General features: G+C 70.0%; 53 protein-coding genes and 6 tRNA genes (2 of these 59 running past the window's edge). 29 read left to right on the top strand and 30 right to left on the bottom strand.

What is annotated here, in order from left to right; translation table 11 throughout:
• Positions 1-588 carry the 3' end of an Nramp family divalent metal transporter gene (locus tag ACIBO2_RS42200; RefSeq protein WP_358549922.1) on the top strand. It extends 891 nt beyond the left edge of the window, so only the last 588 of its 1,479 coding nucleotides appear in the window; its start codon lies beyond the left edge, outside the window; its stop codon occupies positions 586-588.
• A 5-nt stretch (positions 589-593) separates the two neighbouring features.
• On the opposite strand, the gene ACIBO2_RS42195 is transcribed toward ACIBO2_RS42200, so the two are convergent.
• On the bottom strand, positions 594-1,076 hold the full coding sequence (locus ACIBO2_RS42195; protein ID WP_358549924.1) for an OsmC family protein: 483 nt from the start codon (positions 1,074-1,076) through the stop codon (positions 594-596).
• A gap of 145 nt (positions 1,077-1,221) precedes the next feature.
• Positions 1,222-1,629: a nitroreductase family deazaflavin-dependent oxidoreductase gene (locus ACIBO2_RS42190; protein ID WP_358549926.1), complete on the bottom strand. Its 408-nt coding sequence runs from the start codon at positions 1,627-1,629 to the stop codon at positions 1,222-1,224.
• Positions 1,630-1,773: 144 nt separating this feature from the next.
• Between ACIBO2_RS42190 and ACIBO2_RS42185 the strand changes: the two genes are divergently transcribed.
• From ACIBO2_RS42185 to ACIBO2_RS42160, 6 genes are read left to right on the top strand one after another with little or no spacing between them, the layout of a single operon-like run.
• The gene (locus ACIBO2_RS42185; protein ID WP_358549928.1) at positions 1,774-2,772 is read left to right on the top strand and encodes a LacI family DNA-binding transcriptional regulator; all 999 of its coding nucleotides are present in this window, start codon (positions 1,774-1,776) and stop codon (positions 2,770-2,772) included.
• Positions 2,769-4,031, top strand: a complete 1,263-nt coding sequence (locus ACIBO2_RS42180) for a sugar ABC transporter substrate-binding protein (protein ID WP_358549930.1) — start codon at positions 2,769-2,771, stop codon at positions 4,029-4,031. The genes ACIBO2_RS42185 and ACIBO2_RS42180 overlap by 4 nt, the downstream gene beginning before the upstream one ends.
• Positions 4,032-4,033: 2 nt before the next feature.
• Positions 4,034-4,912 (top strand): sugar ABC transporter permease, encoded by an 879-nt coding sequence (locus ACIBO2_RS42175; protein WP_358549932.1) that lies wholly within the window; start codon positions 4,034-4,036, stop codon positions 4,910-4,912.
• Positions 4,909-5,730, top strand: coding sequence for a carbohydrate ABC transporter permease (locus tag ACIBO2_RS42170; RefSeq protein ID WP_358549934.1), 822 nt, complete (start codon positions 4,909-4,911; stop codon positions 5,728-5,730). The genes ACIBO2_RS42175 and ACIBO2_RS42170 overlap by 4 nt, the downstream gene beginning before the upstream one ends.
• 13 nt (positions 5,731-5,743) lie before the next feature.
• Positions 5,744-7,270, top strand: a complete 1,527-nt coding sequence (locus tag ACIBO2_RS42165; protein WP_358549936.1) for a glucoamylase family protein — start codon at positions 5,744-5,746, stop codon at positions 7,268-7,270.
• Between the two features lie 26 nt (positions 7,271-7,296).
• Positions 7,297-9,099, top strand: coding sequence for a hypothetical protein (locus tag ACIBO2_RS42160; RefSeq protein ID WP_358549938.1), 1,803 nt, complete (start codon positions 7,297-7,299; stop codon positions 9,097-9,099).
• A 128-nt stretch (positions 9,100-9,227) separates the two neighbouring features.
• On the opposite strand, the gene ACIBO2_RS42155 is transcribed toward ACIBO2_RS42160, so the two are convergent.
• The 5 genes from ACIBO2_RS42155 to ACIBO2_RS42135 all read right to left on the bottom strand — a co-directional run bounded on the left by ACIBO2_RS42155 (position 9,228) and on the right by ACIBO2_RS42135 (position 14,216).
• Positions 9,228-9,683, bottom strand: coding sequence for a hypothetical protein (locus ACIBO2_RS42155; protein ID WP_397303981.1), 456 nt, complete (start codon positions 9,681-9,683; stop codon positions 9,228-9,230).
• 108 nt (positions 9,684-9,791) lie between these two features.
• Positions 9,792-11,159 carry a glycoside hydrolase family 5 protein gene (locus ACIBO2_RS42150; protein WP_397303980.1) on the bottom strand — a complete coding sequence of 456 codons (1,368 nt, stop codon included), beginning with the start codon at positions 11,157-11,159 and terminating at the stop codon, positions 9,792-9,794.
• Between the two features lie 2 nt (positions 11,160-11,161).
• Complete coding sequence (locus tag ACIBO2_RS42145; RefSeq protein ID WP_358549944.1) at positions 11,162-11,980, bottom strand: carbohydrate ABC transporter permease; 819 nt, start codon at positions 11,978-11,980, stop codon at positions 11,162-11,164.
• Positions 11,977-12,939: a sugar ABC transporter permease gene (locus ACIBO2_RS42140; RefSeq protein WP_358549946.1), complete on the bottom strand. Its 963-nt coding sequence runs from the start codon at positions 12,937-12,939 to the stop codon at positions 11,977-11,979. Before ACIBO2_RS42140 ends, ACIBO2_RS42145 begins: the two co-directional genes overlap by 4 nt.
• Complete coding sequence (locus ACIBO2_RS42135; protein ID WP_358549948.1) at positions 12,936-14,216, bottom strand: extracellular solute-binding protein; 1,281 nt, start codon at positions 14,214-14,216, stop codon at positions 12,936-12,938. The genes ACIBO2_RS42140 and ACIBO2_RS42135 overlap by 4 nt, the downstream gene beginning before the upstream one ends.
• A 148-nt stretch (positions 14,217-14,364) precedes the next feature.
• Between ACIBO2_RS42135 and ACIBO2_RS42130 the strand changes: the two genes are divergently transcribed.
• Positions 14,365-15,387, top strand: coding sequence for a LacI family DNA-binding transcriptional regulator (locus tag ACIBO2_RS42130; protein ID WP_357951517.1), 1,023 nt, complete (start codon positions 14,365-14,367; stop codon positions 15,385-15,387).
• A 93-nt stretch (positions 15,388-15,480) separates the two neighbouring features.
• On the opposite strand, the gene ACIBO2_RS42125 is transcribed toward ACIBO2_RS42130, so the two are convergent.
• Positions 15,481-16,188: a hypothetical protein gene (locus ACIBO2_RS42125; protein ID WP_357951519.1), complete on the bottom strand. Its 708-nt coding sequence runs from the start codon at positions 16,186-16,188 to the stop codon at positions 15,481-15,483.
• Positions 16,189-16,445: 257 nt separating this feature from the next.
• On the opposite strand from ACIBO2_RS42125, the gene ACIBO2_RS42120 reads away from it, so the two are divergent.
• Positions 16,446-17,747, top strand: a complete 1,302-nt coding sequence (locus ACIBO2_RS42120) for an MFS transporter (RefSeq protein WP_397303979.1) — start codon at positions 16,446-16,448, stop codon at positions 17,745-17,747.
• Here the strand turns inward: ACIBO2_RS42120 and ACIBO2_RS42115 are convergent.
• The 7 genes from ACIBO2_RS42115 to ACIBO2_RS42085 all read right to left on the bottom strand — a co-directional run bounded on the left by ACIBO2_RS42115 (position 17,727) and on the right by ACIBO2_RS42085 (position 24,751).
• Complete coding sequence (locus ACIBO2_RS42115) at positions 17,727-18,338, bottom strand: hypothetical protein (RefSeq protein WP_358549952.1); 612 nt, start codon at positions 18,336-18,338, stop codon at positions 17,727-17,729. The genes ACIBO2_RS42120 and ACIBO2_RS42115 overlap by 21 nt on opposite strands.
• Positions 18,339-18,478: 140 nt before the next feature.
• A complete protein-coding gene (locus ACIBO2_RS42110) occupies positions 18,479-19,885 on the bottom strand; it encodes a hypothetical protein (protein ID WP_397303978.1) in 1,407 nt (468 codons plus the stop codon).
• 134 nt (positions 19,886-20,019) lie between these two features.
• Positions 20,020-20,856: an ABC transporter ATP-binding protein gene (locus ACIBO2_RS42105; RefSeq protein ID WP_358549955.1), complete on the bottom strand. Its 837-nt coding sequence runs from the start codon at positions 20,854-20,856 to the stop codon at positions 20,020-20,022.
• On the bottom strand, positions 20,856-21,644 hold the full coding sequence (locus tag ACIBO2_RS42100; protein WP_358549957.1) for a zf-HC2 domain-containing protein: 789 nt from the start codon (positions 21,642-21,644) through the stop codon (positions 20,856-20,858). Before ACIBO2_RS42100 ends, ACIBO2_RS42105 begins: the two co-directional genes overlap by 1 nt.
• Positions 21,641-22,252 carry an RNA polymerase sigma factor gene (locus ACIBO2_RS42095; protein WP_358549959.1) on the bottom strand — a complete coding sequence of 204 codons (612 nt, stop codon included), beginning with the start codon at positions 22,250-22,252 and terminating at the stop codon, positions 21,641-21,643. The genes ACIBO2_RS42100 and ACIBO2_RS42095 overlap by 4 nt, the downstream gene beginning before the upstream one ends.
• A gap of 128 nt (positions 22,253-22,380) precedes the next feature.
• The gene (locus ACIBO2_RS42090; protein WP_397303977.1) at positions 22,381-23,343 is read right to left on the bottom strand and encodes an SPFH domain-containing protein; all 963 of its coding nucleotides are present in this window, start codon (positions 23,341-23,343) and stop codon (positions 22,381-22,383) included.
• A 100-nt stretch (positions 23,344-23,443) separates the two neighbouring features.
• The gene (locus ACIBO2_RS42085; protein WP_397303976.1) at positions 23,444-24,751 is read right to left on the bottom strand and encodes an MFS transporter; all 1,308 of its coding nucleotides are present in this window, start codon (positions 24,749-24,751) and stop codon (positions 23,444-23,446) included.
• A gap of 88 nt (positions 24,752-24,839) precedes the next feature.
• On the opposite strand from ACIBO2_RS42085, the gene ACIBO2_RS42080 reads away from it, so the two are divergent.
• The 6 genes from ACIBO2_RS42080 to ACIBO2_RS42055 all read left to right on the top strand — a co-directional run bounded on the left by ACIBO2_RS42080 (position 24,840) and on the right by ACIBO2_RS42055 (position 29,538).
• On the top strand, positions 24,840-25,532 hold the full coding sequence (locus tag ACIBO2_RS42080; protein ID WP_397304034.1) for a GntR family transcriptional regulator: 693 nt from the start codon (positions 24,840-24,842) through the stop codon (positions 25,530-25,532).
• A gap of 71 nt (positions 25,533-25,603) precedes the next feature.
• On the top strand, positions 25,604-25,966 hold the full coding sequence (locus ACIBO2_RS42075) for a DUF2203 domain-containing protein (RefSeq protein ID WP_397303975.1): 363 nt from the start codon (positions 25,604-25,606) through the stop codon (positions 25,964-25,966).
• A 95-nt stretch (positions 25,967-26,061) separates the two neighbouring features.
• Complete coding sequence (locus ACIBO2_RS42070; RefSeq protein ID WP_397303974.1) at positions 26,062-27,063, top strand: hypothetical protein; 1,002 nt, start codon at positions 26,062-26,064, stop codon at positions 27,061-27,063.
• 5 nt (positions 27,064-27,068) lie between these two features.
• Entirely contained in the window at positions 27,069-28,043 is a 975-nt protein-coding gene (locus ACIBO2_RS42065; protein WP_397303973.1) for a hypothetical protein, read from the top strand.
• Positions 28,044-28,122: 79 nt separating this feature from the next.
• Entirely contained in the window at positions 28,123-28,650 is a 528-nt protein-coding gene (locus ACIBO2_RS42060; RefSeq protein ID WP_397303972.1) for a CGNR zinc finger domain-containing protein, read from the top strand.
• Between the two features lie 273 nt (positions 28,651-28,923).
• Positions 28,924-29,538, top strand: coding sequence for an alpha-ketoglutarate-dependent dioxygenase AlkB (locus ACIBO2_RS42055; protein ID WP_397303971.1), 615 nt, complete (start codon positions 28,924-28,926; stop codon positions 29,536-29,538).
• 116 nt (positions 29,539-29,654) lie between these two features.
• Here the strand turns inward: ACIBO2_RS42055 and ACIBO2_RS42050 are convergent, their stop codons facing one another.
• The 3 genes from ACIBO2_RS42050 to ACIBO2_RS42040 all read right to left on the bottom strand — a co-directional run bounded on the left by ACIBO2_RS42050 (position 29,655) and on the right by ACIBO2_RS42040 (position 33,173).
• A complete protein-coding gene (locus ACIBO2_RS42050) occupies positions 29,655-30,167 on the bottom strand; it encodes a GNAT family protein (protein ID WP_358549975.1) in 513 nt (170 codons plus the stop codon).
• An 86-nt stretch (positions 30,168-30,253) separates the two neighbouring features.
• Positions 30,254-31,816, bottom strand: a complete 1,563-nt coding sequence (locus ACIBO2_RS42045; protein WP_397303970.1) for a phospholipase D family protein — start codon at positions 31,814-31,816, stop codon at positions 30,254-30,256.
• Between the two features lie 10 nt (positions 31,817-31,826).
• Positions 31,827-33,173: an amidase gene (locus ACIBO2_RS42040; protein ID WP_397303969.1), complete on the bottom strand. Its 1,347-nt coding sequence runs from the start codon at positions 33,171-33,173 to the stop codon at positions 31,827-31,829.
• Positions 33,174-33,235: 62 nt separating this feature from the next.
• Between ACIBO2_RS42040 and ACIBO2_RS42035 the strand changes: the two genes are divergently transcribed.
• Together ACIBO2_RS42035 and ACIBO2_RS42030 are read left to right on the top strand one after the other, a co-directional pair.
• Entirely contained in the window at positions 33,236-33,577 is a 342-nt protein-coding gene (locus ACIBO2_RS42035; RefSeq protein ID WP_225301054.1) for a PadR family transcriptional regulator, read from the top strand.
• Positions 33,574-34,035 (top strand): HAAS signaling domain-containing protein, encoded by a 462-nt coding sequence (locus tag ACIBO2_RS42030; protein WP_397303968.1) that lies wholly within the window; start codon positions 33,574-33,576, stop codon positions 34,033-34,035. The genes ACIBO2_RS42035 and ACIBO2_RS42030 overlap by 4 nt, the downstream gene beginning before the upstream one ends.
• Positions 34,036-34,043: 8 nt before the next feature.
• Here ACIBO2_RS42030 and ACIBO2_RS42025 read toward each other — a convergent pair.
• From ACIBO2_RS42025 to ACIBO2_RS42010, 4 genes are all read right to left on the bottom strand, one after another.
• Positions 34,044-34,120, bottom strand: a tRNA-His gene (locus tag ACIBO2_RS42025).
• A gap of 2 nt (positions 34,121-34,122) precedes the next feature.
• Positions 34,123-34,195, bottom strand: a tRNA-Arg gene (locus tag ACIBO2_RS42020).
• Positions 34,196-34,199: 4 nt separating this feature from the next.
• Positions 34,200-34,272, bottom strand: a tRNA-Met gene (locus ACIBO2_RS42015).
• 353 nt (positions 34,273-34,625) lie between these two features.
• Positions 34,626-35,543 carry a cation diffusion facilitator family transporter gene (locus ACIBO2_RS42010; protein WP_358549983.1) on the bottom strand — a complete coding sequence of 306 codons (918 nt, stop codon included), beginning with the start codon at positions 35,541-35,543 and terminating at the stop codon, positions 34,626-34,628.
• A gap of 136 nt (positions 35,544-35,679) precedes the next feature.
• On the opposite strand from ACIBO2_RS42010, the gene ACIBO2_RS42005 reads away from it, so the two are divergent.
• The 3 genes from ACIBO2_RS42005 (at position 35,680) to ACIBO2_RS41995 (ending at position 40,317) form a co-directional block, all read left to right on the top strand.
• Positions 35,680-35,922: a hypothetical protein gene (locus ACIBO2_RS42005; RefSeq protein ID WP_397303967.1), complete on the top strand. Its 243-nt coding sequence runs from the start codon at positions 35,680-35,682 to the stop codon at positions 35,920-35,922.
• 52 nt (positions 35,923-35,974) lie between these two features.
• The gene (locus ACIBO2_RS42000; protein WP_397303966.1) at positions 35,975-37,243 is read left to right on the top strand and encodes an FAD-dependent oxidoreductase; all 1,269 of its coding nucleotides are present in this window, start codon (positions 35,975-35,977) and stop codon (positions 37,241-37,243) included.
• Positions 37,244-37,305: 62 nt separating this feature from the next.
• Complete coding sequence (locus tag ACIBO2_RS41995; protein ID WP_397303965.1) at positions 37,306-40,317, top strand: BRCT domain-containing protein; 3,012 nt, start codon at positions 37,306-37,308, stop codon at positions 40,315-40,317.
• A gap of 52 nt (positions 40,318-40,369) precedes the next feature.
• Here the strand turns inward: ACIBO2_RS41995 and ACIBO2_RS41990 are convergent, their stop codons facing one another.
• A complete protein-coding gene (locus tag ACIBO2_RS41990; protein WP_358549987.1) occupies positions 40,370-40,591 on the bottom strand; it encodes a cold shock domain-containing protein in 222 nt (73 codons plus the stop codon).
• Between the two features lie 165 nt (positions 40,592-40,756).
• Between ACIBO2_RS41990 and ACIBO2_RS41985 the strand changes: the two genes are divergently transcribed.
• The gene (locus ACIBO2_RS41985; RefSeq protein ID WP_358549989.1) at positions 40,757-41,638 is read left to right on the top strand and encodes a PhzF family phenazine biosynthesis protein; all 882 of its coding nucleotides are present in this window, start codon (positions 40,757-40,759) and stop codon (positions 41,636-41,638) included.
• Between the two features lie 244 nt (positions 41,639-41,882).
• On the opposite strand, the gene ACIBO2_RS41980 is transcribed toward ACIBO2_RS41985, so the two are convergent.
• From ACIBO2_RS41980 to ACIBO2_RS41960, 5 genes are all read right to left on the bottom strand, one after another.
• Positions 41,883-43,121: a hypothetical protein gene (locus ACIBO2_RS41980; RefSeq protein WP_397303964.1), complete on the bottom strand. Its 1,239-nt coding sequence runs from the start codon at positions 43,119-43,121 to the stop codon at positions 41,883-41,885.
• 933 nt (positions 43,122-44,054) lie between these two features.
• Positions 44,055-44,129: transfer RNA gene (locus ACIBO2_RS41975), tRNA-Val, on the bottom strand.
• 1 nt (position 44,130) lies between these two features.
• A tRNA-Cys gene (locus ACIBO2_RS41970) sits at positions 44,131-44,204 on the bottom strand.
• 14 nt (positions 44,205-44,218) lie between these two features.
• A tRNA-Gly gene (locus tag ACIBO2_RS41965) sits at positions 44,219-44,290 on the bottom strand.
• 38 nt (positions 44,291-44,328) lie between these two features.
• A complete protein-coding gene (locus ACIBO2_RS41960) occupies positions 44,329-44,964 on the bottom strand; it encodes an ACT domain-containing protein (RefSeq protein WP_357959398.1) in 636 nt (211 codons plus the stop codon).
• An 81-nt stretch (positions 44,965-45,045) separates the two neighbouring features.
• On the opposite strand from ACIBO2_RS41960, the gene dusB reads away from it, so the two are divergent.
• On the top strand, positions 45,046-46,155 hold the full coding sequence (gene dusB, locus ACIBO2_RS41955) for a tRNA dihydrouridine synthase DusB (protein WP_358549993.1): 1,110 nt from the start codon (positions 45,046-45,048) through the stop codon (positions 46,153-46,155).
• Between the two features lie 48 nt (positions 46,156-46,203).
• Here the strand turns inward: dusB and ACIBO2_RS41950 are convergent, their stop codons facing one another.
• On the bottom strand, positions 46,204-46,983 hold the full coding sequence (locus tag ACIBO2_RS41950) for a phytanoyl-CoA dioxygenase family protein (protein ID WP_358549995.1): 780 nt from the start codon (positions 46,981-46,983) through the stop codon (positions 46,204-46,206).
• Positions 46,984-47,017: 34 nt separating this feature from the next.
• On the opposite strand from ACIBO2_RS41950, the gene ACIBO2_RS41945 reads away from it, so the two are divergent.
• Positions 47,018-47,947 carry a helix-turn-helix domain-containing protein gene (locus ACIBO2_RS41945; RefSeq protein ID WP_397304033.1) on the top strand — a complete coding sequence of 310 codons (930 nt, stop codon included), beginning with the start codon at positions 47,018-47,020 and terminating at the stop codon, positions 47,945-47,947.
• Positions 47,948-48,025: 78 nt separating this feature from the next.
• Here ACIBO2_RS41945 and ACIBO2_RS41940 read toward each other — a convergent pair whose 3' ends face one another.
• Entirely contained in the window at positions 48,026-49,177 is a 1,152-nt protein-coding gene (locus tag ACIBO2_RS41940; protein ID WP_358549997.1) for an ROK family protein, read from the bottom strand.
• A 166-nt stretch (positions 49,178-49,343) separates the two neighbouring features.
• Between ACIBO2_RS41940 and ACIBO2_RS41935 the strand changes: the two genes are divergently transcribed.
• The 6 genes in view from ACIBO2_RS41935 to ACIBO2_RS41910 are tightly spaced (at most 10 nt apart) and all read left to right on the top strand, a layout consistent with a single transcriptional unit that may run on beyond the window.
• Complete coding sequence (locus ACIBO2_RS41935; protein ID WP_397303963.1) at positions 49,344-50,678, top strand: glycoside hydrolase family 36 protein; 1,335 nt, start codon at positions 49,344-49,346, stop codon at positions 50,676-50,678.
• On the top strand, positions 50,675-51,565 hold the full coding sequence (locus ACIBO2_RS41930) for a carbohydrate ABC transporter permease (protein WP_397303962.1): 891 nt from the start codon (positions 50,675-50,677) through the stop codon (positions 51,563-51,565). Before ACIBO2_RS41935 ends, ACIBO2_RS41930 begins: the two co-directional genes overlap by 4 nt.
• 8 nt (positions 51,566-51,573) lie before the next feature.
• Positions 51,574-52,383: a carbohydrate ABC transporter permease gene (locus ACIBO2_RS41925; protein ID WP_397303961.1), complete on the top strand. Its 810-nt coding sequence runs from the start codon at positions 51,574-51,576 to the stop codon at positions 52,381-52,383.
• A gap of 10 nt (positions 52,384-52,393) precedes the next feature.
• Positions 52,394-53,716, top strand: a complete 1,323-nt coding sequence (locus ACIBO2_RS41920; RefSeq protein WP_397303960.1) for an ABC transporter substrate-binding protein — start codon at positions 52,394-52,396, stop codon at positions 53,714-53,716.
• Complete coding sequence (locus tag ACIBO2_RS41915; RefSeq protein WP_397303959.1) at positions 53,713-55,257, top strand: alkaline phosphatase D family protein; 1,545 nt, start codon at positions 53,713-53,715, stop codon at positions 55,255-55,257. Before ACIBO2_RS41920 ends, ACIBO2_RS41915 begins: the two co-directional genes overlap by 4 nt.
• Before the next feature lie 10 nt (positions 55,258-55,267).
• Positions 55,268-55,454 carry the 5' end (the start) of an NPCBM/NEW2 domain-containing protein gene (locus ACIBO2_RS41910; RefSeq protein WP_397303958.1) on the top strand. 1,751 nt of this gene lie beyond the right edge of the window, so only the first 187 of its 1,938 coding nucleotides appear in the window; the start codon lies at positions 55,268-55,270; its stop codon lies beyond the right edge, outside the window.

The following is a 55,454-nucleotide window of genomic DNA, read 5'->3' as shown; positions in this document are numbered from 1 at the left end:
CTGCTCACCGACATGTGGGGTGTCTTCTTCGTCGGTGCCATCCTCGGCATGCTGCTGCCGACGCTGCTCATGTCGCAGGCGGTCACCCTGTCGGGCCAGAAGCCGACGCGGGCGGACGTGCCGACGTTCGTGGCGGGGGTGCTCGGCGACGAGTACGGCCGGGCGCTGTTCTACGTGGCGCTGGTGCTGGGAGTGCTGATCCTGTTCTCCACCCAGCTGGGCATCTTCGAGGCCATGGTCCGGGTGACCACGGACGCGGCGCACGCCACCAGCCCCCGGCTGCGCGGGCTGATCGAGGGCGACCCGCGCCGCTTCTACTACCCGTTCATGATCGTGCTGTTAGTGATCATCTCGGTCATCATCCACTTCTCGCTGCCGGTCGGGCTGGTGGAGTGGTCGGCCAACATGTCGAACCTGGGCGCGCTCATCTACCCGTTCCTGCTGATGTACCTGAACAGCAGGCTGCCCCGTCCCGCCCGCCCCCGGCCGTGGCACTATGCGATCCTGATCCTGAACTTCCTGTTCTTCGGCTTCTTCTTCGTCAACTTCATCGCCGACTTCATCGGCGATCCGCTCGTCACGTTCTAGGGCGGCTACCCCTTCAGGCAGTCGAGGATCCTTGGCTCGTGGTGGATCGGGAAGTTCGTGGAGTTGGCGATGAAGCAGAGCTTGTTGGCCTCGGCGTGCAGCTCCAGGGCCTTGGCGTGCAGGCTCGGCGTGGTGATCATGACCGTGGGGCGCAGGGTGACCTCGGAGAAGCGGCCGCCGCCGGTGCCGGCGTCCACGACCATGGTGCCCTCCGGCTCGTCGACGTAGGAGGTCACGACGATGCCGTTGACCGAGCACAGGTGGAGATACCACAGCATGTGGCACTGCGACAGCGACGCCACCAGCAGCTCCTCCGGGTTCCAGCGAGCCGAGTCGCCACGGAAGCCGGGGTCGGCCGAGCCGGGCAGGGCGGGTTTGCCCTCGGCGGCCACCTCGTGGTCGCGGCCGTAGGACCGGTAGCCGGAGGTGCCCTCACCGAGGTTGCCGGTCCAGGTGACGGTGACGCGGTAGTGGTGTTCGCTGCTCATGGGTTCATCATCTGTCACTCACGTCCCAGGCGGACCGTCCGCCCCGCCGTATCCGAAGGGCGCGGCGGCGGTGCGCCGCGTCCGGGCGGATATGGCGGACCGTCCGCCCCGCCGTACGACAGTCCGGCCGGGGCGGGCTCAGCGGTCAGCCGGTGATGGGGTCGAGGACGACGATCGGGATCTTCCGATCGGTCTTCTGCTGGTAGTTGTCGTAGTCGGGCCAGGTGGCGGCCATCAGCCGCCACAGTTCGGGCCGCTCCTCCTCCGTGGCCGTGCGGGCGCGGGCCTTGAACTTCTCGGCCTTCACCTGCACCCCGACCTCGGGATTGGCCTGCAGGTTCTTGTACCACTCGGGATGGTCGGGATCGCCGCCCTTGGAGGCGACGACGACGCAGACGCCTCCGTGCTTCTGGTAAATGAGCGGCGTCGTGTACGACTTGCCGGACTTACGGCCCGTGGTGGTGAGAAGGAGGGTCGTGGTGTTGTTCCAGTCGTGTCCCTCGGCGCCGTCGGTCTCCTGATAGCGCTGGACGTGTTCCTTGCCATAGAGCATGCCTGCCGCCTACCCCATATCGCCGTAACCGCACCGTTACCGGACGAGGTCTGTACGAGATGTTGACACGCCTGACAGACTGCCTTTCTGTAAGCGCTTACACAGCTGCGGGTGGAAGCGCTTACACAAAAAGGAGCAGCCTGGATGGACGTGACGATCTACGAGGTGGCGCGGCGCGCGGGCGTGTCGATCGCGACCGTGTCGCGCGCGCTGCGGGGCACGGGGCCGGTCGCGCCCAAGACGCGCGAGAAGGTGCTGAAGGCGGTCGAGGAGCTCCGCTTCACCCCCAGCCGCCTCGGCGTCAGCCTGGCCGAGGGCCGCCACGCCGCCAACGGCATCGTCTTCCCCAACCTCGCGGGCCCGTACTACACCGAGGTGCTGCTCGGCTACGAGGAGGTGGCCTCCGAGCTGGGCCGGTCGGTGGTGATCTTGTCCACCAAGGGCCGTAGCCGCGTGCACGACCTGGTCAAGGATCTCGCGGGGCGGGTGGACGGCCTGATGGTGTTCGGCCACACGGTTCCGGACGACCTGGTCGCCGAGCTGGTCCGGATGCGGATGCCGCTCGTGTTCGTCTCCCGCGAGCCGCTGGCCGGGGCCGACACGCTGCGCAGCGAGAACACCGCCTCGGCCCGCGCACTGGCCGAGCACCTACTGGGACACGGCTACCGGCGCTTCGCCTTCCTCGGCGCGCCGATCGCGACGGGTGACGACGTGGACGAACGCTGGCAGGGGGTCAGGTCCGTCCTCGGCGCCGCGATCGAGGCGGTGCCGACGGAGCACTACACCGTCGAATGCGGCTACCAGGCCGCCCTGACCCTGCTGCGCGCTCCGGCGCGGCCCGAGGCGATCGTCTGCTCCGACGACGAGGTGGCGCTGGGCGCCCTGCTCGCCGCCGAGGAGCTCGGGCTGGCCGTACCCGACGAGCTGGCCGTGACCGGGTGGGACGACATCATGGCCGCCCGCCACGCCCGCCCGGCGCTGACCACCATCCGCCAGCCGATGCGCGAGCTGGGCGCGCGCGCCGCGCGGGCGCTCGACGAGCTGATCACCGGCGCCCGCGACACCCCGAAGCACCTCGTCCTGACCACCGAGCTGGTGCTGCGCGCCAGTTGCGGTCACCACCCCCAGGAGGAACCCAAGTGAACCCCTCGACCCGGAGCTCCGCCGCCGGTCTGCTCACTCTCGCGATACTGATCACCGGCTGCGGGCGCGGTGCCGACAAGGCGCCCGAGAAGGCGCAGGACGTCAAGACCGGCGCGGCCGCCGGCGAGATCACCGTCTGGGGGATCGGCGAGGAGGGCAAGGCGCTCGGCGCGTTCGCCAAGGACTTCGAGAGCGCCAACCCGGGCGTCAAGGTGAACGTGACGCCGATGGGCTGGGACGTCGCCCACGACAAGATCACCTCGGCCATCGCGGGCAGCGCCACCCCCGACATCAGCATGATCGGCTCGACCTGGGCGGGTGAGCTGTCCAAGACCGGCGTGCTGGACCCCACGCCCGGCAACCTCATCGACAAGGCCGCGTTCTTCCCCGGCGCCTGGCAGACCGTGGACGTGAACGGCACCGCGTACGGGGTGCCGTGGTACGTCGAGACCCGCGTCCTGTACTACCGCACAGACCAGGCCGAGAAGGCGGGCGTCAAGCCGCCGGCCACCTGGGCTGAGCTCAACACGTTCGCCAAGGCGTTGAAGGAGAAGGGCGGCGCCAAGAAGGGCTTCCAGCAGGGCTACACCGAGGGCTCCTGGCAGGAGCTGGTGCCGCTGATCTGGCAGGCCGGCGGCGAGATCGTCAAGGACGGCAAGTACACCTTCGACACCCCCGAGGCGGTGACCGCGCTCAAGCAGTACGCCTCGCTCTTCCAGGAGAAGCTGGCCCCGAACGACACCCCCAAGGGCGCCTTCCCGCAGAGCTTCATCAAGGGCGAGGTCGGCGGCTTCTTCTCCGGCCCCTGGATGGTCGGCGTGCTGAACAACGACGGCGGCGCGGACTTCAAGGACAAGTTCGACGTCGCGCCCTATCCGAAGGGCCCGGTCTCGGCGACCAGCTTCGTCGGCGGTTCCGATCTGGTGGTCTTCAAGCAGGCCAAGAACCGCGACGCCTCCTGGAAGTTCATCCAGTGGCTCACCGACCCCAAGGTGCAGGCCAAGTGGTACACCACGGTGAAGGCGCTGCCCAGCGTCCAGTCGGCCTGGCAGGAGCCGGAGCTGGCCTCGGACAAGCAGCTCGCGGTCTTCGGCGAGCAGCTCAAGGACGCCAAGACGCCGCCGCCGTACCCGACCTGGGAGCAGGTGGCGAAGGTGTTCGAGACCGAGCTGGAGAAGCTGGCGCTCGGTAAGCAGACGCCGGAGCGGACGGCCAAGGCCATCCAGGCGCAGGCCGACACGATCGGCACCGGCCTGTAGTGATGACGCTGCTTCGCAGAGGCGGCCTCGGCTGGGTGTTCGTGCTGCCGTTCGTGCTCATGTTCGTGGTGTTCTACCTCGGGCCGCTGCTGGCCGGGCTGGGCATGAGCTTCACCGACATGCGCAGTACGGACGTCACCGACCCGCTTGCCGTCGACCCGGTCGGCGTCGAGAACTACATCAGGCTGGCCGGCGACGAGGCGATGCGCAAGGCGGCACTGAACACCGCGATCTTCGTCATCACCGGGCTGCCGCTGACCATCGGGCTCGGCCTGGCCGCCGCCGTGGCGCTGAACTCCGGCATCGCCCGCCTGCCCGCCACGTTCTTCCGGCTCGGCTACTACCTGCCGCACATCACCAGCATCATCGGCGTCGCGGTCGCCTGGAAGTTCCTGCTGGAGCCGGAGGCGGGACTGGTCAACCGGCTCTTGGGGCTGGTCGGCCTCCAGGGGGCCGCCTGGCTGCAGGATCAGGCCACCGCACTGCCGTCGATCATCGTGATGACGGCCTGGCGCAGCTTCGGGTTCGACATGGTGGTCTTCCTCGCGGCGCTGCAGGGGATCCCCCGGGAGCTGTACGAGGCGGCGGAGGTGGACGGGGCCGGGCGCTGGACGCGGTTCAGGTCGGTCACGCTGCCGCAGCTGCGGCCGGTGATCCTTTTCTGCACCGTCTACAGCTCGACCGGGTTCCTGCAGTTCCTGGAGGAGCCGCTGATCATGACCGGCGGCGGGCCGCTGAACTCCACGCTGTCGGCCTCGCTGGCCATCTTCAAGCAGTTCGGCGTGGGCAACTACGGCTACGCGGGCGCCGCCGCGACCGTGCTGTTCACGGTGATCATCGCGCTGGCCGTACTCCAGCTCAGGATCGGGAGGGCGCGGTGAGGCGGACCCGCAGGCAGAACCTGATCACCTATCTCGGCCTGAGCGTCGGGCTGTTGCTGGTCGTCGGGCCGTTCTTGTGGGCGGGGCTCAGCTCGCTCAAGCCGGAGCCGGAGATCCGGCGCGACCCGCCGACGTTCTGGCCGGAGACGTTCACGCTGGACAACTACACCGAGCTCCTGCAGCGGGTGCACATCGGGCAGGCGTTCGCGAACAGCGTGTTCGTCGCGCTGGTCATCGTCGCCGGCAACCTGCTCTTCTCCTCGATGGTCGGCTACGGGTTCGCCAAGATGCGCTTCCGTGGCAGGGACGCCGTCTTCGGGCTGGTGCTGGTGCAGATGGCGGTGCCGGCGATCGTGCTGATGATCCCGCAGTTCGTGCTGATCGCCAGGCTCGGCATGGTCAACACCTTCCTCGGCATCATCCTGCCGGGGCTGATCACGCCGCTGGGTGTGTTCATGATGCGGCAGTTCATCGCGGAGCTGCCCGACGAGCTCATCCACGCGGCGCGGGTGGACGGGGCGGGGGAGTTCCGGATCTTCTTCAGGATCGTGCTGCCGCTCTGCAAGCCCGCGATGGCCACGCTGGGCCTGATCACCTTTCTCGGATCATGGAACAACTTCCTCTGGCCGGCCGTGGTGGCGCAGTCGGAGGACGTCTACACACTGCCCGTGGCCCTGAACATCCTCAACAGCCACGAGAGCAGCCACTACAACCTGCTCATCGCCGGGGCGATGATCGTGGTCGCGCCGATCCTCGTCCTGTTCGTCTTCCTGCAGCGCTTCTTCATCCAGGGCATCGCTACATCCGGCCTCAAGTAGAGGAGCACCCCTCATGCGCAAGACCGCCGTGATCGCCGGCCTGCTCGTGCTGGCCGCCGCCGCTGTGCCCAGCCCGGCCAGCGCTTCATCCGGAAATAGCACGTTATTTCAGTACGCAAAGGACACGTGGCGGTCGATGGCCGCCATGGTCGACCCCGCCACCGGCATCCCGTCCGACAAGGTCACCGGCGACCTGAAGACCAGGGCCAAGGTCACCTCGCCCACCAACATCGGCACCTATCTGTGGAGCACGCTCGTCGCCCGCGACCTGCGCGTCATCGCCTCCGGCGAGGCCACGGCCCGCGTCGGCAAGGTGCTCGACGCGCTGGAGCGGATGGACCGCGACACCCCGACCGGCCAGTACTACAACTGGTACGACCCGGCGACCCTCCAGCTCGTCCACACCTGGCCCGACAACGGCGACCCCGTGTCGCTGTTCGCCTCCAGCGTCGACAACGGCTGGCTGGCCACGGCCCTGATGATGGTCCGCAACGCCGTGCCCCGCTACTCCGCGCGGGCCTCGAAGCTGGTCACGTCCATGAACTTCAAGTCCTACTACGACCCGGCCGCCCGCCCTGACGCGGGCACCGGCCTGCTGCGCGGCGGCTTCTGGCCGCAGAAGCCGGAGGGCTGCTCGGTCGAGAGCGACTACGCCGGCACCGGCACCAAGGTCTGGTCCACCTGCCACCACTACGGAGCGCCCGCCGAGACCCGCATCGGCCAGTACGTGGGCATCGCGCTCGGCCAGATCCCGCCCCAGAGCTACTTCGGCCCCTACCGGACCTTCCCCGACAACGGCTGCGACTTCGGCTGGCAGGACCAGAAGCCGGTCGGGGCGTGGAAGACGTACCTGGGCGTCAACGTCTGGGAGGGCACGTACGGCTATCGCGGCATGCGGTTCGTCCCGAACTGGGGCGGCTCGATGTTCGAGGCGCTGATGCCGGACCTGGTCGTTCCCGAGGCGAAGTGGGCGCCGAAGAGCTGGGGCCGCAACCACCCGGTGTTCGTCAAGGCGCAGATCGAGCACGGCCTGAACGAGGCGAAGTACGGCTACTGGGGCTTCTCGCCGTCCAACGACCCGCGCGGCGGCTACCGCGAGTACGGCGTGGACCCGCTCGGCATGGACACCCCGGGCTACACCTCCGACGAGGAGCGCACCAGCACCGATCCCGGGTACGAGGGCTGCCGCCCGGCCCAGCCGGAACCCACCGCCTACGGCGAGGGCGTCGTCACTCCGCACGCCAGTTTCCTGGCTCTGCCGTACGCGCGGGCCCAGGCGATGGATAACCTGGCCAAGATCCGCAAGAACTTCGACGCCTACGGGCCCGGCGGTTTCTACGACTCCGTCGCGGTCCGCTCGGGCGTCGTGTCGAAGTGGTACCTCGCGCTCGACCAGGGCATGGTCATGGCCGCCCTGGGCAACGTGCTCACCGGCGGCGACCTGCACCGTTACTTCGGCGGCGCGGGCGTCGAGGCGAAACTCCGTCCGGTGATGGAAATCGAGGAGTGGGCCGTTCAGGGGGTCCCTCCCGCCAACTGACCCTCCAACAGATCGGGGAATCCCAGATGACTACGGCTGATGCCGCCCACCGTGACTGGCGGGAACGCATCCACCAGGCGTCGGGGCAGGCGGTTCCGGCCGCCGAGCTGAGCCTTCAGGCGCCGGCCGGGCTGCGCGCCGTCCCCGGCGTCGGCCACGTGACGCTGACGTGGGAGCCCGTGCCGGAGGCGATCGGATACCTGGTGCACAGGGATGGCGTCGCGGTGTCGCAGCCCGACGTGGACGTGGCCGCCGTGCCCGCCTGCCGCTATGTCGACACAGGGCACGGCGCGGCGTCGTACACGGTCGCGGCGATCGCCTCCATGGAGACCGTCGGGCCCGTCTCGGCGGCGGTCCCGGCGGCTCCGCTGGCGGGCGGACCGGCGGCGGTCAGCGTGCGGGTCGACGCCGCCGCCGTGGCCCGCGACCTGCCCCGGCCGTGGCGGTACATGATCGGCTCTGAGCACCTGTCGTACCTGCTGAGCAAGGACGAGACGGGCGGCCGGCCCATCGGCGCGGAGCTCACCGAGGCCCTGCGCGTCGTGCGCGCGGAGTTCGGGGTCGAGACGGTCCGCGCCCACGCCATCTTCGGCGACGACCTCGGGGTCTACAAGGAGGTCGACGGCCAGGCGGTCTACGACTTCGGCAAGGTCGACGAGGTCTACGACACGATCATGGCGCTCGGCCTGCGGCCGATCGTCGAGCTCGGCTACATGCCGCGCGACCTGGCCGCCGACCCGTCCAAGACGGTGTTCGGCTACGAGGCGATCGTGTCCCCGCCGAAGGACTTCGAGGCGTGGAGCGACCTGGTCAGAGCGTTGGTCGAGCACCTGGTCGACAGGTACGGGATCCAGGAGCTCATTGAGAACTGGGCCTTCGAGGTGTGGAACGAGGCCAACCTCGCCGTCTTCTGGACGGGCACGCCCGAGGAGTACTTCCTGCTCTACGACGTCAGCGCCGCCGCTGTGAAGAACGTGCACCCGTCGCTGCGGGTCGGCGGGCCCGCCTCGGCGGCCAACGGCTGGGTGGAGGAGCTGCTCGCGCACGTCGCCGAATCGGGCGCGGAGCTCGACTTCATCTCCACCCACACCTACGGCAACGCCCCGCTCGACTGGCGCCCGGCCCTGGCCAGGTACGGCATGCCGGACACCCCCATCTGGTGGACCGAGTGGGGCCCCACCCCGACCCACTTCCACGGCATCGGGGACGGGCCGTTCGGGGCCACGTTCCTGCTGCACGGCATGAAGTCGGCGGCCGGCCGGCTGGCCGCCGTGTCGCACTGGGTGGCCTCGGACCACTTCGAGGAGCTGGGGCGCCCGCCACGGCTCTTCCACGGCGGCTTCGGCCTGCTGACGGTCGGCAACCTGCGCAAGCCCCGCTTCCACGCGCTCACGCTGGCCACCCGCCTGGGCGATGAGGAACTGGCGACCGTGGTCGAAGGTGACGCCGGCGGGGTCGAGGTCTGGGCGGCGCGGCACGCGGACGGACGCGTCGGGGTGCTGGCCTGGAACGGCACGCTCAACCAGGCGCAGGCCGACGGGGCCCCGGAGCTGTCGCGCGCGATCTCCCTGACGGTCGCGGGTCTCGACGGGGACTACACGCTCACCCACCACCGTGTCGACGAGTGGCACTCCAACATCGGGGCGGTCTGGCGGGCGATGGGCGGTGGCGACTGGCCCCTGGAGCACCAGTGGGACAAGCTGCGCTCGGACAACACCCTGGACGAGCTGACCCCGGCGGCGGTGGTCACGGCGGAGGGCGGTGCGGTGACGGTGGACTTCAACCTGCCGATGCCGGGCGTGTCGTTCGTCGAACTGACCCCGCGCTGACTCCACTGACGCCTGCACGCCCTGGCGCCTGTACGTCTGACGCCTGCACGCCTTGACGCCTGTACGTCTGGCGCCTGTACGTCTGACGTCCGTACCTCTGGCCCCTGTGCCGCTGCCGTCGGACGGGGTCAGAGGTAGGGGCGGGTGACCGTGACCAGGTCGGCGGCGGCGTCACGAGTGTCGACGTAGACGGCCGTCTCGGGGGTGCGCTCCCGCACGTCGCGGTCGCGGATCGCGAACACGGCGGGCGAAGCCCCCACATCGCCGTAGCGGGAGGTGACGGCGGCGTCGATCGCCCGGCGCGCGTCGGCCACCACGTCGCGCGAGGTGTGCCCGGTCCCGGAGGCGGCCAGGTAGCCGAGCAGCGCCGCGAACCGGGGCTCACCCTCGGCCGGCGGCCGCTGCCGGGGCAGCACCGGGCGGTCGAGCCAGAACACCTTGCCCGCCAGGAACGCGGCGTAGCTCACGTCGTCATGGTCGAGCGTCCGCGCCGTCTCTGCCAGCAGCTCCCCGAACTCGGCCAGGTCCGCCTGCGGCGGCAGGTCCGTGGTGACGAACAGGGGCACGATCAGCGAGTCCAGCATGTGGGTATCCCTCCGTGAGGAGCCTCATCGTAGGGTGCGCCACCGACAATCCCGCGTGACGCCACAGCCGTGTCGCCAGAAGGCAGCCTCAGAAGACGGCGCCCCAGGTTACTTGCCCAGGTTCGCGGCCAGCAGGTCGAGCAGCGGCTGCCGTCGTACGCACTGCTCCAGAGCGAAGGAGTCGGCCAGCTCCACCACGTCGTCGTCGGACAACCCCCTGAACAACTCGGCGTACTCGGGCAGCATCGCCTGCGCGATGAGGATGTGCCTGATCAGGTCGTCGGCCTGGTATCGCGCCCCCCACGGATAGGGAGCCCAGCCGGGCGCCTCGGTGTCGAGCAGCGTGTGCAGCGGCGCCAGGACGTCGGCCGACTCCTCCATGGTGGAGCCCCACCGGTCCGCGCCGAGCCGCCCCTTCTTGCCGATGAACGCCCCGAACCTGTCGAGGTACGGCCCCGCCGCGTGGACCAGCCCCTGCAGCCCCACATCCTTGTACGTCCACAGCGACCAGCCGGCCCCGTGCTCGTCGTAGATGTCGAGCTGGTCGCGCAGGATCCGGTAGCGCTGCTCGTCGATCTCGGGTTGGCCGGTGTAGACGGGCCCGAACTCACCCACCCACAGCGGTGTCCCCGTGGCGCGCTGGAAGCGGGACCGCTTCTGGAAGGTCCGCTCCAGCTCTTTCCGGTCGCACCACTCGCCGCGGGTGTAGCCGGGGTACGGCCCGCCGTGCGCGAACCCGGCCAGGGCGTAGTCGTGGCAGACGAAGACCGTGTTCCCGTACACCTCGCGGAAGATCGAGAAGTCCGTGGCGTAGGTGTTGCCGTCGAGGAACAGCACGTGATGCGGATCGGCGGCGCGCATCGCCTTGACCAGCCGGTCGTAGAACGGCCCGATCACCTTGCCGCTCGGATCGCCGGGCTCGTTGACCGGGTTGTACCCGGCCACCCACGGGTGCTCGCGGTAGCGGTCGGCGATGGCCTCCCAGAGGTGGATGGCCCGGTCTTGGAAGTGGCGATGGTTCCAGAACGCGGCGACATGGGTGGGATTGTCGGAGTGCCAGTGCTGGTTCTGCGCGCCGGGCAGGGCGTGCAGGCCGATGACGCTGTACACGCCGTACGAGCCGAGCAGGTCGACCACCCGGTCGAGGTGGCGGAAGCCGTGCTCGATGACCTCGAAGGGCCGCTGGTCGGCTTCGAGGCGGCGGTAGTTGACCGGGATGCGCACGCAGTTCACCCCCAGCCCGGCCAGCAGCGCCGCGTCCTGTTCGGTGAAGAACGAGGTCAGCAGCCGCTCGAAGAACAGCTCCGCCCGATCCTCGCCCAGCACCCCCTGTACGGCCTCGCGCATCGCCGTCTCGTTGGCGGGGTAGCCGGTGATGAAGTTCTCCATGTTCAGCCAGCCCCCGAGTCCCACCCCGCGTAGCCGTACCGGAGTGGAGTCGGCGGTGACGAGCCGGCTTCCGGACACCTGCAGCATGTTCACCCTTTCGTGGCACCAGCGGTAAGGCCACCGATCAGGTGGCGTTCGGCGATGGCGTAGAACCCGAGTGCGGGCACCATGGCCAGGACGAGGTAGGCGAGGATCCGGGCGGTGTCGGTGCTGTACTGGCCCTGGAACTGCTGGATGCCCAGCGGCAGCGTCCATCCGGACTCGTCGCTGAAGACGACCAGCGGCAGCATGAAGTTGTTCCAGCTCCCGACGATCGCCAGGACGGAGACGGTGGCCAGCGCGGGCCGGGCCATCGGAAGCAGGATGCGCCAGAAGAAGCCGAAGGCCGAGCAGCCGTCGATGGTGGCCGCCTCCTCGATCTCGCCGGGGATGCTCCTGAAGAAGCCGCGCAGGATGAGGATCGTCAGCGGCAGTCCGAAGGCGGCCTGCGTCAGGATCACGCCGAGCGGACTGTCGAGCAGGCCGAACGTACGCAGCAGCACGAAGATCGGCAGGATCGCCACCGCGAACGGGAACATCAGCCCCATCGTGAACAGCGTGAACAGCATCTCCCTGCCGCGGAAGGCGAACCTGGCGAAGACGAAAGCGGCCAGCGCCGACAGCGCGACGACGAGCACGGTCGAGGCCAGCGCGATGAACGTGCTGTTCCACAGCTGCCGCCAGAACGAGCCCTGGGTGAGCACGTCGGTGTAGTTCGCCGGGACCCACGGGTCGGGCAGGCCGAACGGGTTGACCGACAGCTGGGCGGTGCTCTTGAAGCCGCCGAGCAGCGCGTAGATCACCGGGATGAGGATGAACGCGCCGACGATCCACGCGATCACGTGCAGGGGCAGCGTCTGCCGTCTCATCGGCGGTCTCCCATCCTGGTGGTCGCGCCCTCGAGGTCGCGGCGCATCACGAAGCGCTGGTAGGCGAGGGCGAAGACGAGGCTGAGGGCGAACATCACCACGCTGATCGCGCTGGCGTAGCCGACCTGGGACCGCTTGAACCCGAACTCGAACATCGTGACGGCCATCGTCTCCGAGGAGTGCGAGGGCCCACCCTGGGTGAGGATCCAGACCAGGTCGAACAGCTGGATCGTGTAGATGACCGACAGGAATACGCTGATCCTGATCGTCGGCCCCAGCAACGGCAGCGTGACGTGCCAGAACACCCGCCACGCAGTGCCGCCGTCGATCTGGGCGGCCTCGATCAGCTCGTCGGGGATGTTCTGCCGCCCGGCCAGGTAGATCATCATGTGGAAGCCGAAGTACTTCCACGTCATGACCAGGAAGAGCGACAGCATCACGGTGTCGGGATCGGCGAGCCAGTCGGAGTTCAGCCCGACCAGGCCCAGGATCCGGTTGGCCACCCCCGCGTCCGGCGACAGGATCAGTGAGAACAGCACGCCGGTGATCACTTCGGAGAGCACGTACGGCGCGAAGAACACCAGCCTGTACAGCGTCCGCCCGCGGATGCGCTGGTTGAGCAGCATGGCGATGCCCAGCGCGATGGGCAACTGCACCACGACGGTCAGGACGACGAGGACCGCCAGGTGCCAGACGTCGTCCCGGAAGACCTCCGTGCCGAACAGCCGGGTGAAGTTGTCCAGCCCGATGAAGTTCGTCGGCAGCCCGCCGAAGCCGTTCCACTTGAAGGCGCTGGCGTAGAAGGCGATGAGGATCGGCGCCACGACGAGCAGCAGGAACAGCACCAGCGCGGGCAGCACGAACAGCGCGATCGTCACCCAGCCGCGCCGCCGCCCCCGGGAGGGGGAGGCGGGGGCCGGGAGCGTGGACGTCGCCGGCCCCCGGGTCAGCGTCGTCATTCGCTCTTGGCCACTTCCGTGATGGCCTCGACGACCTGCTGGGGCGTCTTGGTGCCGCCGATGAGCTGCGCCACGCTGTCGTTGACCTCCTGGCCGACCGCGGGCGGGTACGCCTGGTCGAGGAAGAGCTGGAAGCCGGTGGCGGAGGCCAGCGACTGGGCCACCACCTTCAGGTTGGCGTCCTTGACCGCGCTCTCCTCGCCCTTCAGCACGGGAAGCACCCCTCCGGCCTCGACGGCCTTGGCGTGATTGCCCTTCTCGGTCATGAACTTCACGAACTCCACCGCCTCCGGAGGCGCGTCGGCGCCCACCGAGATGCCCCCGCCGCCGCCGAACGCCTCGGTGATCGCGCCCTTGCCGCCGTCGACCGTCGGGAAGGGGAAGAAGCCCAGGTTGTCGCCGAGCCCCTTGCCCGAGGACGCCTGCACGCTCGGCGCCCACTGGCCCATCAGCTCCATCGCGGCCTTGCCGTTGGACATGGTCGCGGCCTGGCCGTCAGGGGTGCCGTAGCCGGCGCCCAGGAAGCCCTTCTGGAACGGCTGCAGGTCGACCAGCGCCTTGAGCTGCTGGCCGGCGGCGACGAAGTCGGGCTTGGTGAAGTCGTGGTCCACCCCGGCCTGCTGCAGGGCGGGCAGCCCGCCGATGCGCATGGCCAGGTAGGCCCAGTAGTAGTGGCCGGGCCACTTCTCCTTGCCGGCCAGCGCGATCGGGGTGGTTCCCGACGCCTTCAGCTTCTTGACGGCATCCAGGAACTGCGTCCACGTGACGGGCGGCGCGGTGATGCCCGCCTTGGCGAAGAGCTGCTTGTTGTACCAGAAGCCGACCATCCCGATGTCGGTCGGCAGCGCGTACGTCTTGCCGTCGAACTGGTAGGCCGCCAGCGACGCCTTGGTGAAGCCGTCCAGGACAGGAGCGACGTCGCTGGTGATGTCCTTGACCAGGCCCGCGTCGATCTGTTGCTTCAGGACGCCACCGCCCCACGTGGCGAACAGGTCGGGCGCCTTGCCCGACTGCGTGAGCGTGGTGATCTTGGCCTTGTAGGCGTCGTTCTCCAGGACGGTGAGCTTCATGGTGACGTTGGGATGCGCGGCCTGGAACTCCTTGGCCCTGGTCGCCCAGAGCGTCTTCAACGGCTCGGAGGTCGACAAGTGCCACCATTCGAGCGTCACTTTCGCGGCCGAGGCCGGCTTGCCGTTCTGTGCGGGCTCCGCGGTCCCGCCACCGCCGCAGCCGGCGAGGAGTAAGGCCGTGGCGACCAGTACGAGACTGCGCCTCATAGGGGTTCCCTTCTCCGCTGCTGAAAGTTTCGTAAAACCCCCGATAATTTCGTTGCCCGGAGCATAAGTAACCTCTCTGTAATGCGTCAATAGCCATCGTGGAGGTGATCCCGACTCAGGGCCGAAAGTTTCGGTTAGACTCCGGCTCATGCCAGCGAAGAGGCGGGTGACGATCGCCCTGATAGCCGAGGAGGCCGGGGTCTCGATCCCCACGGTGTCCAAGGTCATCAACGGCCGTCCCGAAGTGGCCCCAGAGACTCGCCACCGCGTCGAACGGCTGCTGCACGAGCACGGCTACCAGCGGCGCACCAGCCAGGACGACACGCCCTCGGGCCTGGTGGACCTGGTGTTCGCCGAGATCGAGTCACCGTGGGCGATGGAGATCGTCCGCGGCGCCGAGTCCGCGGCCCGCGACGCGGGGGCGAGCGTCGTCATGTCGGTCCTGCACACCCACGCGGGACCCGGCAGAGACTGGCTGGACCGGCTGGCCTCGCGGCGGACGGACGGCGTGGTCGTCGTGGCCTCCAAGCTCTCGACCGGGGTCCAGGCGCAGCTGAGCGCCCGTTCACTGCCGTTCGTGGTGGTCGATCCGGAGGGCGAGCCGGCGCCGGGCGTGGTCTCGGTGGGCGCCACCAACTGGCACGGCGGCCTGGCGGCCACCCGCCACCTGCTGGAGCTGGGCCATCGCCGGGTCGGCATGATCAGCGGGCCGGGCGACATGCTCTGCAGCCAGGCGCGCATCGACGGCTACCGGGCGGCGCTGGAGACCGCGGGCGTCGAGGTGGACCCCACGCTGATCCGCAGAGGCACCTTCCTGGTCGATTCCGGCCACGACCAGGGCCATGCCCTGCTCTCCCTGCCCGACCCGCCGACGGCGATCTTCGCGGGCAGCGACCTCATGGCCTTCGGCGTTTTCGAGGCGGCCCGCCAGCGCGGTCTGCGCGTACCCGAAGATCTGAGCGTCGTCGGCTTCGATGACCTGCCGCTGTCGAAGTCGGCCTGGCCCCCGCTCACCACGGTCCGCCAGCCGCTGCAGGAGATGGCCGCCCTGGCGACGCGCACGGTCCTGGCCATGAAGCGCGGGGAGGCCCCGGAGAGCCGACGCGTGGAACTGGCCACGGACCTCATCGTCCGCGAGAGCACGGCGGCACTGGTCAAGCCCGAGGCTTGAGAGCCGCCCGCACCGGGCGGCTCGGATCATGCGTTCAGGCCGCCGCGGTTGGTCCGCGGCGGCCCGGACAGCGTTGTCGGATCGACAGCGTTGTCAGGTCGCGAGCTGGCTTCCGTAAGCCCGCGCGACGAGCTCGGCCACCGCGCTGTGCGCGCCGAGCGGCTCGGAGTGGCCCGCGCGGACCGCCGTGGCGGCCTGCTCGACCACCTCCGCCGACGCCTCGTGGCCGATCAGGCAGGGGGCGATGGCCAGGCGCGTGGCGCCGGCGGCCCGCAGCCGTTCGGCCGCCACCGGCACGCCCGGATCGCTGTCGAGGGAGGCGGCGACCACGGGGAGCGTGAGCCGCGAGGCGAGCAGCACCGCGGTCGCCTGGACGGCGTGCACGGCCCGCTCGCCGCCGACCGTGCCGAGGATGATGGCGTCGACGGGGCTGGAGACGTTCAGCAGCCGGACCCGGTCGGCCCTGGCCAGGCCGCGCTCGGCCAGCCTGATGTGCAGCGCCTCGGCCAGCAGCGGGTGCGGGCCGAGCGCCTCCGTCACGACCGCGTTCGACCCGGACGCCGCGACGGCCTTGCCGATCTCGGCCAGGACGATCGGATCGTCCCAGGTCAGCAGCGGCACCACGATCGACTCGCGCCCCGAGGGGAGCGAATCGGCAAGATCGGTAACGCTGGTGAGGCGTACCTCGATCTGAGGGTTGTCGACGCGTACCACGGCCGCGATCTCCGCTGCCACGCCCGAGGTGCTGCCCGGCACCGCGAGGACGAGGACAGGGGCGTCCGGCGGCAGGGACGTGGGCACGGGACGGCGGTGTCGACCGCCGCCCGGCCGGGGGGAACGTTCACGTACAGGCAGGCTCACAGGCGCGCAGTTTATGCCTATAAAGGGACCCGTGTTCTGCGAAATGGCCGCGATTCAATCACAACGCTGGCTGTGTGACCGAGATCACATCGTGATAGCCACAAATCTTGACTTATCTGGATAAAGCGGCAAACTCAACAGCAACTAGAAACGCGTTCTAGAGCGACAGTCACGCACCGTCCCCTAAGGACCGGGTAATGAAGCCGTTCTATGTCCGCGAGTTGAGCGTGTACCCCGTCGGCCGCCGACGGGTCTGGCTCCTGGCGATCGCCGTGCTGGCGAGTCTGGTGGCCAATTTCGAGACGACGATCGCCACCATCCTGCCGTTGCTGCTGGACGACCTGAAGATGTCCCTGACGGTCTACGGGCAGATCGCCGCCGTCTCGGTGCTGGTGGGCGGGTTGTCGGCCGGGTTCGGCGGCATCCTGTCCGACCGGTGGGGCCGGGTCACGATCCTGGTGCCCACGCTGACCGTCACCGCGGCCTGCAACTTCCTGCTGGCCACCGTGGACTCGGTCGGCGAGCTGTTCGCGGTGCGCTGCCTGATGCTGTTCATCGAGGGCGCGGGCATCACCATCACCGCCTCGCTCGTCCGCGACTTCTCGCCGCGCCTGGGCCGCGCGCAGGCGTTCGCGTTCTGGACCTGGGGGCCGGTCGGCGCCTCCTTCCTCGCCTCGTTCATCGCCGGCTTCACGCTGCCGATGTTCGGCAACGCCTGGCAGTCACAGGCGATCATCATGGGCGTCGTCTCGCTGATCCTGTGCGGGATCATCGTCTGGCAGATCGCCGAGCCGTCGGCGGCCCTGCGGGCGCAGATCATGCGGCAGGAAGAGGCGGTGGTCTCCGAGGAGAAGATCGATCCGGGCAAGGTGAAGGAGTTGTTCCGGCATCCGCACCTCTGGGCCCACGTGCTCGGCAACACCGGCTGGCAGGTGCTCTACTGGACCTTCGCGATCTTCGGTCAGACGATCCTGGCCGACTCCTTCCGGATGGAGACCGCCGAGGCCAACCGCGTCGTCGCCCTGGGCATCCTGCTCAACGCGCTGGCCGTCATCGTGGTCGGCCGGATCTCCGACCGGTTGGAGCTGCGCAAGCCGTTCACGGCCGTGGGCATCGTGCTGACGGTCGCGACGCTCGCCTACTTCATCAGCCTCGTCGGTACGAGCGCCACGGTCGGTCACGTCACCCTGGTCTACGCGATCCTGTTCCTGGTCCTGGGCGTCGCCTACGTCCCTTGGATGGCGAACTTCTCCGAGGACGCCGAAGACGTCGACTCCCGGCTCCAGGGCGCGGCACTGGGCCTGTGGGGCATGGTGGTCCGGGTCATGATCGTGGCTCTGCTGGTGATCTCGCCGATGGTGGTGAAGGCCGGCGGCGGGTGGGGAACCTGGCTGTGGGTGGCGCTGGCCTGCCAGGTGGTCTTCCTGCTCTCGATCGCCGCCTTCAAGGGCTCCTGGCGCCGTCCCCGCGCCGACGAGTCACCGAAGGTCACGGCCTGACACCACCAGCCACAGGTACGGCACCGGCAACGCGAACAGCCAGAACCGGTGCGCCTCGTCCCAATGACCGAACCCGCACGTCGGCGGCCACAGCCTGACCTCCGGCGGCAGCAGGATCGTGCCCAGCACCAGAACGAGCTGCACGACCACGGCGGCCATGGCGGCCTGCCGTCCGGCGGCGTACCGGACGGCGGTCGCCGCGGCCGCCAGCCCGATGCCCAGGCAGACACCCACCTCGATCAGCATGTCCCCGACCGGGAACAGGGTCTCCTCCGGCAGCCTCGACAGCACGTAGGCGAAGGCGCCCAGCCAGACGGCGACGGCGACGCCGCCGGCGAGCAGGCACCGCTGAGCTTGCCGCAGCCGGTGTGGCACCGGCTCCGGGCCGCCGGACATGGCGTCGACCAGCGCGAAGGCGGCGGCGGAGCCCAGGAGCGTGCCGGAGATCCGCAGCAGGATGAGCCCCATGGCGCTGGTGAGCGGCTGCCCGAAGTCGGCCAGCGTGACCAGCCCGGCGGTGAAGAGCGTGACCACCGCCAGTGGGGCCCAGTCGATGGCCCGGACGAGCGGCCGCAGGAGCAGGAGCGACACCGCGAGCCGCGCCGTCCTCGGCACGGTTGCCGGCGAGGTCGTCGGCGGGCTTGTCGGCGCGGTCCCAGGCGCGCGCGGAGACGTGGTCCCGGGCGTGGGTGGAGGCGCGGTTCCGGGCGTGGGCGCGATTCTTCGCGCGGTCATCGACATGGGGTCCCTTTCGGCTTGGTGATCGGGTAGCGCTGGGGGAGTCCGAGCAGCGCAAGCGCCTGCTCGACGGTGGTGGCGGGGCGCATGAGCGTGTCCCAGTTGGCCCAGACGCGTTCCCGGGCGCCGGAGGACTGGAGCAGGAGCTTGGCGTATCCGATCTCGCTGTCCCCGTAGTCGATGAGGGAGCGTACGGCCGTGCGCCCGTCCATGTTCAGGGTTTCCTGAGGGAGGGCCATCGCCGAGGCTTGCCCCATCAGCCAGAGGGCGACGACCATGCGGGCCTGTCCACGCGCGTCGCACGCGTTGTCGAAGTCGTCGATGATGTCGAGCGCGACGCTCTGCGCCAGCAGCTTGCGCTGGTCAGACGCGCCCCACGCCATGGGCGCGATGGCGACCCGATCTTCATCCGTGTACCACCAGGTCGAGGTGTACTGCTTCACCAGGGGAACACGATCGCGCGCGCCCGGTGGCACGGCGCGGACGATGGGCGCGACCACTCCGGCCCACAGCGGGATCCACGACGCGTAGTCCGACAAGGCGCAGTAGCGGACTCCCTCACGCCGCTCGCACCGGTAGGCGTCCCGGCCGAAGTACTTCTCCCGCACGCGCGTGTCGACGTCGTCAATGGTCAGCGTTCTTCCGGTCGGGAAGAGGGCCACGGGCCGTACCGCCGCCGCGGTGGCCCCCGCGGGCACCGCGACGGCCAGCGCGACCACGGCCGCGACGAGCGTTACCGACCGGCGCCCGTGCCGCAGCAGCGCGACCAGGCCCGCCAGCACGGCCAAGGCCAGGACGTAGACCAGGTGGGGGCCGGTCGGCCGGTCGGGCCAGTCCATCCAGTGCGTCTGCATCACCGGCAGCCACCAGGTGCCGGGGTTGGTGTTGAAGAAGATGAGCAACCCCAGCCCGGCCACGACCACCGGCCCCGCGATCAGCCAGCGGAACCATCGGCCCACGGCCACGCCGAGGGTGGCGGCCAGTGCGCCGACGCCGAGCGCGGTCAGCGGCTCGAACACGTCCAGCCGCCCGCCGGCGGGCCCGCTCAGCGCCCGTACCAGCAGGTAGCCGCCGACGACCAGCGCCTGTCCCACCACGGAGACCACGATGGCCGCGAACAGCACCGCCCTGGTACGCACCTCGGCCCGCCCCGGCAGACCCGCGAGAAGCTCCGGCATCCGATGCCGCCCGTCGCGTGACACGGCCAGGCTCGCCACCACGAGCAGCGCCCCGGCCAGGCAGGCGGCGATCCCGGCGGCGTGGACCGGATCGACGGTGCGGTCCGGCTGCTGATCCCGGCTCAGGTGCAGCTGCACGGCCAGGACCAGCGCGGCCATGCCCCACACCAGCGGATGCCTGGCCATCCGGCGCAGCTCGACCCGGAAAAGCTGCCCGGTCATACTGCCACTTCTGTCAGCGGGCTCGGACATGTGATCGCTTCCGCCAGAGGACAGCCGCGCCGTCGTGCGGCGCCTGCCGTCAGTGGACAGTCGCGCCGTCGTGTGGCCGCTCCCGTCAATGGATCGTCGGTCGGTCACGCGGCCTCCCCGATCAGCAGCAGATAGCCGTCCTCCACACCTGGATCGGTGGGTTCGGCCCCGGGCGGGCGGTCGCCGAGGGTGCGGTAGCGGCCGTCGGCGGTGCGCCAGAACAGCCGCGACTCCGTCGGCGGCCGGTCCGACAACCACACCTGCCCGGCCGCGGTGGCGGCCAGCCCGCCCGGGGTTCCGTCGAAGACGACGCGGCCGCGGGCCATAGTGACCACGCGCTCGCAGAGCGCCGCGACGTCCTCCGTCTGGTGGGTGGAAAGGAGCACCGTACGGCTCTCGCCGAGCCGGGAGACGAGCGCCCTGAACAGCATCCGCTGCTCCGGGTCCAGGCCCACGGTCGGCTCGTCCAGGATCAGCAGCTCCGGCTCGCCCAGCAAAGCCTGGGCCAGGGCCAGCCGCTGACGCATGCCGCCGGACAGTTTGCGGACCTTCGTCCTGGCCTGGTCGGTGAGGTCCACCTCGGCCAGCACCCGCCGCACCTCGCTGTGGCGGTGCCGCCTGTCGGTCAGCTCCTTGAGTATCGCCACGTAGTCGACCAGGTCGAACGCGGTGAAGTGCGGGTAGTGGCCCGGGTCCTGCGGCAGGTAGCCGAGCCTGCGCCGCAGCGCGGTGCGCTGGGTCGCCTGCGCGGGGTCCAGGCCGAACGCGTCGACGTGGCCGCTGTCGTAGGAGAGCGTGGTCGCCAGGCAGCGCAGCAGCGTGGTCTTGCCCGCGCCGTTCGGCCCGAGCAGGCCGGTCACGCCGGGGCCGACGGACAGGGTCAGCCCGTCGAGCACCTGCTTGTGGCCGTACTTCTTGGTCAGGTCACGGATATGGAGCATCAGGCGGTCACCTTGGAGTAGAGGCGTAGGGACATCAGCAGGGCCGCGCAGCCGTACCCGATCTGCGCGGCGAGCCCGAAGGCGGCGAGCAGGTCACCGGTGGCGCCGCCGACGGCGGCCACCCCCAGGAGCCAGAGGCCGCCCGTCATGAGCGCGGACAGCGGCACGGGCAGCCGCGACGACAGCAGGAGGCAGCAGGACGTCATGGCGAGCGACGGCAGCAGCCACGCGGCGCTCAGCCACGCGGGGGCGGGCAGCAGCGGCGACGCCCCCGCGGCCAGCACCACGGCGACGGCCAGCGTGCCGGTGGCCCTGATCAGCAGCAGGCGCGCCCCCGACAGCGGGGTCGCGGCCAGCGACTCGTGCACCGGATCCACCCGCGGCCCGTAGGCGAGGGCGATCCCGGCCAGCGGCAGTACCGGCGCGACGGCCAGGAACAGCGGCAGGAACGTGGCCGACTCTCTGGCCGCGAGCACCGCGAACGTCAGCGCCGCGACCACCGCGGCGACCCATGCCCCGCTCATCGTCGGCGTGACGGTCAGCAGCCTGGCCACGTGCTGGGGGACGCCGCAGAACCGCAGCAGCCGCTCCATCGGCGACGGGCGCGGGCTGAGCACCTCGGCCTCCAGCCGCCGCCATGAGTCCCGCAGCCAGTCCTCTTCGTACGGCACCGCCGCCCGGCAGTCCGGGCAGCCGCCGAGATGCGCGTCCACGGACATCGCCCGGGCGGGATCGAGCCCGCCTGACCGGTAGGCGTCCATGAGATCGTCGGTGATGTGCCAGCTCATGCGAGTTCCTCCCTGAGCCGAGCCCGCGCCCGCATCGCCCGGGTCTTGATGGTTCCTTCCGGGACGCCGAGCAGCCGGGACGCCTCCTTGACGGTCAGCCCGTCGAGAACGGTCGCCTGGATGACCGCGCGCAGCTCCGGCGAGAGGCGGTTGAGGGCGGCGCCGAGGTCCCCGTGCTCGACGCCGAGGAGCGCGACGTCCTCGGCCGACGCGATGGCGTGCTCTTCGACGGCCCGCTCATCGAGGGCCCGCCCGTCGACCGGCCCGCTGCCGAACCGGTGCGGGCCGAACCGGTGGGAGCCGCGGCCGCGCAGGGCCGAGACGAGGCGGCGCAGCGCGATCGTCCACAGCCAGCCCGCCGCGTTGCCCCCGTCGAAGCGGGCCGCCGCCTTCCATACCGCGAGGAAGGTGTCCTGCAGGGCGTCGTCCACCGCGTCGGGGTCGGCGCAGCGGCGGGCCAGCCGGGTTCTGAGCCAGGGGGCGTGCCGGCGGTGGAGCAGGCGCAGCGCCGTGACGCTCTCCGCGGCGATCGCGGCGATCAACTCGGCGTCCGTGCTGTCGGAGGTGACGTCCGGAGGCTCGCGCCAGCTGAGGTGGAACCGTTTCACACCTCAGCTATCGCACACGAGTGCCCGGACGGTTCTCAACGGGCCGAGATCACTCAACGGGCCGGGAATCACTCAGCGGGCCGAGATCACTGCGTGGACCGGGATCAACTCAGCGGGCCGGGACCAACTCAGCGGGCCGGGACCACGATGGACTGCGGGTTTCCCGGGGCGTAGACGGTGATGCCCTGGGGGAGTGACTTGAGCTTGTCGATCTCGGCGCAGGCCGGGCACTTGTCGTAGCCCTCCTGCCGGGCCTGGTTCGCGGCCGACTCGGCCTTGGCCTGGGCCACCCGGGCCTGGGCCTCGGAGACGGCGGCGTTGGCGGCCAGCGATTTGTCCACGGCCTGCTGCACCTCCACCGGCAGCGTCACCTTGGCCAGGGTGAACCGCAGGCCGGTGAAGAACTCGCCGCCCAGCGTCTCGGGCAGGTCCCGGGCCAGGGTGGCGTTGACGGCGTTCTGGACCCTGGTGATGTTCGTGTTGCTGTCCTGGGTCTTGGTGTCGGCGCCCTGGTCCTTGAGCGCGGTGTTCGCCAGCAGGGAGCAGGAGGGGACGAGTTCGGCGCAGCGCATGTTGCCCAGCTGCCCGCGCAGCGCGTTGTCCACCACGGGGCGGACGGCCTGGCCGAAGAACGCCGACCAGCCGTCGTCGCCGTCCCACGCGGCCGGCGACTCGCCGTTCTGGGCGCGGTACGTGCGCGTGCCGTACTTGTCGTCGAACTTCTTCAGCGTGTCGTGGTCGAGGTTGAGCGTGAAGTACAGGGTGCCCTCGATGCCCAGGTTCACGCCGTCGCTGCTCGGCACCGTCACCACGTCCACGCCGAGCGTGGTGGCGCGCTTGGCGTCGGCGGTGATCGTGTAGAAGCGCTGCTGCGCGGGATAGGGGTGGACGGAGGACCACATGCCCGTCCAGGTCAGGCCGGAGCCCGGGTCGATGACCTGGCGTACCTGGTTGTCGTCGAACCAGCCGCCGTCGCGGACGACGGCGATCTTCCCGCCTTCGGTGCTCTCCAGGCCGCCGATCGCCCCGATGACGGTGGGGATCGCGAGCAATGCGGCGAGGACCAGGATGACCGACAGGGTGATGCGCACGGAGACCTCCCGCGCGGGCGGCGGTGGCAGCCACCGCCCGCGCATTTCGCGGCAGACTTGCGGAGGTACGGCCGACGGTTTCCGGCCGAAGGTAGGGCGTTCAGACTCGTTGCGCGATGTCGCCGGGGTCGGCGGTGATGTCCAGGTCGCGGGTCTCCGGCGCGATGGCCAGGCCGACGGCCGTGACGGCCAGCGCGGCCACCACGTAGAGGGAGACCGCCGTCGTGGTGCCGTACGCGGCGAACAGCTTCAGCGCGATGATCGGCGCCAGCGCGCCCCCGACGATCCCGGCGACCTGGTATCCCATGGACGCGCCGCTGTAGCGCAGCCTGGTGCTGAACAGCTCGGCGATGAACGCGGCCTGCGGGCCGTACATCGCCGCGTGGGTGATGAGCGCGACGATCGCGGCCAGGGCGATCAGCGGGAACGACTTGGTGTCGAGCAGCGGGAAGAAGACGAACACCCAGACCGCGGCGCCGATGACGCCCGCCAAGTAGACGGGCCGCCGGCCGATCCGGTCCGACAGCGCGCCGAACAGCGGGATCAGCGCCAGCTGCAGCGCGGACGCGATCAGCACCGCGTTCAGCCCCACCGAGCGCTCCAGCTTCAGCGGGCCGGTGATGTAGACCAGGATGTAGGCGGTGAAGGTGTAGAAGGCCACGTCCACGCCGATGCGCGCGGTGAAGGCCGACAGCAGCGCGCGCGGGTGCGTACGCAGCACCTCCAGCAGCGGCATCTTCGCCTTGGCGCCCTGCTGGGCCAGCTCCGTGAACAGCGGCGACTCCGTGACCTTCAGCCGGACCCAGAGCCCGACCAGCACCAGCACGCCCGACAGCAGGAACGGCACCCGCCAGCCCCACGACAGGAACGCCGCGTCCGACAGCGTGAACGACAGGATCGCCAGCGTCCCGGTGGCCAGCACGTATCCGGCGGGCACGCCCACCTGCGGCCAGCTGGCGTTGAAGCCGCGACGGCGGTCGTCGCCGTGCTCCAGCGACATGATGACCGCGCCGCCCCACTCGCCGCCCAGGCCCAGCCCCTGTATGAACCTGAGTGTGGCCAGCAGGACCGGCGCGAGCGCGCCGACGCTGTCGTAGCCGGGCAGCACGCCGATGAGGAACGTCGAGACGCCCATCACCAGCAGCGTCACGACCAGCACGGTCTTGCGGCCCGCGCGGTCGCCGAAGTGGCCGAACACGATCCCGCCGAGCGGCCTGGCCACGAACGCGACCGCGTTGGTCGTCAGGGCCAGCAGGGTCGCGTTGAGCGGGTCGAAGGTGGGAAAGAACAGCTTGCCGAAGACCAGCGTCGCCGCGGTCGTGTAAAGGAAGAAGTCGTACCACTCCAAAGAGGTGCCGATCAGGCTGGCGAGGATCACCCGCCGGGTCTGCCGCGTGGAGCCTGTCATCGTCGCTCCTTCGATCAGGGGGTTCCTATCAACATAAGGATCGTTGAACAATTCGACAAGAGGTTTGTTGGATGATTCCCTGTTGACTGTGGACGACGTGGCGGACAGCCCTCTTGCGGATCTCGAACATGACCGGTCCAGGCTGGGCCGCGCCAGCACGGCCGAGCGGGTGGCCGACATCCTGCGCGACCGTGTCACCGAGGGCTTCTTCGAGCCAGGTCAGCGCCTGTCCGAGGAGGCCATCGCGGACGCGCTGGGCGTGTCGCGCAACACGCTGCGCGAGGCGTTCCGGCTGCTCGGCCACGAAGGGCTGCTGGACCACCGGCTCAACAGGGGCGTGTTCGTACGGATCCTGTCGGCCGAGGACGTCGCGGACCTCTACCGCGTACGCCGGGTGATCGAGGGCGCGGCCGTCCGGCGCCGCCCGAGCGGCCAGGAGCTGGCCGTGATCAGGGAGGCCGTGGCCGACGCCGAGCGGGCCGCCGCCGACGACGACTGGCGCGGCGTGGGCACCGCCAACATCCGCTTCCACCAGGCGCTGGTGACGCTCAACCAGAGCCCCCGGCTCGACGAGGCGATGCGCCAGCTCCTGGCCGAGCTGCGGCTCGTCTTCCACGTCATGAAGAATCCGCGCGCCTTCCACGAGCCGTTCGTCACCCGCAACCGCAAGCTCCTCGAGCTGCTCGAGGCCGACCGGCCGGACGAGGCCGCCGCCTTCCTCGACGCCTACCTCGACGACGCCGAACAGCTGCTCGTGCGCGCCTACGAGCCCAACCGGTGACGGCGCCGAGCGCCTACGCGCCCAGCCGGTGGCGTTCGCCGGATCCCTTGCCCACCCGATAGCGTTCGGGCATGGCCAGGACGTTCACCCTCGATGAGGCGCGCTCGCTCATGCCGTCGGTCATCGACGACGCCGGCGTGCTGATCGCCGCCCGCGCCGACCTGGCCGAGATCGCCTTCGACCGCGAGAACGCCGGCGTATCCACGCTGGGCGGCATCCCCGAGATGAAGGCGATCGAGGCGCGCATCGAGGAGATCCTGAGCACCTGGACCGGGCAGGGCATCGAAGTGAAGGGGATCGCGCCGGTCCTCATCGACTTTCCCGCCGTGCTCGACGGGGTGTCCGTACGCCTGTGCTGGATCGAGGGCGAGACCGAGCTGACCTGGTATCACCGCACGGACCTGGGCTTCGCGGGCCGCCGCCCGTTGCGCTGACTCCCTGTCCTGGAGGGCACATGAATGTGTCTCACCTGTGATCAACCCGTTTCACTCCGCCGGTATCTAACCGGACGAGTGAAGGGAACACCACCATGAGGTACACCTCAGTGACCGCCGCGCTCCTCGCGTCGGCGGTCATCGGCGGGCTGGGGATCACTCCCCCCGCCGCGCACGCCCAAGCAGGCCCTTCCCAGGTCCGGGCGGCCTGGATCAAGACCTGCACCGACAAGAAGAACGAGACCACCTACCCCTGCGGCCACTGGCAGCTGATCACGCGTGACGGCGGGAAACTCACCGTCAAGGACGCCGCCGCCACCGAGATCGACGGCAAGGGCAGGAAACTCGACGACGCCGGCGTGTTCGCCATCAGCGGCGACGGCCGCGTGATCGCCTACGAGCGGGCCGGCGACCACCGCATCGTCGTACGGCAGGCGGCGGGCGGAGCGGTCAAGGTACTGGCCGCGTCCCTGGTGCCCAAGCGGTACGGGACGAGCCCGCTCAGCCTGTACCTGTCGCCCCAGGGGGACAGGCTGCTGGTCGACTCCACCGATGAGAAGGAGCGCGTCCCGTCCAAGGTGGTCACGATCGCCACCGGCAAGATCGTCGAATTGCCCGCCAAGGACTCGATGAACGGCTTCAGCGCTGACGGGGGCGAGGTGCTGGCCCAGCGCTTCAACCGCGACAACACCCTCACGCTGATCGCGTACCGGGCCGACGGCACCTCGGTCAGGCGCACGCCGTCGCAGGTCGTGGCGAACTCCGCCATGACCGCGCTGGCCGCCGACGGCAAGACCGTCGCGGTGATCATCTCCGGGGACGAGGAAGCCAAGAAGGCCCCTCGGCTGCGGATCTACGACCTGGAGACCGGGGACCTCTCCGCGGGCGTGGATCTGGCGCTGAAGCCGGCACAGACGCTGTACCTCGCCCAGTGGAGCGCGGACGGGCGGCTCACGGTGCTCGTGCAGACAGGTGACGAAGGCTCGACGGCGGTGGTACGGGAGTTCACCGTCGACACGGAGACCGGCGCCGCCACGCAGACGGACAAGTACTCGATCAGCAAGACCAGGTACGCCTTCAGAGTGGCGGGGGAGTGACGACGATGAAGATCAGGATCGCCGTGGCGATCGCGGCGGGGCTGGCCGCCCTGGTGACCGCGCCTCAGGCCGCCCAGGCCATGCCACATGACCACCACGACGGCATCCGCTACGCCTCGATCAAGGGCTGCACGGTCAAGGGCGAGCAGCGGCCGTGCGGTGAGTGGCGGCTGATGATGCACAGCGGGGAGAAGGGCTCCCTGCCCGACGCCGAGACCATCGCCCGCGAGGCGAACGGCAAGTCGTCGCACACCCAGGTCGCGCCCATCGCCGTCAGCGGTAACGGCCGGCGCGTCGCGTACTTCACCAAGTCCGGGCGGCTGGCCGTACGGACCATGGGGGGCGGGGTGAAGGTCTTCGCCAAGGACGCGCTGCCGCGCGTGGCCCAGTACGACGTGACGTTCCAGCTCTCCGACGACGGCGGCCGGCTCGCGGCCGTCTTCGCCACCGACAAGGCGGTGAAGACGCGGATCTTCGACACGGCCACCGGCGCCCTGCTCGGCTCGACGCCCGGCCGGCAGACGCTGCTCGGCTTCAGCGCCGACGGCGGCGAACTGCTGACCGAGGTCTCCGCCGACGAGTCCGTCACGGACCTGATCGCCTACAGCGAGTCCGGCGAGCAGTTGTACCGGGCCACGCCGCCGCAGATCGTCGCCGCGAACTCCCCGTCGGCTCTCGCGGCCGACGGCCGGACGACCGCGAACGTCGTCATGGGCGGCGCCAAGTCCCGGCTCGTCCTGTACGACATGCAGAGCGACCAGGTCATCGCCAAGCGGAAGGTCAAGCTGCCGGCCGGCGACCTCAACATGATCGACTGGACCGGCGAACGGCAGGTGACGCTGCACCTCGTGCAGTACCCCGACGGCAAGGCGAACAAGATGGCGATCGTCCAGATCGACACCGAAACCGGGGCCGTCAAGGTCCGGGACCACTATTCGCTCCTGAAGGACAGCTACGTCTTCGCGGCCTGCGGCGGCTGAGCTCTCGTCAGGTTCGACGCGGTACGGCGGGGCTGGGGGAGCCCCGCCGTTTCCGTGTCCGCGGGCATACGCTGCTGGCGTGGCGGTTCACTCGACCAAAGCGATGGCGGCCCGGGCCGTGGCCCTGTGCGTCGCGCTGCTGCACGAGGAGTCGTCGGCGGAGTCCGTCGCGCGGGTGCTGCGCGACCACGGCGAAACCGGCGACCTGGACCTGGGCGAGGCCGACCTGGCGGCGATGCGGGCCGCGGCGGAGCGGCTGGTCGCCGTCTTCGCCGCCGCCGGCCCCGACCTGGCGGCCGCCCGGCTGAACGATCTTCTGGCGACGGCCGCGCGGGCGCCCCGCCTGACGAACCACGGGGACACGACTCCGTGGCACCTGCACGTGGACGGCGACGACTACGCGCCGTGGGGGGAGTGGTTCCTGGCCTCCTCGGCCCTGGCGCTGGCCGTCCTGCTGGCCGATCACCAGCGAATGCCGGGCGGGCTGTGCGCCTCGGCCGCCTGCCGCCGGCCGTACCTGGACCTGGGGGGCGGCAGCCCGCGGCGCTACTGCAGCACCCGCTGCGCCACCCGCGAACGCGTCGCCGCCCACCGCGGCCGCACCTGACCGACACGGCGGCAAGCGGCGGCGTCGATAGCCGACATATCGGGTAACGGGCGCCAACGGGCAGCGTGGTAACAGGCGTGACGGGCGGGGATGCCCGATACTGGACCCGTGGGGATCGGCGGCCTGCGTGGCCGCCCCGGTCTGTACGGGCTGCGTGCCGTACAGACCGGGCGGGTGGGACGACGAGCCGCGCGCCCGGCCGTCACGGCCGGGCGCAGCCGGTCTGCGGACCTAATCGAATGAATGTTTGAACGATCGCCTACACTTGATGCCATGACGGCTGTTTTCCAAGCTTCTCTGCTGGGAGCCGACGAGCTCGTCGGCTCGGCGATCCGCCGGACGCCTCTGGAGCGCGGGGCGTGGATCGACTTCGGGCCCGGCTGGCTGGCGGAGGCCGACGCGCTGTTCTCCCGGCTGTACGAGGTGGTGCCGTGGCGGGCCGAACGACGCCGGATGTACGACAAAGTCGTCGACGTGCCGCGGCTGCTCGCCTTCTACGACGAGGACGAGCCGCTGCCCGACCCGGCGCTCGACGACGCCCTGCGCGCGCTCAACGAGCGCTATGCCAAGGAGCTCGGGGAGCCGTTCCGCACGGCCGGGCTCTGCTTCTACCGCGACGGCCGCGACAGCGTGGCCTGGCACGGCGACACCCTGGGCAGGGGCGGCAGCGAGGACACCATGGTCGCGATCATCTCGGTCGGCGCCCCGCGCCCGCTGCTGCTGCGCCCCCGGGGCGGCGGCGCCTCGATCCGTCACGACCTGGGGCACGGCGACCTCATCGTGATGGGCGGCAGCTGCCAGCGCACGTGGGAGCACGCGATCCCCAAGACCACTCGCCCCACCGGGCCGCGCATCAGCATCCAGTTCAGGCCGCGCGGCGTGCGCTGAGAGCCGGAAAGGCGTTAGGCGGACTGGCGTCCCCTCGGCTCAGAGCGGTTGATTGTGCTGCTTGATCTACTGGCGCAGGATCGACAGTGCACCGCCGCCTGCGGGAGCTCGCGTGATCACTTCTCCGGCCGCAGCACCGAATACAGGAGCTGGTCGTGCCAGCTCCCGCCGCGCCACTGGGCCCGGCGGATCACGCCTTCACGTTCGAACCCGGCGTTGGCCAGCGCGCCCTGCTCGGCGAGGTTGGTGACATCGGTGATGGCCTCGATCCGTTCGGCCCGGGTGTGGTCGAACAGGTACGTCACCAGCTCGCGGTGCGCCCGGCTGCCGACCCCCTTGCCGCGGTGGCGCGGGAAGATCACGATGGACAGCGACCAGCACCAGGAGGTGTGCCGCGGACCCCAGAGCCGCTGGAACCAGTGCATCCACCCGGCCACCTCACCACGGGCGTCAATGGTGAAATAGCCGCCCTCGGGGCTCAGCAGCCCGCTCACCGCGAACTCCTCGCGCATCGCGTGCAGGGTGCGATGGCCGAACCACTGCTGCTCGCCGGTCCCCTTCGAGTTGCCCAGATTCTCCTCGAACACATCCAGGTCCGCCGCACGGACCGGGCGCAGGCTCACGTTCACTCGGGTTCCCTTCCTCAGAGCCGTACAGGATAGGGGAGCGCGCCACCGAGTGATCACGGAGGGTGGCCTTAAGACAGCGGCGAGCGCTAGAAAGTCCTGGATCTCCGCAGCGCGGGAGGCCGCCCGTCGGGATCGACCGCCAGGCGGTAGAGCGGCGTGGCGAGCAGCCCGCGCACCCGGGGCAGCTCGGGGTAGGAATGCGGCCGCAGCCGCCCCGGCGGTCGCGGACCCTTACGGCCGCCGGCGTGCCAGGCTTCGAGCCGCGCCGCCGCGTCGGCGAAGGCGTCGAACGCGGCCACGGGATCGCACAGCTCGTCGCGATCCGCGCCGTCCTCGGGCAGGTCCAGGTGCTCGCCCATCAGCGTCAGGCGCAGCTCGCGGGCGAACCGCCGGGCGCCGTGCGGCTCGCGCGGATCCTCCCGCTCATCGAGTACGGCACAACTCAGCTCCGAGTCGTAGCTCCATGAGCGCAGGTTGACGTTGTCGGACCCGACCGAGGCCCACACGTCGTCGACCACGCAGACCTTGGCGTGCACGTAGACGGGGGTGCCCTCATGGTTCTCCAGGTCGTACAGGGCGACCCGGTCGCCGCCCGCCCGCAGCAGCCGGTTCAGCGCGTGGACCCGGCCGATCAGGCTCGCGGGCCCGGCCAGCCAGCCGTCCTGGTCGGGGTGGCGGGGCACCACGATGACCATCCGCAGGCCGGGCTCGCGCTCCAGCGCCTCGGCGAACGGCTCGATCACATCCGTGGACCACAGATACTGATCTTCCAGGTAGACCAGCGAACGGGCCCGGCCGAGCACCTTCTGGTAAGCGTGCGCCACGCTCCGCTCGCCCTCCGGCGCGAACGGGTAGGCGCTGCGCCTGGCGGGATAGGTGCGCAGGATCTGTACGGTGTGCGTGCCCGCAGGGGGCGGCGGCGGCCCCGGCTCGGGCAGCGGAGGAACGTCGTCCATCCTGGCGAAATGGTCGCGCAGCCGCCTGATCGGATCCCTGGTCTCCGGCGCGGGATCCTCCCACCGCTCGCAGAACACCTTCTCCACCTCCGCCACCGCGGGGCCGTGGATGGCGACCTGGACGTCATGCCACGGGGGCCGCCGGCCGTACTCGCCGGGCATCGGGCACGGCTGCGGATCGCCGAGGTGGTCGGCGTCGTCCCGGCGGCTGTGACACAGGTCGATGCCGCCGAGGAAGGCCACGTCGGCGACCGGATCGCCGTCATGACGGAGGATGACGAACTTCTGGTGGTGCGAGCCGCCCGGCTTGGTCCGCGTGTCGAGGACGGCCTGCCCGCCCGCGGCCTCGATCGCCTCGCCCAGGTGCCGGTTCTCGGCCGAGCTGAAGCGTAACCGGTCCAGGTGCGAACGCCAGATGAGCCCTCTGACCAGCGCGCCCTTGTGCGCGGCGGCGGCCATCGCGTCGCCCACGGAGGGCCCGTCCTCGGTGAGCCGCTCGTCGGGATCGCCGCGCCAGTCGGCGAACAGGAGTAAGTCGTCCTCGCGCAGCGCCTCGAGGCAGGTCTTCAGCTCGGCGAAGTAGGTCGCGCCGTGGATCAGCGGGCGTACGTCGTTACCCGTCGACCAGGCGTCGAGCCTGGACGCCGGATTTCCTCTTTCCTGGTCCGTGAGGAACCAGTCCTGGATCTGCATCCGCTCCCGGCTACCCGGGCGGCGGGCCTCCATGCGTGGCCCGGGCGGTTTCGAACAGGAGGTGCTCCCCACCGGGACGGCAGACGAGCTGCAGCCCGACCGGCAGGCCGCGCACCGTTCCGGCCGGGACACTCAGCGCCGGAAAACCGACCACGTTCCACATGCTCGTCAGGGCGAGCAGCGCGGCTCGCACGGCGACGGACCCGCCGTCCAGCTCGGTCGCCCGCTGACCGAGGAACGGCGCGGTGAGCGGTACGGTCGGCATCGCGAGCACGTCATGCCGCTCGAACAGCGCGCCGACGCTCTCGGCGAGCCGTGGGCGGGCCCGCATGGCCCGTACGTATCTCCAGCCCGGCATCTCGGCGGCGCCGCGCACGCGTTCGAGCAGCTCGGGGTCGAACAGCTCGGGCGCCTCGGCCAGCCGGTCGGCGTGTACGGCCGCCGCCTCGCTGCTCTGAATGGCGGTGAAGGTCTCGCGCAGCTCGTCCACGTCCTTGGCAGGAAAGGCGAGCTCCTCCAGTGGGCCGGTGCCCGCCTCCACAGCCCGCCGTACCGTACGGGCCACCTGCGGGTCGCAGGCGAACACGCCGGTGGGATCGAGCCAGGCGACCCGCGCCGGCCAGCCGTCGTTCTTCTGGACACCGTCGGGGACGAGGGACCGGTAGGCGATCAGGCAGTCCCGCTCGTGGCCCGCGAGGAGGCCGACGGTGTCGAAGGTCTGCGCCAGGGGGAAGACGCCGTCGACCGGGATCGCCCCGTACGCGGGCTTGAAACCGGCGACGCCGCATAAAGCCGCCGGAATGCGGACCGAGCCACCGGTGTCGGTGCCGAGGGCCAGCGGGACCATGCCCGCCGCCACGGCTACCGCGCTGCCGCCGCTGGAGCCGCCCGACATGCGCGCGGGCTCCCACGGATTGCGCGACGGGCCGGCGGCGGAACGATCACCCGTGGGACCGTACGCGAACTCGTGGGTGTTCGTCTTGCCGACGACGACGGCGCCGGCCTGGCGCAGGCGGGTCACGCAGGCGGCGTCGGCGACCGCGACATGACCGGCGAAGTGCCGCGAGCCCATGGTCGCGGGCAGCCCGGCCACCATGATGAGATCCTTCACCCCGACCGGCACACCGTGCAGCGGCCCCCGGTCGACGCCCCCGGCCAGCTCCTCGTCCGCGCGCCGCGCCGCGGCCCGCGCCCCGGCGGCGTCCACGGTGATGAACGCGTTGAGCAGCGGGTCGAGCTCGGCGATGGCGTCGAGCGCCAACTGGACGAGCGCCGTGGAGGTGGTCCGGCCGTCGCGCAAGTCGCGTGCGAGGCCGTCGATCGTACGTCCGGTGAAGCGACCAGAGGGTGTCGGCATAGGACCACACGGTAGAGGTATTCCGCGCATGGTTCCTTGCTTCGCAAGGTAGCATGCAGAGCATGGAAAGCCAGACTGGTCTCGCCACGGCGCTTCGCCGCGGAACCCTGGAGTTCTGCGTGCTGGCCCTGCTCGAAGACGAGGAACGCTACGGCGTGGAGCTGGTCAGCCGGCTCGGCGCCGAGACGGCCCTGACGACCAGCGAAGGAACGCTCTATCCCCTGCTGTCACGGCTGCGCAGAACCGGCTGGGTGGCCACCACCTGGCAGGAGTCACCCACCGGTCCACCCCGGCGCTACTACGGGCTGACCAGTAACGGCAAGGCGGCGCTGGCGCACTTCCGGTCCGAATGGGCCGCCTTCCGCGACGCCGTGGACCACATCGTCGGAACGGAGAACTCATGAACCGCTCAACGGATCCCTTGGACCGGCTCGTCGAGGACTATCTGGCCGAGGTCGCGTACGCGACCGCCGGCCTGTCCGCCGCGCGCCGCGAGGACCTCCTCGCCGACTTACGCGAGCACATCACCGTGGCCCGCGCCGACCTGGACCCGCCGACCCAGGCCGGGATCCGCACGATCCTCGACCGGCTCGGCGACCCCGCCGCCATCGCCGAGGAGGCCCACCTGGGCGAACCGGCCCCCACCGCTTCGACCGGCGCCTCCCCGCACGCCTCTCCGCACGCCGCGACCATGCTCCGCCCATCCGCGGTCCGGCCCCGGAGGTCGCCGGGCAGGCTCGCGCTGGTGCTGGTGTCCGTACTCGTCGTCATCCTGGTCGTGGTGGGCGCCTGCGCGGTGACCTTCTTCGCCTCCAGTTCGGAGAGCGGAGGGCCCGCGCAGGTTTCCCCATCCTCTCGATGACACCGACGTGGGGCGGCCGACGGGACTCAAACCCGCTTTCACCAAGATCACAACTTGGTCCCTCGTTCGCTTCGGGATCGGCCGCAGTGCCTTCGGCCGGATTCGAACCGGCGTCCTCCTGCTCCGCAAGCAGGCGCGCTCTCCACTGCGCCACGAAGGCCCGGTAGCGGGTGTGGGGATCGAACCCACCTGGGGCGGCTTATGAAACCGCCGGGCACACCAGCACCCTCACCCGCCGTCGGGAAATCATTAGGGGAAACAAAAACCGCCCAGACCGTGTGGTCCTGGGCGGCGGCTCGCTGACTGTGACGTCAGTGACGAAGACCCCAGGGCATACGGCCATGGCGGACCATATGACCGTGGCGCATCGCGTCGCTGCTGAGGTTCTTCATGTCGAGAAGCATGCCGGACAGATCATCGTGGGGCAACGCATTTATTCACTGAGCCGGTGCGTCGGCCCACGCCGGCAACGGCTCGCAGGCGCAGCGCCGCTCGCTGGGCCTCAGACGCGCAGCAGACGCAGGCAGAGCCGCTTGAGAGTCTCGCGCAACTCGTCGTCGCCCAGGTGGGTGAGGCACATCTACCTGCTTTCACGGCACCCGCTCCGGCGGCGTCGGCTGCAGGTACACCGCCGACGCGATCGAGACCTGCTCCCTGATCCGCCGCTCCGTCTCCGCCAGCGCCTGCGCGGCCCCGTCCACGTCGCCCGACGAGTGCATCGTCACCCGGGCGGCGATCAGCAGGTCCTCCGGCCCCAGGTGCAGGGTCCGTACCTGCGCGAACGCCTGGATGGACGGGTCGCCGTCCAAAACCTTCTCGATGGCGTCCTGAACGGCGGGCGTGGCCGCCTCACCGATGATCATGCTCTTGGTCTCCCTGGCCAGCGTCACCGCCACCGCGACCAGCAGCAGCCCGATGGCGATCGAGCCGAGGCCGTCGAAGGCGGAGTTGCCGGTGAGCACCGTCAGCCCGACGCCGACGAGCGCGAACACCAGCCCGGCCAGCGCCGCCGTGTCCTCCAGCAGCACCACCGGCAGTTCGGGCGCCTTCGCGTCGCGGATGAACCCGGCCCACGACCGGCCATCACGCACCCGGTTCGAGTTGCGTACGGCGGTCCGCAGCGAGAGCGACTCCATGACGATCGCCGCCACCAGAACCCCGACCGCCCACGGCCAGCTCTCCAGCGGATGCGGGTGGGTGATCTTCTCGTACCCCTCGTACAGGGCGAACAGCCCGCCCCCGAAGAACAGCACGAGCGACACCAGGAAGCCGTAGAAGTAGCGCTCGCGCCCATAGCCGAAGGGGTGGTCGGCGCTCGGTTCCCGCTTGGCCCGCCGTCGGCCGAGCATGAGCAGGCCCTGGTTACCGGTGTCGGCGATGGAATGGATGCCCTCGGCGAGCATCGCCGAGGAGCCGGTGAAGAAGAAGGCCACGAACTTGGTGGCCGCGACTCCCACGTTGGCGGCCAGCGCCGCGAGAGTCGCCTGATGTGATCCGTCGCCGCTCATGCGGCCCCCTCTACCCAGGTGGCGGCAATCTTGACATTCCGCGATCCACGACCCTGCGGCCCTGGCGGGCAATCTGCACAAAACCTCGACGATCACCCGCAGGTTTTGCCCACAATCCGTTCGTACGGTGAATGCCATGAAAAAGGGTGCCGACTTCACCGCCTGGGTGGCGGAGGCCGAGCGGCGGCACGCCGACGGCGACCCCGACTGGGCGCGGGGCGCGTGCCTGCACCGGGCGGTGGCGGCCAGCATCCAGCGCTTCCAGGTCGGCGAGCGACGCATACGGCGCGGCAGTCCGCCTCTTCGTCGCGGAAGAGCAGAACTCGTCCGCGATGTGCTCACCTTGTTCGGGCGAGCCGTCTCGGCGTCCGTACGGTGAGCGCGGCATTCGACGTCGTCCTGCGGGAAACCTCGTTACGATCATTCGGGTCTTGCGTCCAACCCCCGTCCACCAGCGACAGGAGTGCGTGCCGATGCCGGAAGCGCCGCCGCAGGTCGTGATCATCGGAGGCGGCCTCGGCGGCCTGTGCGCGGCCCATGGGCTGCGCGCCGCCGGGATCGAGGTGGCGCTCTATGAGCGCGACCCCTCGCTGGACCACCGTCCACAGGGCTACCGCATCCACCTGGACTCCCGTGGGGCGGGCGGGCTGCACGAGTGCCTGCCGCCCCGCCTGTACGAGCTGTTCGTCGCCACGGCCGGGCTGCCCAGCCGCCGGGTCACGATCGTGAACGAGCGGCTGCGGGAGCTGCACGCCGTCCAGTTCGACGGCGTGTCGGCAGGGGAGGACCCCAAGACGTTCAGCGCCGCGGTCGACCGGATGACTCTGCGCCAGGTCCTCCTGGCGGGGCTGGACGACGTGGTCCACTTCGGCGCCGAGTTCACCCACTACGAGCACGAGGGCGAACGGGTGCGCGCCTGGTTCGCCGACGGCACCAGCGCGGTCGGCGACCTGCTAGTGGGTGCCGACGGTGTCGGCTCCCGGGTGCGCAGGCAGTACCTGCCGCACCTGGAGATCAGAGACCTGGGCACCAGGTGCGTCTACGGCAAGACGCGGCTGGACGATCGCGTGGCCGAGCTGCTACCGCCCCGGCTGACCGACGGTTTCATGTCGGTGCGGTCGAGACGGGCCGGCATGGCGCTCGGCCTGGTACGACTGCGCGAGGATCCCGCCGAGGCAGCCGCGAGGCTCTGGCCCGGCCTGAGCCTGAGCTGGGCGGGTGACTACGTGATGTGGGCGCTGGCCGTACCCTCGGCCGGGCTGCCCGGCACCGACGCCGAACTGTCGGCGGCGGGCGGCGCCCGCCTGCACGAGCTGGTGCGGGAGCGGATCACCGGCTGGCATCCCGACCTGATGGCGCTCGTCGCGGCCGCCGAGGCGGACCAGACCTTCTACGTCCCCATCAGGAGCTCCACGCCCATCGAAGCCTGGGAGCCGACGAACGTCACCGTCCTGGGCGACGCCGCCCACGCGATGAGCCCGGCCCAGGGCTCAGGAGCTAACTGCGCGCTGCTGGACGCCGCGCTGCTGTGCCGCGCGGTGGCCGCGGGCGGGCCGCCGGCCGACGTGATCGGCGACTACGAGCGGCGGATGACCGAGTACGGCTTCGCCGCGGTCCGTGCCTCGGAGGCGGCGGCCGCGGGGTCCGGCGGCGGCCTGCTGGGCAGGATGTTCGGCTGGCTCGGGCGACTGTCGCGCTGAAAGGGAGCGGACGTCACGAACAAGGGGCGAAGTGTCGGTCATATCCGTTACGGTCGCTTGGCATGATCATCAGTGGCAGCACGATCGTGCTGGCCGGGCGGTTCAGCCGGGTATCGAAGGATGAGGCCAAGCACGGCCTGGAGCTGTTGGGCGCGAAGGTGACCGCGTCGGTCTCGGCGAAGACGGACCTGGTCTTCGCCGGGGAGAAGTCGGGCGCCAAGGCGGGTCCGGCGGCGGTGCGCGGCGTTCCGATCTACGACGAGGACGCGCTGCTGGCCGTGCTGGAAGGCCGGGAGCCCGGCACCCGCCCGCCATTCACCGGCGTCCTGGACGAGCCAGTGGGACCCGGCGAGGCACTCGACATCCTCAAGAACGCCGACTGGTCCGCGTTCTGCCCGGAGCGCGACACCGTACCGCTGCGGGACGCCCTCCACGCTCTGGAACGCGCCCACGGCGTCACCGACGCGCATCGCCTCGCGACCGCCCGGCTCCGCGACGCGGGTGCCGCGCTGCGCCACTCCGACGTGCACCACGGCCAGTTGAACGGCCACGCACTGAGCCCGGACGGCCGCCACCTCGCGGTCGGCAGCTGGACCGGCGAAGACTACGACCAAGGCGGGGTCCTGCAGGTCTTCGAGGTCGCCACCGGCCGCTGCGTCCACGCGATCGACGGCATCATGGGCGGCATCGGCTTCGAGAACTACAGCCGCAGCCTCCAGTGGTCGGCGGATGGCAGGCGGATCGCGCTGGAGTACAACACCAACGCGACCGGCGTGTGGGACCCGTTCGGCACCGCCCGCGAGCCGATCGCCAACGCCTTCTTCCTCGGCTCCGGCAGGCCGCTGGGCATGGCCTTCGCCCCCGAGGGCAGGCGCGCGTTCGTCTACGGAGGCGAGTCGGACTTCCTGCGCAACGTCATCGTGGCGATGCACGAGGGCTCGGTCGCCGGGCCACCGGACGCCCACCCAGAGGGAACGGAGCCGATCGAGTTCGGCGCACCATCGCGGGAATCCTGGAGCGACGAGCCCGAGTTCATCCTCGGCCGGGCGTTCTGGTCGCGCGACGGTTCCCGGGTCTACGGGGAGGCGGGGAACGCGTACGCGGCGATCTCGCTCGACGTGGCGAAGCGACAGGTCTCCTGGACTCTGAACCTGGAAGAGGATCAGGACGCGCCACCGCCCGAGTGGAGCCTGGACGAACGGCTCCTGGCCTACCAGCGCGGTGAAATGCTCGTCATCGCCGACGCGCTGACGGGTGGGACCACGGCGGAGCTTCCGGGCTACCCGGGCGCCGACGTCCTTTGCTGGGGGCCGGGCGGCCGGCTGGCGGTGGTGGACCCGGCCGGTGGGACCGTCGGAATCATCGACGGGGCGACTGGCGAGCACCAGTACGACCTGAACGTACAGGCGGCCACCTCCAACCCGCGCGGCTGGGACGCCCGATCGTGGGCCTGGTCGCCGGACGGCGAGCGGGCCGCCTGTGTCACCGGCGAGGGGCGGATCGAGATCTGGTCGCTCGGCGAACTCCCCGAACGGCCTCGTGTCCTGGACGGCGTCCGGCATACCGTCGGCCAATGGGAGTACGGCTTCGGCCTGGAATGGCCCGCCGACGACGTGCTGATCGCGATCGGCGCGCACGCGGTACGGTTCCTGCGCCCCGAGACCGGCGAGATCATGGCCGACCACCCCTTCCACCACGCCCCGGCCGCCCGTCGCCCGCTCTTCCTGGCCGGTCGTGACCTCGGCGACCGGCTCCGGCTCGACCCGACGTTCGCGCTGGACGAGGACACCTGGGCGGTGGCGTTCGAGGACGGCACGGTCATCGCGCCTCCCGGCCGGGACGACGATCTCGACGGCCGGCTCTGCTGGACCGTCGACCGCCGCTTCGCCTGGCCGTTCCATTGGGGCGACCAGAGCGTCTTCCCCGACGCCGCCCGCGCGGGAGTGGGGGCGGCCTCGCCGGAGACCGAGCTGCTGCTGGCGCCGTTCCGGGGACGTGGCAGCACGGCGAAGGCGACGGGGACATGGCCGCCGCCCGACACCGCCACCGTCACCGATCTGATCACGGTGGTGCTGGGCACGCTCGTCGACCTGACCGTTGAGCATTCGGTCGTTTACGGGGACTGGATCGTCGACACGTTCCAGCAGCTCGCGATGATCCGCGCCCGGCGGGGCGAGGCCGCCGAAGCCCGCGACCTGGCCCTCGCGATGCCGGAGCACCGGCTACGTCTCGGACACCTGGCGCGGGTCGCGCTCGCGCTCGGCGCGGCCGGTTTCGACGCTGAGGCCGCCGCCGTCTTCCCCTACGCCGACGACGATCTCGCGGAGCTGAGCGATGGGGCGGACCTGGCGGCGGTCGCCGGGGCCTGCGCGGTCCTGGGGCGGCATGAACGCGCCGAGCGGTGGTTCGCCGCCGCACGCGAGGCCGCCGAGGCCCACCGTTCGAACTGGGAGGTCCGCCTGCCGCTGGTCTGGGCGCTCACCGAGTGCGGCCGGGAGCAGGAGGCCCGCGCCGTGCTGGACGCGGGCGCCGGCACACCGGGGGGCCGGTACCACGGTGTGCCCTGGCTGGTCTGCCTGCTCAGGCGGGGCGAGAGCGAGCTGGTACGCGAGCTGATCGGGGAGCGCAGCGAGCCGAACGACCCGAACAAGCGGCACGAATACGGCGTGCGCTGGTTCGACGACTGGACGGCGGCCCGCGCGCTCATGGTCAACGGGCAGCCGGATCTGCTCCGGCTGTGGGGCGACATCAACTGGAGTTGGGTGTCGGACCACCTGCCGATGGCCGAACGGATCGCGGCCGACGGCAGGCCCGCCGGCCCGACCGACGACCAGCTGACCGATCTCACCGCCCAGCACGCCGGGCTCGCCAAACTCCCCAAGGCGGCGAAGCGCCGCGAGTCCGCACATGTCGCCCGGAAGGCCGCGGAGTACGGCCATGTCAGCGCCGTGCTCGACCTGCTGCCCGGGACGGGTGAGGCCGGCAACTATGGGCTGGACAGCAACACGCGTACCTGGGTCGCCTTCAGCGCCCTGTGGACCATCGCGATCGGCGTGGACGTGGACGTATGGTGACCGGGTGCACCGGCGGGCGCCCGCCCTCGGCCGATCATACGGCTGGGAGACGTCACAGCCTGCGGACGTTGAGGGCGCGGAACTGGAAGCTGTCCTGCTGCCCTTCCTCGATGTCGAACTCCACGACATCGCCCTGCTGGAGCTCCCGGAAGCCGTCGCCGACGACCTCGCTGAAGTGCGCGAAAGCGTCACCACGCCCGGCGGGGAGGTCGGCGGAGGAGATCGCCCCCCAGCCTTTCTCGGCCTTCCAGAACTTCACCGTGCCACGAGCCATGATCCCAGTGTGGCAGCGAAAGGACGCGACGGCCGACCGCACGTCATGAAGCCGCATCACGGGCTCACCGGCGTATCTGTGGCGGCCGCCCGCCGCAGGAGACGTTCCAGGCTGTTGAGGGCCTGATCGGTGTCGGTGCCGGCGCGCCGCTCCTAGGCTGGTCGCATGGCTACCGGCTACCACCACGTGGACGTTTTCTCCGATCGCCCCTTCACCGGCAACAGCCTCGCCGTCTTCGTCGACCCTCCGCCGCTCGGCGAGAGCCAGATGGCGAGGCTGACCCAGGAGCTCCGGCATTTCGAGACGATCTTCGTTCGGACCACCGATGCGCCGGATGTCGTCCACGCGCGGGTCTTCGACCTGATGGGGGAGCTCGACTTCGCCGGGCATCCCGTGCTGGGCGCGGCGGCCGTACTCCATGAACGCGCAGGGGCCGCGTACGGCGAGGAGCGGCACTGGAGTTTCGCGCTCGGCGCCAGGAACGTCGACGTCACCACGCGTGGTTACACCGCCGGCCAGGTCTCGGCCTTGCTGGACCAGGGACGACCCGAACTCCTGCCGCCGACCGTCCCCCGGGAGCCGGTTGCCGCGGCGCTGGGCCTCACCGCCGCCGACCTCGACGACACCTTGCCGCCGGAGATCATCTCCACGGGCCTGCGCTATCTCGTCGTACCGGTGCGCGACGCTGACGTGCTCGCCCGAGCCCGCATCACGCACCCGGACTTCGAGGGCTTCCTCGGCGGGCTCGGCGCGCAGTACGTCTACGTCCTCGACGCGGACGCCATTGAGGGCCGGCACTGGAACAACGACGGTGTGCTCGAAGACGTCGCGACCGGCAGCGCGGCCGGTTGCGTGGCCGCCTACCTGATGCGGCACGGCCGGGCCCGCGATGGCCAGGAACTGTCGCTGGCGCAGGGCCGCTTCACCGGACGGCCCAGCAGGATCGCCATCACCGCCTACGGAAGGCCCGACGCCGTGGAACGGGTCACCGTCGGGGGAGGAGTAGCGATGGTCGCCACCGGCACCCTGCGCGCGCTCCCCGAGTGAATGCGGCCCGCAGCCGACACCCGAAATCGGACTGGGCGGTCAGCGATGATCGTCACATTCCAGCAATCAACTTGGCCGCTTTCTAGGCCCGCGCCCCAGCCCGTTCAGCGGCTGGCGACTACGAGGAGCGGACCTCTGTCCAGTGCCACTTCCCTACTCCCGTACACGTTCAGCCCGTCCTGCCTCGACGATGACGGCGGTGAGGACCTGACGGTGGATGTACGGCGCGTAGAAGCAGCGGCTCCTAGTCATTACTGCGGACGCCGAACCTCAGGGCTCCCACGACCCCCCACCTGGCGTGAGCCTGGTGCACGTTCATCCCGCCAGACGGGAAGGTGATCCATCCACCGTCCGCGTTTTTTCCCACCACCTTATAAGTCTTCACACCGTTCGCTTCGGCCGTGTCGGCGAACACCGTTCCCCATTCCGAGCGGCCGACCGTGCGCCATACGAGCACCCCGCCCTCGGGAAAGGTGATGCCCCCGTCGCCGCTGTTCGGCCCTCCTGCCCAAAGGGTGGTCACGCTGTTGAAGAGGCCCTTGTCGGCCGTCACGGTTCCCCAGTTTTGGCTCCCGTTCTGGTACACGTTCAGCCCGCTCTTCGGGAAGCTGATCCATCCGTCGTCGGCGTTTCTTCCCTGCACCCATTCGGTGTTCACACCGTTGACGTCGGCCTTGGCGGCCCACACGGTCCCCCGATCCTGAGAGCCGCGCAGGCGCCACACGTTAAGCCCGCCCGGGGAAAGGGAGATACTTCCGTCGTTGTCGTTCGGACCTTGCACCCACGGAGTAGTGACCCCGTTGACGATGGCCTTGTCGGCCGTCACGGTTTCCAGGACGGGATTGCGCACCTGAACGGTCGTGGTGAGGAAGTGTTTCCGCGTGGGCGTGCTGCGGGAGGTGGCGACGAGGATGTAGGTGGCGTCCCGTTTCGGAGCGGTTTTGGCCTTCGGTGACCACTTGCCCTGGCTGGCGGCTTCCTCGGCCCCGTCTGGCAGGACAATCTTGTAGTCGAAGTCATTGGATCCGTCCCAGAGCAGGACAACGTCTGTTCCAGCGTCCACCATTGACTTTTCCGGACGGAAGTTGCGCGGCGCCGGAGTCTCCTTTGGAGCGGTCTTCACCAGCGCCATCGGCACGAACTTGTCGCTCGTCTTCTTCGCGCTCGGGGTTTTGCTGCTCTCGGTCACCATCAGCACGGCCACCCCGGCCATGGGAGCGACGGGGACGTTCTCCAGCGTCAGCACCATGTAGTCGCCGCGCTTGAACTGGGAACCAGCCGAGCCGGTGGCGTGGAAGACGTCGTCCTGCCGCTTGACGGTCACCTGCGGGGGAGTGCCCGATTTGGGGACGTATTTGACCGTGGGCACGATCTTGGTGATGTTCGAGGTGAGGTCGTCGCCACCGGGGCCGGCGGGCACCTGTACCTTGATCGTGGTCCAGTCCACCGGTTCCTTCCCGGTGTTGGCGACGACCAGGTACACCGTTCCCGGCCCGGTCGCTGACGCCTCCAGCGGGGCCGGATGGGTGAGGAGGGTGTAGGTCAGCATGGTCATGGTCACGACTCCTTCTCTTGGAGGACGGCGCTGGCCGATGATCGGCGCGCTGTGAGAGGACGGGTCGGGCAAGCCAGGCGGTGGCGGCGGCGCGGGTGGTGCGTCAGTATCGGTCGCGGTGCGCCGCAGAAGATCACCCCCAGATCCACACGCCAGTATGAAAGCGCGGCAAGAGCAGCACAAGGTGGCCGTAACGGGGCGGTTTTCCAGTATTCGCAGCATCCCAGCAAGCGTTCGGATCACGCGTCACTGCGGGCCGCTCCGTGAGCGCCCGTCACTCCCGTCGGGACCTTTGTTCGGCGCCGCGACGAGCGGCACTCCGCATCCGTCCGGCGCGGACAGACCCTGCTCCGGCCCCGCCAGGATCACTACCATGCGGGCTACCGTCTGCAACACATGCTTCCGCACGTAGCGCGCTGAAGCGCCGTGCTTGACGTGCTGCCCGGGACGGGCGAGTTCGGCAACTCATGTACTAGTCCATGAAGAGGCGGAAGGCGAAGTAGACAGGTGGGAGATCAGACGGGCTGGTAGTCCACGTGGTCGATGCCGCGTTCCCAGACGGCCTCGAAGGCCGCGGCACACAGTAGGGCAGCTTGTACTTGGTCTTGTTCGGACAAGGGCGGAACGCTGTCAGGCGGACCGGTAGCCGCGGTGCGGGATGGCCAGGTCCCACAGAGCCGAGAATGCGTCAGCGCAGTGCTTCAGGATGGCGGAGTCTCGGTAGAGCTGAATCTCGGCGCGCCTGTCCGTCGTGCTGATCTCAGCCACAATCAACCCGGAACAGCAAAAAGCCCCAGACTCCCGGCAGGTGCCGCAAGCTGGGGCTATAACTCCTGTTTGACCAGGTCTTGCGCTGAAGCGTGGTGGACGATACTGGGATTGAACCAGTGACCCCTTCCGTGTCAGGGAAGTGCTCTCCCGCTGAGCTAATCGTCCTTGGAGGTGGAGACGGGATTTGAACCCGTGTGGACGGCTTTGCAGGCCGCTGCCTCGCCTCTCGGCCACTCCACCGAGTCGCCCATCCGAGCGGAAGACGGGATTCGAACCCGCGACCCTCACCTTGGCAAGGTGATGCTCTACCACTGAGCCACTTCCGCGTTGCCCCATAACTCTAGCGGGTTTTCTGACCGGATGCTCACTTGCGGAGCTGGCGGGCCACGCTCCGTTCCGTCGCGGGCAGGCTGAGGAAGATCTCCAGGATGCGGGTGAGGCGGTGCACCTCGATGCGGTGGAAGGCCGGGCCGTCGCTCCTGGCCAGGAGCAGGGTGAGGGCCAGCGGCGGTAGTGGGGCGTGGATGACGTGCAGGCCGTCGTCGAGCGTGAGGGCCATCGGGCGAGATGGTACGTCCTTCGGCAGCGTCACCTGCTGCGGCGCGCGCCAGCTGGCGTAGATGACGCCGCGCTCGGCGGCGGTGGCGGCCCAGTCGGCGCTGAACAGCACCGGAAGTGAGTCGACCAGGGTGGTCAGCGCCCTGTCGCCCGCCGTGGTGATGTATTTGAGGATCTCCAGCTCCGGGTAGGTGCCCGGGGCCTCTCGGGTGGTCCAGATGCCTTCCACCGCCACGTCGGCGACGCTCTGCAGGCTCTTGAGCAGGGTCTGCTTGGGAGTGCCGTCGGGGCAGAAGACCGTGATGTCGTCCACGGCGCGGCCGGCGCCCCTGTCGAGAACGGTGAACTGGGTGATGTCAGCGCCGACAGTGCCGAGGACCCGGGTGATCTGGGCCAGCGAACCCGGCCGGTCGGGCAGTGCGATGCGTACTCGCAGAAGCATCCGTCCCCTCCCCACTAGATGCCAGTTCACAGACTATCCGCGAATACCCGTCGCGGCCTGACCTGCGCTACAACTGACTGAGTGAAGATTGGACCGATAGGGGTGTGGCCGCCGGTCGTTCTGGCGCCGATGGCGGGCATCACCAACGCGGCGTTCAGGGTGCTCTGCCGCGAGCAGGGCGCCGGGTTGTTCGTGTGCGAGATGATCACCACGCGGGCGCTGGTGGAGCGTAACCCCAAGACGTTCAGGATGATCAGGTTCGCGGAGTCGGAGCGGCCCAGGAGCATTCAGCTGTACGGCGTCGACCCCGACACCGTGGGGCGCGCGGCCAAGATGATCGCCGAAGAGGACCTGGCCGACCACATCGACCTGAACTTCGGCTGCCCCGTGCCCAAGGTCACCAGGCGCGGCGGCGGCTCCGCGCTGCCGTACAAGAGGAATCTGCTGCGGCGGATCCTGCGTGAGGCGGTGGCGAACGCCGGCCCGCTGCCCGTCACGATGAAGATGCGCAAGGGCATCGACGACGATCACCTCACCTACCTCGACGCCGGCCGGATCGCCGTCGAGGAGGGGGTCGCGGCGATCGCCCTGCACGCGCGTACGGCCAAGCAGCACTACGGCGGCGTGGCCGACTGGGAGGCGATCGCTAGACTGAAGGAGGCGGTGCCGGAGGTTCCGGTGCTGGGCAACGGCGACATCTGGTGCGCCGACGACGCGTTGCGCATGGTGGCGCGGACCGGCTGCGACGGGGTGGTGGTCGGGCGCGGGTGCCTGGGGCGGCCGTGGCTGTTCAGGGATCTGGAGAACGCCTTCAACGGCAGCCCGGAGCGGGTACGGCCGAGCCTCGGCGAGGTGGCCGGGATGATGGCCAGGCACGCCGAGGGGCTCACCGAGTGCTTCGACATCGAGCGTTTCGCGATCGCCGACTTCCGCAAGCACGTCGGCTGGTATCTGAAGGGGTTCACGGTCGGCGGCGAGCTGCGGCGCGAGCTGGCCACCGCCGAGTCGCTCGACGGGCTGCGGGAGGGGCTGGCCAAGCTGGAGCACGACCAGCCGTGGCCGCCCAACACCGACACCCCGCGCGGCAAGTCGGGAGAGCGCGGCAAGGTGCTGCTGCCGGACGGCTGGCTGGACGACCCGTGGGATTGCGTCGTGCCTTCTGACGCCGAGTCCGATATATCCGGCGGCTGACCTCCTGGCTCAGGAATCTCGCCGTCCAAGCGCGAGGCGCGGGCTGGCCTAGTGCGGGCCTGCCGCCTCTGTGCCGCAAGGGCCGCCGCCGGTGGCGGGCTGGAGCTGGACCGGGTCGCCCGACATCGTGAGCGTCGGGTAGTAGGCGGAGATCCGTTCGGCCGAGCGGCCCGCGTAATGGCAGATGAAGCTGCGCCTGAACCGGTCGGCCGTGCTGTTCGGCTCGGAGCCGTGGACCAGGCTGCCGTTGAAGAACAGCACGTCGCCCGGATCCATGTCCACCGGCACCCGCTCCAGGCCCGGCGGCGGGGGGACGTAGTCCTTGGTGAAGGAGACGTCGTTGTCGGCCTCCTCGGGACAGAACAGGTCCATCAGGTGCGTGCCGGGCACCACCTCCAGGCCGCCGTTGGCCCGGTCGACGCGGTCCAGCGCCACCCAGGCGGCCACACACGTGCCCGGCTCGACCCGCAAGTAGAAGTTGTCCTGATGCAGCGCCTGCCCGCGCGCGCCGGGCGGCTTGAAGTAGAACATGCTCTGGGCTGCTATCGGCTCCTCGCCGAGCAGGTCGCGGAGCACGGCGGCGATCCGGGCGTCGAGGAGGTACCGTAGCGCGACGTCGTTCACCTGGTGGGGGTGCATGACGCGCGGGTAGTCGCGCAGGATGTCGTACGGTTGGCCGGGGTCCTGCGGCTTGGGGGAGAAGTGACCCGGGATCGGACCCCGGGCGTGCAGCGCCATGAACTCCTCCCGCAGCTCCACCACCTCATCCGCGGCCAGAAGACCGGGCACCAGGACGAACCCTCGATCATGAAAATCTGTCAGCCTCATACCTTCACGCTAAGGAGCCGGACCGGTGAACGGTATGCCTGTGACCGCTGAGGAGATGTCTGTTCCTGCTGCGGAGCTGACGATCGTGGGCCACTTCGACAACCGCCCCGGGTACGCCACGCGGCGCGTCAGCGGCTCGCCGAGCTGGCTGCTCATGTGGACCCAGGACGGGGCGGGGCTGGTCGAGCAGGCGGGGGTGTCGTTCACGGCCGGGCCGGGGGATCTGGTGGTGCTCGGGGCCGACGCCGCGCAGCACTACCGGGTCGCGCCGGGGGCGGAGCGGTGGCGCTTCTGGTGGGCGCACTTCCAGCCGCGCCCGGCCTGGCTGGGCTGGCTCGCCGAGCACGCCCGGGCCCCGGGCTGCCACCTGGTCGAAGGCGTGCCCGAGCCGGCCCGCGCCCAGATCGACGAGGCTTTCGGCCGTGCCGCCAGAAACGCCCGCTGGCTTCCACCCGCAGTCCGTTCCCTAGGAGCGCAGGCGCCTGCTGCTCTACTCGCGCGCGAGTACGCGCCCGCTGTCGCCGTCTCCGGGCCCGCCCGTGAGCTGGTGCTGAACGCCGTCGAGGAGGTGATCGTGCTGGCCACCGCCGCCGCGCGGCCGGTCGGCGACGCCCGGCGCGCCGAGGAGCCCGGTGACGCGCGGGTCCACCGGGCGCTGGCCCTGATCGCCGCCGAACCGGGCGCCCCCCATTCGGTCGCCTCCCTGGCCAGGGCCGTCGCCCTGTCGCCCTCCCGGTTCGCGCACCTGTTCACGACCGAGACGGGCCACCCGCCCATGCGGGCCGTACGGAGGGCGCGGATCCGGCACGCGGCCCGGCTGCTGGAGGTGACGGACATGGACGTCGGCCAGGTCGCGGCGGCGTCGGGCTTCGTCAGCCCGTTCCACTTCAGCCGGGCCTTCAGCCACGAGTACGGCATGCCGCCCCGCGACTTCCGCTCCCGTCTCCGACGGCCGAACGTCTGAGAGTCAGCCGCTCCCACCTTCGCCCGAATGCCCGACAACCTCTGACGAGCCGAGCGCCCACGAGCCCATGGCGAGCCGTCAGCGCAGCGGCGTCAGCGGGGCGTCGGAGGTGAACAGTTCGCTGTCCAGGTGGTCGGCGGCGTAGTCGATGGCGCCCATCACCACACATTCGTCCCCCAACGTGGACGCGCGTACCTCCGGCATCCGCATGCAGGCCCGCTCCAGCCGCTCCCGCAGCGGCGCCAGCAGGACGTCGGCCGAGCGGGAGAAGCCGCCGCCCAGCACCACCATCTGCGGGTCCAGCACCAGCACCATGGCCGCCGTCCCCACCGCGAGGTCGTCCACGTAGCGGTTGACCGCCGCCAGGGCGACGGGGTGGCCGTCGCGGGCCGCCGCCAGCGTATAGCCCGCGGCGTCCTCGGGCGCGGTGCCCTCCGGCACGACCTCGCAGGCGTTGAGGTGCTCGGGGGCGTCGTACCAGCGGGCCTCCGGCAGCATGACGATCTCGCCGGCGGCGGCGCCGAAGCCCCGGTGCACCTTGCCGTCGATGATGAGGCCGGTGCCCATGCGCCGTCCGACGTGCAGGAACACCACGTCTCGAGCGCCCTGTGCGGCGCCCCGGCGGGCTTCGGCGAGTGCGGCCAGGCGGCTGTCGTTCTCGATCAGCACCTGGCACGGGAACATCTCGCGCAGCTGGGCCGCCAGGTCCAGGCCGGTCCAGGCGGGGATCGCGGCCGAGAACGCGATGCGGCCCTCCGGCGTGAGCACGCCCGTGGTGCCGACGGCCACCGTCCAGAGGTCCGCGGCCGACCTGCCGCTGAGCGCCAGGCAGCCGGAGACCGCGCGGTCTATGGCGGCCAGGCGCTCCTCCAGCGGCGCGTCCGGCAGGACGGGCTGCCGGGTCTCGGCCAGGATCTCGCCGTCGAGGTCGGACAGCGCGGCCCGTACGTTGTGCCCGCCTATGTCCACCCCGACCAGACAGCCGCTGTCCGCGCGGAAACGGTAACGGCGGGCCGGCCTGCCCATCGTGCCCGGTGAAGGCGGCACCTCCTCCACCCAGCCCAGCTCCATGAGCTCGTCCGCGACCTCCTTCATGGAAGGCCGCGACAGCCCCGTCCGCTCGGCCAGCGCCGAGAGGGTGAGCGGTCCGGCGCCGCGCAGCGCCCGTATCGCGGTCAGCGAGTTGAGCTGCCTGAGCCGGGACAGGTCGCCGCCGCGCAGGTTCGCCATCGCCGCCCCTAACGTAGGTGTCCTCTGTAACTCGCCATTATGCCAGCGTTCGCTTCTGCTTAAGCACCCGCACTTCCGCGCAGAATCGGGCATTGACCCTCCCGAACCCCTGGTGCTACTAATGAAGCGCTCCTTCGTAAGTAGATCAACAGGAATTGAGGGTCTGATGTCGTTCGCAGACGTGGGCGAGGTCGTCCATCAGCCAGGGCAGGCCCGGGTCTTCGAGCACGGGTGGCAGTCGTGGAGCCCGACCGGCGCCTACCGCCTCGGCGAGACCCCGCCCAGGCCCGCGGACGACAACATCCAGATCCTCTGCTACCGCCCCGAGACGCCGGTGCCCGCCGGGGTGTTCCAGGGTGAGGGGCTGCTCGCGATCGACCCCGGCGGCGGGGCGCCGCTGGAGCTGTGGTCCGCGCCGAGCCCCGTGGAGGTGCCCTCCATCCGGGCGCGCGAGGAGGGCGGGCGCCTGATCGTGAGCGCGAACGGGCCGGTACGCCACCTGACGGGCGAGTCGCTGGAAACCTGGGCAGCGGGCATGGCCGAGGGGTACGCGCCCCGGATGTTTCCGGCCGTACCCCCCATGTGGTGCACCTGGTACGGCTACTGGGGCAAGGTCACCGAGGACGACGTCCTGGACAACCTCCGCCTGTCGGAGCGGAACCGGCTGGGCGCCGACATGTTCCTCGTCGATGACGGCTACGAGGCCGAGATCGGCGACTGGCTGGAGCCGCGCCCCGGCTTCGGCTCGCTGCGAAAAGTGGCGGAAGCCCTGGGAGAGGCGGGCCGGCGTACTGGCGTCTGGACCGCGCCCTTCCTGGTCGGCCACCGCAGCCGGATCTTCCGCGAGCACCCCGACTGGCTGGTCGGCGGCGCCCACGCGGGCCGCATGTGGGACCAGGACCTGGCGGTGCTCGACGTCACCCACCCGGATGCCGCCGCCCACCTGGTCGAGGTGTTCAGGACCTTCGCCGCGTACGGCATCACCCACTTCAAACTCGACTTCATCTACGCCGGGGCACTGGCCGGCAGCAGGCACGAGGACCTCGGCCCGATCGCCGCCTACCGGCGCGGGCTGGAGCTGATCCGCGAGGGCACCGGCCCGGACGCCACCCTGCACGGCTGCGGCGCGCCCATGCTGCCCAGCATCGGCCTGGTCGACATCATGCGGGTCAGCCCGGACATCGCGCCCACGCTGCACCCGAAGTCGGGCGACATCAGCCAGCCGTCACAGCTGGGCGCCCGGCTCACCGGCGCGGCCCGCGAGTTCCTGCACGCCCGCTGGTGGGTGAACGACCCCGACTGCATCATCCTGCGCCCCGAGGTGGAGGCCAGGCAGGAGTGGGCCGCCCACATCGAGGCGACCGGCGGCCTGCGCGGCTCCAGCGACCCGATCGCGGCGCTCGACGACTGGGGCCTGGAGACGACCAGGCGCCTCATGATCCCCACCACGACGGAGCCGTCACGTCCCCTTCGTCCGCTGCTCGCGACGGAGCCGTCGTGACGAGGAGCGTGCGGCGGAGAGGGCGCGACTGGCACGCCTACCTGTTCATCGGCCCGAGCCTGCTGGGCGTGCTGGCCTTCCTGCTGCTGCCGATGGTCATCGTCTTCGTGCTGAGCTTCTTCCACTGGGAGCTCCTGTCGCCCCCGACCTTCGCCGGGCTGGACAACTACCGCCGCCTGGCCGGCGACGGGGAGTCCTGGCACTCCCTCGGGATCACCGTCGTCTACGTGCTGCTCTGCATCCCCCTGCAGACGGTCTTGGCGCTGGTGCTGGCCCTGCTGCTCAACCAGCGGATCAAGGGCGTCAGGGTGTTCCGCTCGCTGTTCGTGGTGCCGTGGATGGCCACCCCGATCGTCATGGGCCTGGTCTGGAACTGGATCTTCGACCCGCGTGACGGCGCGATCAACAGCGCCCTGGCCGTGATCGGCGTCACCGGCCCCGACTGGCTGTCGGACGCCACCTGGGCCCTGCCCGCCATCGCGCTGGTCAACGTCTGGCAGTACACCGGCTACAACATGCTGTTCTTCCTGGCCGGGCTGCAGGGCATCCCGAGGGAGCTCTACGACGCGGCCGCCACCGACGGCGCCACCCCGCGCCAGCGGTTCTGGCGGGTGACGCTGCCGCTGCTCAACCCCACGATGTTCTTCGTCATGGTGACGAACCTGATCGGCGCGTTCCAGGTCTTCGACACCGTCTTCGTGATGACCAACGGCGGGCCCAGCCAGAGTACCGAGGTCATCAACTTCAAGATCTTCGGCACCGCGTTCAGGGAGTTCGACTTCGGCTACGCCTCGACGCTGTCGATGCTGCTCTTCGCGGTCATCCTGGCCGTGACACTGGTGCAGGTCAGGTTCTTCGGCAAGCGCACCACCTACGACATGAGCTGAAGGACGACATGACCAAGCGCATCCTGCTCTACGCCACGCTCACCCTGGGCGCCTTCGTCGCCGTCTTCCCCTATCTGCTCGTGGTGCTGACCGCCTTCAAGACCCAGGGCCAGCTCAACTCGACCGAGCCGTGGGTGCCCGGCCTGCCGCCCACCACCGCCAACCTGACCAAGCTCCTCGGGGGAGAGTTTCCCCGCTACCTGCTCAACACGGTGGTGATGACCGCGCTGCTCACGCTGGGCCAGCTGGTCTTCACCACGTTCGCCGCCTACGCGTTCGCGCGGCTGCGTTTTCGCGGGCGCGAGGTGCTCTTCTGGCTGTACGTGGCCACGATGATGGTGCCCAGCGCCGTCACGATGATCCCGCTGTTCCTGATCATGCGGGAGCTCGGCCTGGTCAACACGTGGTACGGCCTGCTCGCGCCGTACATTCTGGGCACCCCGTACGGGATCTTCCTGATGCGGCAGTTCTTCCGCGGCCTGCCCGCCGGGCTCGAAGAGGCGGCGCGGATCGACGGCGCGGGCCCGCTGAAGATCCTCACCCGGATCCTGCTGCCGCTGTGCCGCCCCGCGATCGGCACGCTGACGATCATCACGGTGATCTCGTCGTGGAACAGCTTCATCTGGCCGCTGATCATCACCAGCGGAGACGACACCAAGGTCATGACGATCGCCCTCGCCACCCTCAACGTCGGCATCGGCGTGGACTACAACCTGATCATGGCCGGCGGGCTGATCGCGCTGGTGCCGATGATCGCGATCTTCATCTTCTTCCAGAAGTACATCGTCCGGTCGGTGGTCCTCACCGGCCTCAAGTAAGAGAGGTCATATGCGATCCCCCCGCATACGCGAGCTCCGCCATGCCGTGACACTGCTGGCCGCCGCCGCGCTCACCCTGACCGCCTGCGGCTCGGGCGGCGGCGATGAAACCGGCGGCAAGGTCACCTTGACCTACCGGCTCTGGGACGACCAGCAGAAGGTGGGCTACGACAAGGTCATGGCGGCCTTCGAGAAGGCCAACCCCGACATCGACGTCAAGATCGAGCTGATGCCGTACGACGAGTACTGGACCAAGCTCACCGCCGACGCGGTGGCCGGTACGGCGCCGGACGTGTTCTGGATGACGCCGTCGCAGTTCCCCGAGTTCGTCACCAAGGGCGTCCTGGCCGACATGTCGCCCCTCAAGCTCGATGCCACGAAATTTCATCCAACAGTGGTCGGGACGTTTACCTACCAGGACAAGCTGTATGGGGTGCCCAAGGACTGGGGCATCGTCGGCCTGCTTTACAACAAGGAGCTGTTCAAGAAGGCCGGTGTCGAGATGCCGGCCACTCTCACCTGGAAGCCCGACGGCTCCGGCACCTTCCTGGAGATCGCGCGCAAGCTGACCGTGGACGAGGCCGGCAAACACCCCGAGGACCCCGGCTTCGACCCGGCCAAGGTCAAGACCTACGGCTTCGCGTCCTGGAACCACTACCAGACCCAGTGGATGAACTGGATCAACTCCAACGGCGGCAAGCTGCTCGACCAGCCGTTCGGCAAGTACGCCTTCAACGACGACGCCTCCGTGCAGGCCCTGCGGTTCGGCGTCGACCTGGTGAACAAGTATCACGTCTCGCCGCCCGCGACCCAGACGAACCCGCCGACCGGCAAGGCCACCGACATGTTCAAGGCGGGCGAGGTGGCGATGTTCCCCGCCAACAACGCGCTGCTGCCCTACGTCGCGCCGGAGGCGAACTTCGAGATGGGCGTCGCCCTCATGCCCGAGGGCCCGGCCGGCCGCGCGGTCAACCTCAACGGCCTGTCGGAGGCCGTGTACGCCAAGAGCAAGCACCCCCAGGAGGCCATGAAGCTGGCCGCCTACCTCGGCAGCGAGGAGCCGCAGAAACTGATGGCCGCCGACGGCTACATCTTCCCCGCGCTCAACGGCCTCACCCAGGGCTACGTCGACTACTGGCAGAAGAAGAAGATCGACGTCTCGCCGTTCGTCGAGGAGTCGAAGGGCACCACGTTCCCGCTGCCCGTCACCACCGGGTTCACCGGCTTCGAGACCAAGCTCAACCAGATCTTCAACGAGATGTACCTCGGCAAGCTCGACCCCAAGCAGGCCGCGGACCAGGCCGTCACGGAAGGGAACGCGACCGTCAAATGATCAGCCGGCGCTCACTCCTCGCTGGGGGCGCCGGACTGGGACTGACCGCCGCACTGGGTGCCTCACCCGTGCGCGCGGCGGCCCGCCGTGCCCCGATCTCCGACCCCTTCCAGCTCGGCGTCGCCTCCGGCGAGCCGGCCCCCGACGGCGTGGTCCTGTGGACCCGCCTGGCCATGGACCCCGTGGCCCTCGACGGGCTCGGCGGCATGCCGTCGCGTCCGGTCCCGGTCGAATGGCAGCTCGCCAAGGACGAGAACTTCCGCCACGTCGTACGGCGCGGCGCCGACCTCGCCCGGCCCGAGGCCGCCCACAGCGTCCATGTCGAGCTCGACGGCCTGAACCCCGGCACCGAGTACTTCTACCGCTTCAAGGCCGCCGGCGAGATCTCCCCGCTCGGCCGCACCCTGACCAGCCCCGCCCGCGGCACGCGCAGCCGCGCGCTCAACCTGTCGTTCACCTCCTGCGCCGACTACCAGACCGGCTGGTTCACCCCCTACCGCAGGATGGCCGAGGACCAGCCCGACCTGATCGCCTTCCTCGGCGACTACATCTACGAGTACGGCGACTACAAGTACCCGGTGCGCGACCAGGCCGGGGGAGAGTGCTTCGACCTGGCCGGATACCGGCTCAGGCACGCCCAGCACAAGGCCGACCCGGAGTCTCAGCTGGCCCACGCCATCGCCCCCTGGGTGGTGGTGTGGGACGACCACGACATCGAGAACGCCTGGGCCGGCGACGTGCCCGAGCAGCCCGACCCGCCCTTCCTCGCCCGCCGGGCGGCCGCCTTCCAGGCGTACTACGAGAACATGCCGCTGCGCCGCGCCCAGAAGCCGGACGGGGCGGCGCTGAAGCTGTATCGGAGCATCCGCTGGGGCGCGATCGCCAACCTGCACCTGTTAGACACCCGTCAATATCGCGACATCTACCCCTGCACCGGCAAGAGCGGCACTGTCGGCGCCGACTGCCTGGAGCGCTTCGCCCCCAACCGGACCATCCTCGGCGCCGCCCAGGAATCCTGGCTCGACGGGGAGCTGCACGGCTCGAAGGCCACCTGGGATCTGCTCGGCCAGCAGGTCTTCTTCATGGAGATGGACTGGACCAACGGCGAGGGCAAGGGCTACTCCAACGAGGGCTGGGACGGCTACGTCGCCTCCCGCAACCGCCTGGCCGCCGCCATCGACGACTACAAGCGCAACGGCGTCGTGCTCACCGGCGACGTGCACTCCCACTGGGCGGGCGAGATCAAGCGCGACTACCAGGACCCCGCCTCCAAGTCGGTCGCCGTCGAGCTCGTCACCACCTCGGTCACCAGCGCCGGCAACGGCCTGGACGAGTACCCGAACACGCAGGTCCTGCTCGAGGAGAACCCGCACGTCAAGTTCTTCAACGGCCGCCGCGGCTACGTGCGGGCCAAGCTCACCGAGCGGGAGATGAAGGTCGACTTCCGCTCGCTGTCGCGCGTCACCGAGCCCTACGCCCCCGCCTACACCTCCGGCTCCTTCGTCATCGAGCCCGGCGACCCGGCGCTCCACCCAGCCTGACGGGACCCCCATGCGCACAACCACGGCCGCCCTCGCGGCGGCCCTCATCACCCTGCCCTTCATCCCGTTACCGGGCAACGCCGACGCCGCCCCGCAAGGGCCGCCGATGGGCTGGAGCAGCCGTACGCTCGGCTGCTCGGTCTCGGAGGCGTCCGTACGGCAGGCGGCCGACGCCCTGGCCGCGCTCGCCCCGGCCG

The sequence above is a fragment of the Nonomuraea sp. NPDC050022 genome, from assembly GCF_044460705.1.
GTDB lineage: Bacteria > Actinomycetota > Actinomycetes > Streptosporangiales > Streptosporangiaceae > Nonomuraea.
Note: the sequence above shows the minus strand (reverse complement) of the source record. Positions and strands in the feature narration are given on the sequence as shown.

Excerpts from the sequence above, each read along its gene's own strand:
- ACIBO2_RS42195 (WP_358549924.1), bottom strand. The coding sequence starts at position 1,076 with ATGAGCAGCGAACACCACTACCGCGTCACCGTCACCTGGACCGGCAAC.
- ACIBO2_RS42190 (WP_358549926.1), bottom strand. The coding sequence starts at position 1,629 with ATGCTCTATGGCAAGGAACACGTCCAGCGCTATCAGGAGACCGACGGC.
- ACIBO2_RS42185 (WP_358549928.1), top strand. The coding sequence starts at position 1,774 with ATGGACGTGACGATCTACGAGGTGGCGCGGCGCGCGGGCGTGTCGATC.
- ACIBO2_RS42175 (WP_358549932.1), top strand. The coding sequence starts at position 4,034 with ATGACGCTGCTTCGCAGAGGCGGCCTCGGCTGGGTGTTCGTGCTGCCG.
- ACIBO2_RS42165 (WP_358549936.1), top strand. The coding sequence starts at position 5,744 with ATGCGCAAGACCGCCGTGATCGCCGGCCTGCTCGTGCTGGCCGCCGCC.
- ACIBO2_RS42160 (WP_358549938.1), top strand. The coding sequence starts at position 7,297 with ATGACTACGGCTGATGCCGCCCACCGTGACTGGCGGGAACGCATCCAC.
- ACIBO2_RS42155 (WP_397303981.1), bottom strand. The coding sequence starts at position 9,683 with ATGCTGGACTCGCTGATCGTGCCCCTGTTCGTCACCACGGACCTGCCG.
- ACIBO2_RS42150 (WP_397303980.1), bottom strand. The coding sequence starts at position 11,159 with ATGCTGCAGGTGTCCGGAAGCCGGCTCGTCACCGCCGACTCCACTCCG.
- ACIBO2_RS42145 (WP_358549944.1), bottom strand. The coding sequence starts at position 11,980 with ATGAGACGGCAGACGCTGCCCCTGCACGTGATCGCGTGGATCGTCGGC.
- ACIBO2_RS42140 (WP_358549946.1), bottom strand. The coding sequence starts at position 12,939 with ATGACGACGCTGACCCGGGGGCCGGCGACGTCCACGCTCCCGGCCCCC.
- ACIBO2_RS42135 (WP_358549948.1), bottom strand. The coding sequence starts at position 14,216 with ATGAGGCGCAGTCTCGTACTGGTCGCCACGGCCTTACTCCTCGCCGGC.
- ACIBO2_RS42130 (WP_357951517.1), top strand. The coding sequence starts at position 14,365 with ATGCCAGCGAAGAGGCGGGTGACGATCGCCCTGATAGCCGAGGAGGCC.
- ACIBO2_RS42120 (WP_397303979.1), top strand. The coding sequence starts at position 16,446 with ATGAAGCCGTTCTATGTCCGCGAGTTGAGCGTGTACCCCGTCGGCCGC.
- ACIBO2_RS42110 (WP_397303978.1), bottom strand. The coding sequence starts at position 19,885 with ATGACCGGGCAGCTTTTCCGGGTCGAGCTGCGCCGGATGGCCAGGCAT.
- ACIBO2_RS42105 (WP_358549955.1), bottom strand. The coding sequence starts at position 20,856 with ATGCTCCATATCCGTGACCTGACCAAGAAGTACGGCCACAAGCAGGTG.
- ACIBO2_RS42100 (WP_358549957.1), bottom strand. The coding sequence starts at position 21,644 with ATGAGCTGGCACATCACCGACGATCTCATGGACGCCTACCGGTCAGGC.
- ACIBO2_RS42085 (WP_397303976.1), bottom strand. The coding sequence starts at position 24,751 with ATGACAGGCTCCACGCGGCAGACCCGGCGGGTGATCCTCGCCAGCCTG.
- ACIBO2_RS42075 (WP_397303975.1), top strand. The coding sequence starts at position 25,604 with ATGGCCAGGACGTTCACCCTCGATGAGGCGCGCTCGCTCATGCCGTCG.
- ACIBO2_RS42070 (WP_397303974.1), top strand. The coding sequence starts at position 26,062 with ATGAGGTACACCTCAGTGACCGCCGCGCTCCTCGCGTCGGCGGTCATC.
- ACIBO2_RS42065 (WP_397303973.1), top strand. The coding sequence starts at position 27,069 with ATGAAGATCAGGATCGCCGTGGCGATCGCGGCGGGGCTGGCCGCCCTG.
- ACIBO2_RS42055 (WP_397303971.1), top strand. The coding sequence starts at position 28,924 with ATGACGGCTGTTTTCCAAGCTTCTCTGCTGGGAGCCGACGAGCTCGTC.
- ACIBO2_RS42045 (WP_397303970.1), bottom strand. The coding sequence starts at position 31,816 with ATGCAGATCCAGGACTGGTTCCTCACGGACCAGGAAAGAGGAAATCCG.
- ACIBO2_RS42040 (WP_397303969.1), bottom strand. The coding sequence starts at position 33,173 with ATGCCGACACCCTCTGGTCGCTTCACCGGACGTACGATCGACGGCCTC.
- ACIBO2_RS42035 (WP_225301054.1), top strand. The coding sequence starts at position 33,236 with ATGGAAAGCCAGACTGGTCTCGCCACGGCGCTTCGCCGCGGAACCCTG.
- ACIBO2_RS42030 (WP_397303968.1), top strand. The coding sequence starts at position 33,574 with ATGAACCGCTCAACGGATCCCTTGGACCGGCTCGTCGAGGACTATCTG.
- ACIBO2_RS42010 (WP_358549983.1), bottom strand. The coding sequence starts at position 35,543 with ATGAGCGGCGACGGATCACATCAGGCGACTCTCGCGGCGCTGGCCGCC.
- ACIBO2_RS42005 (WP_397303967.1), top strand. The coding sequence starts at position 35,680 with ATGAAAAAGGGTGCCGACTTCACCGCCTGGGTGGCGGAGGCCGAGCGG.
- ACIBO2_RS41995 (WP_397303965.1), top strand. The coding sequence starts at position 37,306 with ATGATCATCAGTGGCAGCACGATCGTGCTGGCCGGGCGGTTCAGCCGG.
- ACIBO2_RS41990 (WP_358549987.1), bottom strand. The coding sequence starts at position 40,591 with ATGGCTCGTGGCACGGTGAAGTTCTGGAAGGCCGAGAAAGGCTGGGGG.
- ACIBO2_RS41985 (WP_358549989.1), top strand. The coding sequence starts at position 40,757 with ATGGCTACCGGCTACCACCACGTGGACGTTTTCTCCGATCGCCCCTTC.
- ACIBO2_RS41960 (WP_357959398.1), bottom strand. The coding sequence starts at position 44,964 with ATGCTTCTGCGAGTACGCATCGCACTGCCCGACCGGCCGGGTTCGCTG.
- ACIBO2_RS41950 (WP_358549995.1), bottom strand. The coding sequence starts at position 46,983 with ATGAGGCTGACAGATTTTCATGATCGAGGGTTCGTCCTGGTGCCCGGT.
- ACIBO2_RS41945 (WP_397304033.1), top strand. The coding sequence starts at position 47,018 with ATGCCTGTGACCGCTGAGGAGATGTCTGTTCCTGCTGCGGAGCTGACG.
- ACIBO2_RS41940 (WP_358549997.1), bottom strand. The coding sequence starts at position 49,177 with ATGGCGAACCTGCGCGGCGGCGACCTGTCCCGGCTCAGGCAGCTCAAC.
- ACIBO2_RS41935 (WP_397303963.1), top strand. The coding sequence starts at position 49,344 with ATGTCGTTCGCAGACGTGGGCGAGGTCGTCCATCAGCCAGGGCAGGCC.
- ACIBO2_RS41925 (WP_397303961.1), top strand. The coding sequence starts at position 51,574 with ATGACCAAGCGCATCCTGCTCTACGCCACGCTCACCCTGGGCGCCTTC.
- ACIBO2_RS41920 (WP_397303960.1), top strand. The coding sequence starts at position 52,394 with ATGCGATCCCCCCGCATACGCGAGCTCCGCCATGCCGTGACACTGCTG.
- ACIBO2_RS41915 (WP_397303959.1), top strand. The coding sequence starts at position 53,713 with ATGATCAGCCGGCGCTCACTCCTCGCTGGGGGCGCCGGACTGGGACTG.